Source organism: Gordonia sp. B8661-1, from assembly GCF_059427765.1.
In genome coordinates this window covers 228,335-285,313 of sequence record NZ_JCAHRL010000002.1, presented here as the reverse complement: position 1 = coordinate 285,313, position 56,979 = coordinate 228,335, and the positions used below count along the sequence as shown (strand labels likewise).

General features: G+C 67.2%; 53 protein-coding genes, 1 tRNA gene and 1 other RNA gene (1 of these 55 running past the window's edge). 19 read left to right on the top strand and 36 right to left on the bottom strand.

What is annotated here, in order from left to right; translation table 11 throughout:
* Positions 1–123 precede the first annotated feature (123 nt).
* The 10 genes from ssrA to AC4JJG_RS05215 form a co-directional block, all read right to left on the bottom strand.
* Positions 124–495: a transfer-messenger RNA gene (gene ssrA / locus AC4JJG_RS05260) on the bottom strand.
* Positions 496–610: 115 nt separating this feature from the next.
* The gene (locus AC4JJG_RS05255) at positions 611–1,816 is read right to left on the bottom strand and encodes a glycoside hydrolase family 27 protein (protein ID WP_495400485.1); all 1,206 of its coding nucleotides are present in this window, start codon (positions 1,814–1,816) and stop codon (positions 611–613) included.
* A 52-nt stretch (positions 1,817–1,868) separates the two neighbouring features.
* Positions 1,869–2,342 carry an SsrA-binding protein SmpB gene (gene smpB, locus AC4JJG_RS05250; RefSeq protein WP_495399882.1) on the bottom strand — a complete coding sequence of 158 codons (474 nt, stop codon included), beginning with the start codon at positions 2,340–2,342 and terminating at the stop codon, positions 1,869–1,871.
* Between the two features lie 90 nt (positions 2,343–2,432).
* Positions 2,433–3,341, bottom strand: coding sequence for a permease-like cell division protein FtsX (gene ftsX, locus AC4JJG_RS05245; RefSeq protein ID WP_495399881.1), 909 nt, complete (start codon positions 3,339–3,341; stop codon positions 2,433–2,435).
* Positions 3,342–3,399: 58 nt separating this feature from the next.
* A complete protein-coding gene (gene ftsE, locus AC4JJG_RS05240) occupies positions 3,400–4,086 on the bottom strand; it encodes a cell division ATP-binding protein FtsE (protein ID WP_495399880.1) in 687 nt (228 codons plus the stop codon).
* A 55-nt stretch (positions 4,087–4,141) separates the two neighbouring features.
* Complete coding sequence (locus AC4JJG_RS05235; RefSeq protein WP_495399879.1) at positions 4,142–4,837, bottom strand: Rv3103c transmembrane domain-containing protein; 696 nt, start codon at positions 4,835–4,837, stop codon at positions 4,142–4,144.
* Positions 4,830–5,807 carry a mechanosensitive ion channel family protein gene (locus tag AC4JJG_RS05230; protein ID WP_495399878.1) on the bottom strand — a complete coding sequence of 326 codons (978 nt, stop codon included), beginning with the start codon at positions 5,805–5,807 and terminating at the stop codon, positions 4,830–4,832. Before AC4JJG_RS05230 ends, AC4JJG_RS05235 begins: the two co-directional genes overlap by 8 nt.
* Positions 5,800–6,915, bottom strand: a complete 1,116-nt coding sequence (gene prfB, locus AC4JJG_RS05225) for a peptide chain release factor 2 (RefSeq protein ID WP_495399877.1) — start codon at positions 6,913–6,915, stop codon at positions 5,800–5,802. The genes AC4JJG_RS05230 and prfB overlap by 8 nt, the downstream gene beginning before the upstream one ends.
* Before the next feature lie 11 nt (positions 6,916–6,926).
* Positions 6,927–7,289, bottom strand: coding sequence for a hypothetical protein (locus AC4JJG_RS05220; RefSeq protein ID WP_495399876.1), 363 nt, complete (start codon positions 7,287–7,289; stop codon positions 6,927–6,929).
* A gap of 61 nt (positions 7,290–7,350) precedes the next feature.
* On the bottom strand, positions 7,351–7,644 hold the full coding sequence (locus AC4JJG_RS05215; protein ID WP_495399875.1) for a hypothetical protein: 294 nt from the start codon (positions 7,642–7,644) through the stop codon (positions 7,351–7,353).
* Between the two features lie 19 nt (positions 7,645–7,663).
* Between AC4JJG_RS05215 and hisN the strand changes: the two genes are divergently transcribed.
* The gene (gene hisN, locus AC4JJG_RS05210) at positions 7,664–8,461 is read left to right on the top strand and encodes a histidinol-phosphatase (RefSeq protein ID WP_495399874.1); all 798 of its coding nucleotides are present in this window, start codon (positions 7,664–7,666) and stop codon (positions 8,459–8,461) included.
* Positions 8,462–8,550: 89 nt separating this feature from the next.
* Here the strand turns inward: hisN and AC4JJG_RS05205 are convergent, their stop codons facing one another.
* Positions 8,551–9,210, bottom strand: coding sequence for an MBL fold metallo-hydrolase (locus tag AC4JJG_RS05205; protein WP_495399873.1), 660 nt, complete (start codon positions 9,208–9,210; stop codon positions 8,551–8,553).
* A gap of 31 nt (positions 9,211–9,241) precedes the next feature.
* Positions 9,242–9,706 (bottom strand): DUF2752 domain-containing protein, encoded by a 465-nt coding sequence (locus AC4JJG_RS05200; protein WP_495399872.1) that lies wholly within the window; start codon positions 9,704–9,706, stop codon positions 9,242–9,244.
* A gap of 101 nt (positions 9,707–9,807) precedes the next feature.
* Here AC4JJG_RS05200 and AC4JJG_RS05195 point away from each other — a divergent pair, with 101 nt between their 5' ends.
* The 3 genes from AC4JJG_RS05195 (at position 9,808) to AC4JJG_RS05185 (ending at position 13,417) form a co-directional block, all read left to right on the top strand.
* On the top strand, positions 9,808–11,181 hold the full coding sequence (locus tag AC4JJG_RS05195; protein WP_495399871.1) for an acyl-CoA dehydrogenase family protein: 1,374 nt from the start codon (positions 9,808–9,810) through the stop codon (positions 11,179–11,181).
* Between the two features lie 25 nt (positions 11,182–11,206).
* Positions 11,207–12,427, top strand: coding sequence for an acyl-CoA dehydrogenase family protein (locus AC4JJG_RS05190; RefSeq protein WP_495399870.1), 1,221 nt, complete (start codon positions 11,207–11,209; stop codon positions 12,425–12,427).
* Between the two features lie 276 nt (positions 12,428–12,703).
* Complete coding sequence (locus AC4JJG_RS05185) at positions 12,704–13,417, top strand: hypothetical protein (RefSeq protein WP_495399869.1); 714 nt, start codon at positions 12,704–12,706, stop codon at positions 13,415–13,417.
* Between the two features lie 47 nt (positions 13,418–13,464).
* On the opposite strand, the gene crcB is transcribed toward AC4JJG_RS05185, so the two are convergent.
* The 5 genes from crcB to AC4JJG_RS05160 all read right to left on the bottom strand — a co-directional run bounded on the left by crcB (position 13,465) and on the right by AC4JJG_RS05160 (position 17,140).
* Positions 13,465–13,830 (bottom strand): fluoride efflux transporter CrcB, encoded by a 366-nt coding sequence (crcB, locus tag AC4JJG_RS05180; RefSeq protein ID WP_495399868.1) that lies wholly within the window; start codon positions 13,828–13,830, stop codon positions 13,465–13,467.
* Positions 13,827–14,285, bottom strand: coding sequence for a fluoride efflux transporter FluC (locus tag AC4JJG_RS05175; protein WP_495399867.1), 459 nt, complete (start codon positions 14,283–14,285; stop codon positions 13,827–13,829). Before AC4JJG_RS05175 ends, crcB begins: the two co-directional genes overlap by 4 nt.
* Before the next feature lie 40 nt (positions 14,286–14,325).
* Positions 14,326–16,206: a propionyl-CoA synthetase gene (locus AC4JJG_RS05170; protein ID WP_495399866.1), complete on the bottom strand. Its 1,881-nt coding sequence runs from the start codon at positions 16,204–16,206 to the stop codon at positions 14,326–14,328.
* 157 nt (positions 16,207–16,363) lie between these two features.
* Complete coding sequence (locus tag AC4JJG_RS05165) at positions 16,364–16,612, bottom strand: DUF2630 family protein (protein WP_495399865.1); 249 nt, start codon at positions 16,610–16,612, stop codon at positions 16,364–16,366.
* Positions 16,613–16,651: 39 nt separating this feature from the next.
* Positions 16,652–17,140: a MarR family winged helix-turn-helix transcriptional regulator gene (locus AC4JJG_RS05160; RefSeq protein ID WP_495399864.1), complete on the bottom strand. Its 489-nt coding sequence runs from the start codon at positions 17,138–17,140 to the stop codon at positions 16,652–16,654.
* A 92-nt stretch (positions 17,141–17,232) separates the two neighbouring features.
* On the opposite strand from AC4JJG_RS05160, the gene AC4JJG_RS05155 reads away from it, so the two are divergent.
* The gene (locus AC4JJG_RS05155) at positions 17,233–18,075 is read left to right on the top strand and encodes an alpha/beta fold hydrolase (protein ID WP_495399863.1); all 843 of its coding nucleotides are present in this window, start codon (positions 17,233–17,235) and stop codon (positions 18,073–18,075) included.
* A 12-nt stretch (positions 18,076–18,087) separates the two neighbouring features.
* On the opposite strand, the gene AC4JJG_RS05150 is transcribed toward AC4JJG_RS05155, so the two are convergent.
* Positions 18,088–18,675: a TetR/AcrR family transcriptional regulator gene (locus AC4JJG_RS05150; protein WP_495400484.1), complete on the bottom strand. Its 588-nt coding sequence runs from the start codon at positions 18,673–18,675 to the stop codon at positions 18,088–18,090.
* Positions 18,676–18,934: 259 nt separating this feature from the next.
* On the opposite strand from AC4JJG_RS05150, the gene AC4JJG_RS05145 reads away from it, so the two are divergent.
* Genes AC4JJG_RS05145 through AC4JJG_RS05130 form a run of 4 tightly spaced genes read left to right on the top strand, consistent with a single transcriptional unit; the run spans position 18,935 to position 23,193 of the window.
* Entirely contained in the window at positions 18,935–19,780 is an 846-nt protein-coding gene (locus tag AC4JJG_RS05145; protein ID WP_495399862.1) for an SDR family NAD(P)-dependent oxidoreductase, read from the top strand.
* Positions 19,777–21,174, top strand: coding sequence for a flavin-containing monooxygenase (locus AC4JJG_RS05140; RefSeq protein WP_495399861.1), 1,398 nt, complete (start codon positions 19,777–19,779; stop codon positions 21,172–21,174). Before AC4JJG_RS05145 ends, AC4JJG_RS05140 begins: the two co-directional genes overlap by 4 nt.
* A gap of 25 nt (positions 21,175–21,199) precedes the next feature.
* Positions 21,200–22,264: an alpha/beta hydrolase gene (locus AC4JJG_RS05135; RefSeq protein WP_495399860.1), complete on the top strand. Its 1,065-nt coding sequence runs from the start codon at positions 21,200–21,202 to the stop codon at positions 22,262–22,264.
* A 23-nt stretch (positions 22,265–22,287) separates the two neighbouring features.
* The gene (locus tag AC4JJG_RS05130) at positions 22,288–23,193 is read left to right on the top strand and encodes an SGNH/GDSL hydrolase family protein (RefSeq protein WP_495405744.1); all 906 of its coding nucleotides are present in this window, start codon (positions 22,288–22,290) and stop codon (positions 23,191–23,193) included.
* A 46-nt stretch (positions 23,194–23,239) separates the two neighbouring features.
* Here AC4JJG_RS05130 and AC4JJG_RS05125 read toward each other — a convergent pair whose 3' ends face one another.
* On the bottom strand, positions 23,240–25,117 hold the full coding sequence (locus tag AC4JJG_RS05125; RefSeq protein ID WP_495399858.1) for an alkyl/aryl-sulfatase: 1,878 nt from the start codon (positions 25,115–25,117) through the stop codon (positions 23,240–23,242).
* 97 nt (positions 25,118–25,214) lie between these two features.
* Here AC4JJG_RS05125 and AC4JJG_RS05120 point away from each other — a divergent pair, with 97 nt between their 5' ends.
* Complete coding sequence (locus AC4JJG_RS05120; RefSeq protein WP_495399857.1) at positions 25,215–26,210, top strand: esterase/lipase family protein; 996 nt, start codon at positions 25,215–25,217, stop codon at positions 26,208–26,210.
* A 60-nt stretch (positions 26,211–26,270) separates the two neighbouring features.
* On the opposite strand, the gene AC4JJG_RS05115 is transcribed toward AC4JJG_RS05120, so the two are convergent.
* Together AC4JJG_RS05115 and AC4JJG_RS05110 are read right to left on the bottom strand one after the other, a co-directional pair.
* Positions 26,271–26,344, bottom strand: a tRNA-Met gene (locus AC4JJG_RS05115).
* Positions 26,345–26,455: 111 nt separating this feature from the next.
* Positions 26,456–27,682 (bottom strand): MCE family protein, encoded by a 1,227-nt coding sequence (locus AC4JJG_RS05110; protein ID WP_495399856.1) that lies wholly within the window; start codon positions 27,680–27,682, stop codon positions 26,456–26,458.
* Positions 27,683–27,976: 294 nt separating this feature from the next.
* On the opposite strand from AC4JJG_RS05110, the gene AC4JJG_RS05105 reads away from it, so the two are divergent.
* Both AC4JJG_RS05105 and AC4JJG_RS05100 read left to right on the top strand, forming a co-directional pair.
* Positions 27,977–28,261 carry a hypothetical protein gene (locus AC4JJG_RS05105; protein ID WP_495399855.1) on the top strand — a complete coding sequence of 95 codons (285 nt, stop codon included), beginning with the start codon at positions 27,977–27,979 and terminating at the stop codon, positions 28,259–28,261.
* A gap of 120 nt (positions 28,262–28,381) precedes the next feature.
* Entirely contained in the window at positions 28,382–28,678 is a 297-nt protein-coding gene (locus AC4JJG_RS05100; RefSeq protein ID WP_495399854.1) for a hypothetical protein, read from the top strand.
* Positions 28,679–28,966: 288 nt separating this feature from the next.
* Here AC4JJG_RS05100 and AC4JJG_RS05095 read toward each other — a convergent pair whose 3' ends face one another.
* A complete protein-coding gene (locus tag AC4JJG_RS05095; RefSeq protein WP_495399853.1) occupies positions 28,967–31,939 on the bottom strand; it encodes a UPF0182 family protein in 2,973 nt (990 codons plus the stop codon).
* Between the two features lie 119 nt (positions 31,940–32,058).
* On the opposite strand from AC4JJG_RS05095, the gene AC4JJG_RS05090 reads away from it, so the two are divergent.
* The gene (locus AC4JJG_RS05090) at positions 32,059–32,586 is read left to right on the top strand and encodes a PPA1309 family protein (RefSeq protein WP_495399852.1); all 528 of its coding nucleotides are present in this window, start codon (positions 32,059–32,061) and stop codon (positions 32,584–32,586) included.
* A 4-nt stretch (positions 32,587–32,590) separates the two neighbouring features.
* On the opposite strand, the gene AC4JJG_RS05085 is transcribed toward AC4JJG_RS05090, so the two are convergent.
* A complete protein-coding gene (locus tag AC4JJG_RS05085) occupies positions 32,591–33,655 on the bottom strand; it encodes a YlbL family protein (RefSeq protein WP_495399851.1) in 1,065 nt (354 codons plus the stop codon).
* Positions 33,656–33,781: 126 nt separating this feature from the next.
* Between AC4JJG_RS05085 and AC4JJG_RS05080 the strand changes: the two genes are divergently transcribed.
* From AC4JJG_RS05080 to AC4JJG_RS05070, 3 genes are all read left to right on the top strand, one after another.
* Positions 33,782–35,308: a zinc-dependent metalloprotease gene (locus AC4JJG_RS05080; RefSeq protein ID WP_495399850.1), complete on the top strand. Its 1,527-nt coding sequence runs from the start codon at positions 33,782–33,784 to the stop codon at positions 35,306–35,308.
* Positions 35,309–35,427: 119 nt separating this feature from the next.
* Entirely contained in the window at positions 35,428–36,402 is a 975-nt protein-coding gene (locus AC4JJG_RS05075; RefSeq protein ID WP_495399849.1) for a hypothetical protein, read from the top strand.
* A gap of 19 nt (positions 36,403–36,421) precedes the next feature.
* Positions 36,422–37,732 carry an ABC1 kinase family protein gene (locus AC4JJG_RS05070; RefSeq protein WP_495399848.1) on the top strand — a complete coding sequence of 437 codons (1,311 nt, stop codon included), beginning with the start codon at positions 36,422–36,424 and terminating at the stop codon, positions 37,730–37,732.
* A gap of 172 nt (positions 37,733–37,904) precedes the next feature.
* Here AC4JJG_RS05070 and AC4JJG_RS05065 read toward each other — a convergent pair whose 3' ends face one another.
* The 8 genes from AC4JJG_RS05065 to AC4JJG_RS05030 all read right to left on the bottom strand — a co-directional run bounded on the left by AC4JJG_RS05065 (position 37,905) and on the right by AC4JJG_RS05030 (position 50,739).
* Entirely contained in the window at positions 37,905–38,195 is a 291-nt protein-coding gene (locus tag AC4JJG_RS05065) for a WhiB family transcriptional regulator (protein WP_495399847.1), read from the bottom strand.
* 468 nt (positions 38,196–38,663) lie between these two features.
* Positions 38,664–40,733 carry an ATP-dependent DNA helicase UvrD2 gene (locus AC4JJG_RS05060; protein ID WP_495399846.1) on the bottom strand — a complete coding sequence of 690 codons (2,070 nt, stop codon included), beginning with the start codon at positions 40,731–40,733 and terminating at the stop codon, positions 38,664–38,666.
* Positions 40,734–40,794: 61 nt separating this feature from the next.
* A complete protein-coding gene (locus AC4JJG_RS05055) occupies positions 40,795–41,079 on the bottom strand; it encodes a mycoredoxin (protein ID WP_495399845.1) in 285 nt (94 codons plus the stop codon).
* Between the two features lie 285 nt (positions 41,080–41,364).
* The gene (locus tag AC4JJG_RS05050; protein WP_495399844.1) at positions 41,365–41,769 is read right to left on the bottom strand and encodes an SRPBCC family protein; all 405 of its coding nucleotides are present in this window, start codon (positions 41,767–41,769) and stop codon (positions 41,365–41,367) included.
* Positions 41,770–41,802: 33 nt separating this feature from the next.
* On the bottom strand, positions 41,803–42,729 hold the full coding sequence (nudC, locus tag AC4JJG_RS05045; RefSeq protein ID WP_495399843.1) for an NAD(+) diphosphatase: 927 nt from the start codon (positions 42,727–42,729) through the stop codon (positions 41,803–41,805).
* On the bottom strand, positions 42,726–43,793 hold the full coding sequence (locus AC4JJG_RS05040; RefSeq protein WP_495399842.1) for a potassium channel family protein: 1,068 nt from the start codon (positions 43,791–43,793) through the stop codon (positions 42,726–42,728). The genes nudC and AC4JJG_RS05040 overlap by 4 nt, the downstream gene beginning before the upstream one ends.
* A 51-nt stretch (positions 43,794–43,844) precedes the next feature.
* On the bottom strand, positions 43,845–47,213 hold the full coding sequence (locus AC4JJG_RS05035; RefSeq protein ID WP_495399841.1) for an ATP-dependent helicase: 3,369 nt from the start codon (positions 47,211–47,213) through the stop codon (positions 43,845–43,847).
* The gene (locus AC4JJG_RS05030; protein ID WP_495399840.1) at positions 47,206–50,739 is read right to left on the bottom strand and encodes an ATP-dependent helicase; all 3,534 of its coding nucleotides are present in this window, start codon (positions 50,737–50,739) and stop codon (positions 47,206–47,208) included. Before AC4JJG_RS05030 ends, AC4JJG_RS05035 begins: the two co-directional genes overlap by 8 nt.
* A gap of 49 nt (positions 50,740–50,788) precedes the next feature.
* Here AC4JJG_RS05030 and AC4JJG_RS05025 point away from each other — a divergent pair, with 49 nt between their 5' ends.
* Both AC4JJG_RS05025 and AC4JJG_RS05020 read left to right on the top strand, forming a co-directional pair.
* On the top strand, positions 50,789–51,586 hold the full coding sequence (locus AC4JJG_RS05025) for an alpha/beta fold hydrolase (RefSeq protein WP_495399839.1): 798 nt from the start codon (positions 50,789–50,791) through the stop codon (positions 51,584–51,586).
* Positions 51,586–51,909 carry an MGMT family protein gene (locus AC4JJG_RS05020; RefSeq protein WP_495399838.1) on the top strand — a complete coding sequence of 108 codons (324 nt, stop codon included), beginning with the start codon at positions 51,586–51,588 and terminating at the stop codon, positions 51,907–51,909. The genes AC4JJG_RS05025 and AC4JJG_RS05020 overlap by 1 nt, the downstream gene beginning before the upstream one ends.
* On the opposite strand, the gene AC4JJG_RS05015 is transcribed toward AC4JJG_RS05020, so the two are convergent.
* The 3 genes from AC4JJG_RS05015 to AC4JJG_RS05005 form a co-directional block, all read right to left on the bottom strand.
* A complete protein-coding gene (locus AC4JJG_RS05015) occupies positions 51,906–52,760 on the bottom strand; it encodes a TIGR02569 family protein (RefSeq protein WP_495399837.1) in 855 nt (284 codons plus the stop codon). The two genes, AC4JJG_RS05020 and AC4JJG_RS05015, sit on opposite strands and share 4 nt — an antisense overlap.
* Positions 52,761–52,835: 75 nt before the next feature.
* Positions 52,836–54,011, bottom strand: coding sequence for an adenylyltransferase/sulfurtransferase MoeZ (gene moeZ / locus AC4JJG_RS05010; protein ID WP_495399836.1), 1,176 nt, complete (start codon positions 54,009–54,011; stop codon positions 52,836–52,838).
* A gap of 102 nt (positions 54,012–54,113) precedes the next feature.
* Entirely contained in the window at positions 54,114–55,148 is a 1,035-nt protein-coding gene (locus AC4JJG_RS05005) for a DUF3152 domain-containing protein (protein WP_495400483.1), read from the bottom strand.
* 227 nt (positions 55,149–55,375) lie between these two features.
* On the opposite strand from AC4JJG_RS05005, the gene fasR reads away from it, so the two are divergent.
* Positions 55,376–56,050, top strand: a complete 675-nt coding sequence (gene fasR / locus AC4JJG_RS05000) for an HTH-type transcriptional activator FasR (RefSeq protein ID WP_495399835.1) — start codon at positions 55,376–55,378, stop codon at positions 56,048–56,050.
* A 36-nt stretch (positions 56,051–56,086) separates the two neighbouring features.
* On the opposite strand, the gene AC4JJG_RS04995 is transcribed toward fasR, so the two are convergent.
* Complete coding sequence (locus tag AC4JJG_RS04995; protein ID WP_495399834.1) at positions 56,087–56,320, bottom strand: DUF3107 domain-containing protein; 234 nt, start codon at positions 56,318–56,320, stop codon at positions 56,087–56,089.
* A 134-nt stretch (positions 56,321–56,454) separates the two neighbouring features.
* A protein-coding gene (locus tag AC4JJG_RS04990; protein WP_495399832.1) for a ferritin-like fold-containing protein crosses the window boundary here: on the bottom strand, positions 56,455–56,979 show its 3' portion. Its footprint extends 195 nt past the window's final position; the window shows 525 of its 720 coding nt (coding positions 196–720); the start codon falls outside the window, past its right edge; the stop codon is at positions 56,455–56,457.

Sequence of the window (56,979 nt, the reverse complement as noted above, 5' to 3'; positions counted from 1 at the left end):
GGATTCAGATTCGGTTTTTTCGGATCGGTCGTTCGAACGGATGACAGGGCTCACCCCCTGACCTGCGAAGATACGGATTCCTCGGCACAGAAGAGACCCCCGACCGGATCGGTCGGGGGTCTCTGGTGGAGCTGCCGGGAATTGAACCCGGGTCCTCCGTCGTGTCAGTAGGGCTTCTCCGTGTGCAGTTCGCTCTGTCTCTACTCGGATCTCCCGGTCACGCGAACGAGCCGAGATGACGATCCCAGTCGCTGTTGGTTGTCCCGTCCTCCCCCGCGACCGGCGAGGACGGTGAGCTCTCTGAGATGATGCCGGGGACCGGACTGAGAGCGGGTCCGGGCCGACAGACTAGCCTGGCTGCTTAGGCAGCGAGGGCGTAGTCGCGCTGATTCTTATCGGCGCTTAATTGGTTGCTGCGACGCTTAACGGTGGTCTCTAGCCTGCACCGACACGCTTCCCCTACCTCGACGCACGTAGTCGAATCCGATCAGCCCCGAGATAGACCCACCGGCTTTCGATGGGCACGTGAAGTTTAACAACAGTCGAACGCGGAATCATCCCGATAACGGCCGATCACCCCTGAGCAGGGACAATCCTCTGGGGTGCGGACTCAGACGATCTGCAGGAGCACCGTGTCGTTGGTGGCGACATCGACGGTGATGGCGCCCTTCTCCGGGGTGTAGCGTTTGCCCGTCCACGCGTCGACGGCGGCCACGGTCTGATCGCCGACCAGTCCCAGGCTGCCCAGTTCCACCGAGAGGGCGCGCGGATGATCACCGCGATTGGTGAGGGACACGACCAGCCCCTTCTCCCCGATCGCACGGGCCCAGATCTCCGGGTCGTCGTCGACGGGGGCACCCGCACTGACCCGCCGATCCTGATCGATGGCGATCATCGACGGGTTCGTCACCCGGTTGCGTGTTCCGGCGCTCATCGTCGTGAGGTCGTTGCTCAGCATCAGCGGCGCCGCGATCATCGCCCACAGGGACAGCTGGGTCCGCTGCTGGGCGGGGGTCAGATTGTCGCCGAGACCCACCACCAGGAGATCCGGATCGTTGAAGGAGCCCGGACGAACCCGCGCCGCGACCGGAGCGGCCGCATCCGCGATGGACAGAATCCCCTGTCGCTCATCCGGTCCGCCGCCGACCTTCCAGCCGGTCGCGATGTCATTGCTGATCCGCGTCATCGTCGCGACGCCGCCCCAATCGGATTCCCCGCCCGGCACCGAGCCGGCGACCCCGCTGTTCGGATTGATGCTGTACACGATGGGACGGCCGGTGTCGCGCAACGCATCCCGCATCGTCGTGAAGGCGGCGACCTGACGATCGTGGTCGGCGTCGCCCGCACACCAGTCGTACTTCAGGTAATCGACCTGCCACGCGGCGAAGGTCTGCGCATCCTGCTTCTCGTGCCCACGGCTGCCCGTGGCGCCGGGCTGCTCCCCGGACCGCTGGGCACAGGTGCGGTCTCCCGCAGCCGAATAGATCCCGAACCGCAGGCCACGCTGATGCAGATAGCGCCCCAGGTCGGCCATCCCCGCCGGGAAACGCGCGGGATCGGACTGCAGCGAACCGTCCGGCCCGCGCTCCGCCGACGACCAGCAGTCGTCGACGACCACATACCGGTAACCGGCATCGCGCAAGCCGCTCGAGACCAATGCGTCCGCCTGCTGCCGAACCCCGGATTCGGTGACGTCACAGCCGTACACATGCCAGCTGTTCCAACCCATCGGCGGAGTCGGCGGCAGCCCGTCGATCGCCGGTCGGTCACCGCCCATCGGCCCGGGACGATCCGGCGCACACCCCACCGAGATCATCAGCGCCACAACGCCGATCACCGCCGCTGCCAGAGTGCTCCGCCGCACCCGATCACATCCCTTTGACGCGCCGGCCGACTTCCCGCTCGACCTCACGCTGCGCGGTGCGCCGGGCGAGATCCTGACGCTTGTCATGTGCCTGCTTGCCGCGCGCCAGCGCCAGCTCCACCTTCACACGACCGTCGTTGAAATACATCGAGAGCGGCACCAGCGTCAGATTGCCGTCCCGGATCTTCCCGATCAGGTTGTCGATCTCCCGGCGATGCATCAGCAGCTTCCGGTTGCGGCGCGGCGTGTGATTGGTCCACGAGCCGCTCCCATATTCCGGGATGTGCAAGGCGCGCAACCAGATCTCACCGTCGTCGACCGTCGCGAACGCGTCCACCAGCGATGCCTTGCCCTCACGCAAACTCTTGACCTCGGTGCCCAGCAACGCGATTCCGGCCTCATAGGTGTCGAGAATGGTGTAGTTGTGCCGCGCCTTACGGTTGGTCGCGATCACGGTACGACCCTTTTCCTTCGCCATCTCTCACCTCTTTCTGCCGCTCGGCCAACACTCGCTCCGAGCCTCCTCGCTACGCTCGTCGATTCTCACTCGGTTACCGAGCGGCGAGCGCTACTCCCGCACGTACCACCGAAGCGTCACATACCCGGTGATCCCAGACAACAGAATTCCCCCGAGGATGAGCCACGGCGATACGAACAGAACGTCGGAAATCCCTATTCGCGCAAGAATGTTCACACCGTACAGATCTCGCAGCGCGTTGTCGAAGAACACCACCTTGGCCACCAGCAGACCGCCGATGGCGAGGAAGGCGCCGATGAGCGCGGCGATCACCGCCTCCAACAGGAACGGTAACTGGGTGTACCAGCGGGTGGCGCCGACGAGCCGCATGATCGACACCTCGGTCCGTCTGGTGAACGCGGCGACCTGAACGGTGTTCACGATCAACAGGATCGCCGCGAGCGCCAGGACCAATGCCACCGCGAAAGCCGCGTTGCGCACGCCGTCGAGCACGCTGAAGATCCGTTTGACGAGTTCACGCTGATCCATCGCCCCGTCCACGCCGAGGTCCTTGCGGTCCTTGAACTCGTCGAGCACCGCACCGAACTGATCCGGATCCGACATCCGCACGCGCAGCGATGCGGGCACCGTGTCCTTGGTGATGTTGTCGGCGATGTCGGGGTTGTCCTTGAACGTCTCCTTCGCCTGCTCGTAGGCCTTGTTGACGTCGATGAACGTCACCGATCCGACGCCGGGGGCCTTCTCGAGTTCGGTCCGCAGCACCGAGCAGGGAGCCTGCTGACAGTTCGGATCCGCCTTGGACACCGCCTCGTTGATGAAGAACTGCATCTCCACCCGGTCGAGGAAGATCTTCTGACTCTTGTCGGCCATCTGGATGATCAACAGACCACCGCCGAACATGCCGAGAGTGATCGCCGTGGTGAGGATCATGGCGATGGTCATGGTCACGTTCCGGCGGAAACCGTTGAGCACCTCGCCGATGATGAAGTTCGCTCGCATGGAAGTTGCTCTGTCCTAACGGATGTGCGGATGCGGTCGGGTTCGGTCGCGGATGGGGCTAACCGATGCCGTAGACGCCCTGGGTGTCGTTGCGGACCAGGTGCCCGTTGTCGAATTCGAGGACACGGCGGCGCATCGAGTCGACGATGTTCCGATCGTGGGTGGCCATCACGACGGTCGTGCCCCGCCGATTCACACGGTCGAGCACGTCGACGATCTCCTCGCTGGTCTCCGGGTCGAGGTTTCCGGTCGGCTCGTCGGCCAGCAGGAGCAGCGGCCGGTTCACGATGGCCCGGGCGATCGCGACACGCTGCATCTCGCCGCCGGACAATTCGTTGGGCATGCGGTCGGCCTTGCCGGACAGTCCCACGTAGTCCAGCACCTCGGGAACGATCTTGCGGGTCGTCGACGGCGGCTTGCCGATGACCTCGAGGGCGAAGGCGACGTTCTCGGCCACCGACTTCTGTTGCAGCAGCCGGAAGTCCTGGAACACGCAGCCGATGGACTGCCGCAGCTTCGGCACCATCCGCGCCTTCAGGGTGTTCACGTGATAGTCGCCGACGTAGACCTGACCCGATGTCGGCTTGTCCTCCTTCAGCAACAAGCGGAAGAAGGTGGACTTGCCCGAGCCGGACGGACCGATCAGGAACGCGAACTCACCCTTGTCGAGTTCGAGACTCAGATCGGTGAGCGCGGGCCTGCTCGACGCCTTGTACTTCATCGTGACGTTCTCCAGCTTGATCACGAGAAGCCAGTCTAGCGACGGGTCCTGAGAGGACCCTGCACCCGACACGCGTCGATCAGCGTTCCGGCACCTCGGACGTCTGACCAGGTAGACCGAAGTTCGGCACGGTGACACCGGGCAGACCCGGCACCGAACGCCCGGTCGTCGGCGGTGTGGACCGCGATCCGGTCTCCTCACCGCCGGTGTTCGGTCCGTCCGTGCCCTCGGCCGGGGTGGTCTCCGTGGTATCCGACGGGTTCAGGGACTCGTCCGGGCTCGTCGGCGACACACTGGTCTCCGAGGTCGTCGGCGACTCCTCCACCGGCGGTGGAACGTACGGCGTGGTGGTGGCCGGCGGCCGGGGTGCGGGTGCAGGCTCGACGATGCCGTAGCGCTCGGAGGTGTAGCCGTACAGCATCAGCAGCCCCACGAACACACCCACCAGCAACGCGGTGCTCGTCCGGATACGCGTATGGGGGATGTATCCCCAGTCCTCCCACGGGAAATGAATCCGTCCGGGCTTACGCGCGGAGTCCTTCCCGGATGCGTCGTCGCCGGAATTCGCGTTCTCCAGATCGGGATCCGCGGTGTCGAGCGGTGGTGTCTGACCGGCGTCCGGCACGTCGCCGGGCGCCGTCAGGTCGGGAAGAGTCTCGTCGGGTTCCGGCGGCAGCGGCATCCGCTCGGTGGCCCGCCGCACGTTGTGGGACGGCGGATCCTTACGCTGCGACGGGTCGTTCGGGGACGAGGGGTCCTTCGCATCGTCAGTCATGTGAGGCCTTCTCCTCTCCCGCTCGTCGGGTCGCGCGATCCTTGCCGCCGTCCTCCAGTGACGTCGGTGGCGCCGACGCGTACCGCACGTCGTGCCCGGGGGCGATGGTGATGCCCGCGCGGGCCAGACTCCGGATGATGCGCACGCGCAGGGCGCGACTCAGGTCGAACTGCATGCCGGGCAGGGTGCGGGCCACCATCCGGATGGTGATCGAGTCGAGTTCCATGTCGATGACGCCGAGCGGCGCGGGAGCGTCGAGCAGACGATCGTGGAAGCGCGGGTCGGCGTAGAACTCCTTGCCGACCGCCTCGAGGATCTCGTTCACCTTGCTCACGTCGACCTCGGCCGGGATCGGGATGTCGACGACGGCCCGTGCCCAGTCCTTGGACAGGTTGGTCGCCTTGATGATCTGGCCGTTCGGCACCGTATCCAGCTCGCCGTCGGTCGTCCGGAGTTTGGTCACACGCAGGGTGACGTCCTCGACGGTGCCCTCGGAGATCACGTTGCTCGTGAGCGACAGCCGCACCACGTCGCCATAGCCGTACTGCTTCTCGGTGACGATGAAGAATCCGGCCAGCAGATCCTGGACCACTCGCTGCGCACCGAAACCCAGTGCGGCACCGAGGATTGCGCCGGGACCGACGAGGCCACTGATCGGCACACCGAAGACCCCGAGGATCTGGAGGCCGCAGAGGAAGACGACGAGCGAGATGAGTGTCCACCGCACCACGTCCACGACGGCGCGCTGATGTTTGGCGCGCTCGGTCCGCACCAGCATCTCGCTGCCCTCGAACTGGCTCTCGATGCTGTGCGCGTATTTGGTGCCGGCCCACCCGATGAAGCGGATGAGAATGGCGGCGCCCAGGATCCAGAGAACGATCTCCAGACCGCTGGTCGCGACCCAGCGGAACAGCCGGTCCGCGCCGAATGACCCGACTTCCGCCACGTGGAAGCTGTACGGATCAACCATCGGCGCCCGCCATCCGCCAGCGGATGCCGGCCTCGATGAACTCGTCGATGTCTCCGTCGAGGATCGCGGTCGGGTTGTTGCTCTCCACGTTGGTGCGCAGATCCTTCACCATCTGATACGGGTGCAGCACATACGAGCGCATCTGATTGCCCCAGCTGGACCCGCCGTCGCCCTTGAGGGCGTCGAGCTCGGCGCGCTCCTCCTGACGTTTGCGTTCGAGCAGCTTCGCCTGCAGCACCCGCATCGCGGACGCCTTGTTCTGCAGCTGGCTCTTCTCGTTCTGACAGGTCACGACGATGCCGGTCGGCGTATGGGTGAGACGGACCGCGGAGTCGGTGGTGTTCACCGACTGTCCTCCCGGACCCGACGAGCGGTACACATCCACCTTCACGTCGTTCTCGTCGATGTCGATGTGGTCGGTGGTTTCCACCACCGGCAGCACCTCGACCTCGGCGAAGGACGTCTGACGACGGCCCTGGTTGTCGAACGGGCTGATGCGCACCAGCCGGTGGGTGCCCTGTTCGATCGACAGCGTGCCGTACATATAGGGCGCCTTGACCGCGAAGGTCGCCGACTTCAGCCCGGCCTCCTCGGCGTAGGAGGTGTCGTAGACCTCGACGCCGTAGCCGTGCTGCTCGGCCCAGCGGACATACATCCGCATCAGCATCTGCGCCCAGTCGGCGGCGTCCACGCCACCCGCACCGGAGCGGATGTTGACGAGGGCGTCGCGCTGGTCGTATTCGCCCGCCAGCATCGTCTTGACCTCCATGGCCTCGACGTCGGCGCGGAGGGTGGTCCGTTCCTCGTCGGCGTCCGCCAGAGCCGCCGTCTGATCGTCGCCCTCCTCGGCCTCGGCGAGCTCGTACAGCACCGGCAGGTCGTCGAGGCGCTGGCGCAGCTCGGTCACCTTGCGGAACTCGGACTGCGCATGGGACAGCTCGCTGGTCACCCGCTGAGCGTGTTCCTGGTCGTTCCAGAGATCAGGATCGGAGGCCTGCATCTCCAGCTCGTCGATGCGCCGGCGCAGTTCGTCGAGGTCGAGCACCTTCTCGACCGTGGTCAAGGTGGTGCCGATGGATTCGAGATCTGCGGTTACGTCGGGATGCACGATCATCTAGCTTACTGGCTCGGCAGCCGGCCGAACCGCCACGTGGTCATCGCCTTGCCCGGCTTGTACATCACCGGCAGGTCGGCCCCCACCTGCGGCCAGGGCTCGGACTCGCCCAGCACCAGCGTTCCGTACACCTCGGTGGGTGCGGTCTCGGGACCGACGATCGTCCCGGACAGCGTGCAGAACCGTTCGCCCTTCGCATCGCCCTGATCCGGACGGTCGCTGACCCCGGTCACGGTCAGATTGCCCTCGACGAACTGCGACGCGCGTTTCGCGTCGAGCGGGCGCGGGTTCTGACTGCGCTGCCGCTGATACAGGATCGCCACGAGCAGAGCCGCCAACATCAGACTGAATGCCACCGCAAGCCACATGCGTCCAGCCTACCGACCGGAATGCCGGATATCGGGCGTCCGCAATCAGTGGTGCCCGACCTCAGCCCTGCCGTCGGCGCTTTCGGCGGATCCTGATGACCGGATCGTCGTCGTAGAGGTGATCGTCGTCCGGGAAGTCGTCGCCGACGATCAGTGAGTTGCCCTCGTCGACGCCGACACCTCGTTCGTCGGCACCCGCCGGAAACGAATTCCAGCGCCCCAGTCCGGGGTCGTAGTCCACGAAGCCTCCCGGCCGCCGCTGTTTGCGTCGCGCGTAGACCAGGAGAACGGCGGGGGTGATCGTCACACCGATCATCCCCAGGATGATCAAGGTGTTCGCCACCGCGTCGCTCATGGCCCGATAACCTACCCGCATGCCCCGCGAATCATTGGTCGACGACCTGGAATTGGCCCTGTCGATCGCCGACTCGGCCGACGCGCTGACCATGGAACGGTTCGGCGCGGTCGACCTGCGCGTCGATGCCAAACCGGATCTCACCCCGGTGTCCGATGCCGACCTGGATTGCGAAAAGATGGTGCGGCAACGACTTTCGGCCCGACGGCCCGGCGACGCGGTCCTCGGGGAGGAATTCGGCGGCGACGCGATCCTCGAGGGCAGACAGTGGGTGGTCGATCCGATCGACGGAACGAAGAACTTCGTGCGCGGGGTGCCCGTCTGGGCCACCCTGATCGCCCTGCTCATCGACGGTGTCCCGCGGGTCGGCGTGGTGTCGGCCCCGGCGTTGCGCCGGCGCTGGTGGGCCGCAGAAGGACTCGGGGCCTTCGGTTCCTTCGACGACCAGGAGATGCCCCGCAGGCTGTCGGTGTCAGGTGTGCGTGAACTCGGCTCGTCGAGCCTCGCGTTCTCCAGCCTGTCGGGCTGGGCCGAGCGGGGCATCCGCGACGACTTCATCGCGCTCACCGACGACGTCTGGCGGGTCCGGGGCTACGGGGACTTCTACAACTACTGTCTCGTCGCCGAGGGGGCCGTGGACATCGCCGCCGAACCCGAGGTGTCCCTCTGGGACCTCGCCGCACTGGACATCCTGGTACGGGAGGCTGGGGGACGCTTCACCGCTCTCGACGGCACCGAAGGCCCTGCGGGCGGCAGCGCCGTCGCCACCAACTCGCTGCTGCACGACGACGTCCTGAATCGCCTCCGATCTGCCTGACGCTCACCGGGTTCGCTCCTGCTCCCCTGATCAGGTGAGCAGGAGCGAAACGCGTGCGCTAGAACGTGCCGTGGTCACACGTGACGCGTTCAGAAGTCGCGTGCCGACTCCGGATCCAGCGCCACGAATTCGGTTCTGTCGTCCTTCATTTCGGTGAGGCGCCCGTAATGGATGCCCGTTCCGGCGTCGGACAGGATCGCCTGGTGGATGGGTACGGCCACGCGCGGGGCCATCGCCCGCAGATAGTCGACCGATTCACTGAGCTTCATCCAGGGCGCGGCCGACGGCAACGCGAGGATGTCGACGGCCTCGAACGGGATGTAGAACGAGTCGCCCGGATGCATGAAGGCCCCGCGCCGATCGTCGGTGTCGAGCACGTAGGCCACGTTGTCGACGACGGGAAGCTCCGGGTGGATCACCGCGTGGCGTCCGCCGGTGGCGCGCGCCGTCACGTCGCCGACGGTGATCTCGGTGCCCACGTGCGCCGCTCCCCACGCACCGGCGACGTCATCGCCGTTCAGCTGCGCCGCCGTCTGCGGATCGGCGAAGAGCGCCGCTTCCGGATTGCCCGCGACCAGATCCGGCAGCCTGGCCACGTCGCAGTGGTCCGGGTGTTGGTGCGTGATGAGGATCGCGTCGAGCCCGGTGAGCCCCTCGTATCCGTTGGAGAGTGTGCCCGGGTCGAACAGGATGCGGGCGTCGTCGGTTTCCACCAGCAGACAGGAGTGGCCGAAGTGTGTGATCTGCATGGCTCCACTCTTCCACCGCGCGGGCCGATCGTCAGCCGGTGATGTCCGGGAAAATCCCCCATCCGGCCGCGGCGTCGGCGATGCGCACCAGACCGTAGCCGAACCACACGGCGACGATCCCGAACGCGATCGGATGCGTGAGCATTCGCGACAGTCCGGCCATCACGGTCCCGCCGCGGACGAGCGCCCATGCCGCGGCGAGTGTCGCCAGCACCGTCACCGCGAGAAAGACGGGACCGAAGAGATTGAAGGAGAAGGCCGAGATCACGTCACCGTGCGCCAGGGCGACCCAGCTGCGCGTCAGTCCGCAGGCGGGACACGGTAGGCCGGTCATCCGCCGGAACGGACACAGATCCGGCCCCGATGCGACGGCGGCGGGCGTCAGCAGCGCGGCCACCGCGACGGCGGTCACGCCAACACCGGTGACCACTGCGGCGGAGAGCCGTCCGGGCTGCGCACCGGCGGGCCGCGCGGCCGGTCCTTCGGTGAAGATCACCGTTCCAGGGTAGACGTTCGCGACAGGGGCGTGACAAGCTTCTTACTCAGTAGTAAGGTCGTTCCTTACTAGTCAGTAAGTTCAACGAACAGCTGGGGATCATGACAACGCATACCGAACCGCGCGACACCTCTGCCGTCGGCAAGAATCCGCATCGCCGCAATGTGATCGGCACTGCCATGCGCGTGCTCAGCACCGTCGCAGGCTCCGAGTTCGCCGAGAAGTACAACCTCCGCGAACCGCTCAACCGGGTCGCCTACCAGGGCACCAAGACCTGCTTCCAGACACTCGGCGCGGCCAACCGTGCGTTCAAGGCCGCCCAGGGCGGCTCGAAGGGCGACGCCAAGCGCCTGGCCGCCACCCCCAAGGACTACTTCAACCTGACGCCGGACGACGAGCAGCAGATGATCGCCGAGACGGTGAAGGACTTCGCCGTCGAGATCCTGCGCCCGGCTGCCGCCGACGCCGACACCAAGGCCGAGACCCCGGAGGAGATCCGGAAGCGCTCGGCGGAACTCGGCATCACGATGATCAACGTGCCCGAGGATTTCGAGGGCGCCGCCACCGAACGTGGCGTGGTCACCAACGCGCTCGTCGCCGAGGCCATGGCGTACGGCGACATGGGTCTGGCCCTCCCGCTGCTCGCGCCGAGCGGTGTCGCGACGACCCTCACCAACTTCGGCAGCGACGCCCAGCAGCGCACCTACCTCCCGGACTTCGCCGGCGAGAACGTGCCGCAGTCGGCCGTGGTGATCGCCGAGCCGAAGCCGCTCTTCGACGCCTTCAATCTCGACACCAAGGCCACCCGGGTACCCAGCGGCTACCGCCTCAACGGCGTGAAATCCTTTGTGCCGGCAGCTGGTTCGTCCGAGCTGTTCATCGTCGGCGCCCAGCTCGACGGACGGCCCGCGCTGTTCGTCGTCGAGTCCGACACCAAGGGCCTGATCGTCGAGGCCGATCCGGGCATGGGCGTCCGTGCCGCAGGTATGGGCCGTCTGCTCCTGCAGGATGTAGCCGTGCCTGCGTCGGCTCTGCTCGGCGAGGCCGAGGGCGACGCGGCCTTCGCCGCCTACCGCGATGTCGTCCGCCTCTCGCGCCTGGGCTGGTCGGCGTTGGCGGCCGGTACCGCGCGTGCCGTCCTCGACTACGTGGTGCCCTACGTCAACGAGCGTGAGGCCTTCGGCGAGCCGATCTCGAACCGTCAGGCGGTGGCCTTCATGGTCGCCACCATCGCGACCGAGGCCGACTCCATCCGGCTGGTCACCCTGCGTGGCGCGGCACGTGCCGAGCAGGGACTGTCCTTCGCCCGCGAGGCGGCGCTGGCCCGCAAGCTGACCATCGACAAGGGCCTGCAGATCGGCCTCGACGGCGTGCAGCTGCTCGGTGGCCACGGCTTCACCAAGGAACATCCGGTCGAGCGCTGGTACCGCGACCTTCGGGGCGCGGGCATCGGCGAGGGCATCGTCGTCCTCTGACGGCTGCGATCCGAGGGATACACACATGAGCATCAATCTGGAACTGCCGAAGAAGCTCGGCGTCACCATCGACCAGGCGCATCAGGCGGCGGCCGAGATCTTCCGGCCCATCTCGCGCAAATACGATCTGCGCGAACATGATTACCCGGTGGAGCTGGACACGCTCGCCAGCCTGTACGACGGTCTCGCCGAAGCCGGACAGGCCGGCGCGGGTGCCGACGGCGGTCGCAGCCAGCAGCCGAGCAAGCCGCGCGCCGAGGGTGCCGTGGTCAACGGTGGCAACATGCAGTCGGTCATCAACACGATGGAGACGTCGTGGGGCGACGTCGGCCTCATGCTGACCATCCCCTACCAGGGGCTCGGCAACGCGGCCATCGCCGCCGTCGCCACCGACGAGCAACTCGCACGCTTCGGCAAGGTGTGGGCCGCGATGGCCATCACGGAGCCGAGCTTCGGCTCGGACTCGGCCGCCGTCTCCACCACGGCCACTCTCGACGGCGACGAGTATGTCATCAACGGCGAGAAGATCTTCGTGACCGCCGGTTCGCGGGCCACCCACATCGTGGTGTGGGCGACCGTCGACAAGAGCCTGGGCCGTGCGGCCATCAAGAGCTTCGTGGTGCCGCGTGAGCACCCGGGCGTCGAGGTGGCGCGTCTCGAGCACAAGCTCGGCATCCGTGTGTCCGACACCGCCGTCATCCGTTTCGACAACTGCCGCATTCCGAAGGACAACCTGCTCGGTTCACCGGAAGTGGACGTGCAGAAGGGTTTTGCCGGGGTCATGCAGACCTTCGACAACACCCGTCCGATGGTCGCCGGCATGGCCGTGGGTGTCGCTCGCGCGGCACTCGAGGAGTTGCGGCGCATCCTGGAGGACGCGGGCATCGAGATCGACTACGACCGGCCCGCCGCCGATCAGACCGCCGCCGCCGCCGAGTTCATCCGGATGGAGTCCGACTTCGAGGCCGCCTACCTGCACACCATGCGGGCCGCCTGGATGGCCGACAACAAGCAGCCGAACTCCCTCGAGGCCTCGATGTCGAAGGCCAAGGCCGGCCGCACCGGCACCGACATCACCAACAAGGTGGTCGAGCTGACCGGCACCCTCGGATACTCCGAACGGCTCCTGGTGGAGAAGTGGGCCCGCGACTCGAAGATCCTGGACATCTTCGAGGGCACGCAGCAGATCCAGCAGCTCATCATCGCCCGCCGGGTGCTGAACAAGAGCAGCGCCGAACTGAAGTAAACGGCCTCACAACATTCAGTCGACCGACTTAGTCGGTCGACTGAATGATTTTTGGGGTCACTCCCTGGTAGGTTCGCTCCGACCCGGACGGCAACGGGCCGTCGGGGCATCCAAGTCGGGGAGACTTCTACAGTGATTCGTCACCACACGAATTTCAGAACACTTTCGATACGCGCGATCGCGGCTGCGATCACGGTCACGGCCGCCGTGCAGTTCGGTGGGACCGCTCAACAGGCACGGGCCGCGGCGCCCACTCCGGCCGTCCACAGTGTGGCCGTGCCGGCGATACCCGTCGCGGCCGCCTCGATCATCACGCCCTACGCCAGCTCGATCATCACGCCCTACTGGGCACCGGCCGCCAAGCAACGTCATGGGAAACCGCAGGCCAACCGGGGGGCGTTCACGCGCGCCGAACAGACCCGGATCGCCATCGCCGCATTCGGCGGCTTTGCCGCCGGCACCGCCATCGGAGTCGGGTTGACCCTGCTCATCGCGCTGCCCGTCGGTGTGGCGGCGGCTCTCGTCGGCGGCGGCATCGGAGCAGCAATCGGATTCGGCGTGGGCGGTCCGGTATCCGCGTTCGGAGGCGGGATCATCGGAGCCTCGATCGGCGGACTTCTGGGAACCGTGGTGACCGCCGTGCCGCTCGCCTGGGGAATCCCCATCGCCGGCGCGGTAATCGCAGGCGACCGTGCCATCAAGGACATCCAGCGAGAGAAGGCCCGTAAAGGCAAGCGCGGCAAGCCCTCTCCGCGTATGCGCGCCGAGCAGGACATCCCGCATCTGCCGACCGCGGATGAGGCACTGACAACGGTCCACCGGATCGGCACGTCGGTCCGGCAGGCCGTCGACGCAGGCAAGGCACAGGACACCGCAGAGGTGAAGCGGCAGGTCGATACAGCGATCGACTCGGTGCAGAAGCAGATCCCGGGACCGGCGGCCAAGCCTTTGCAGGATCTGCGCACCCTCATCGGGAGCCTCCCCTCCTGAGGCACCTCTGCACCGTTCGCGAACGCTGCAACGTTCAGCGGACGGTGTCAGATCCACCACGCTATGAGAAGGCCTGACAGACAGCCGGTTACGCTCCCGGCGACAGTGCTCATCACATAGCCGAGGGCGGCGGTCCGCCTGGATTGTTGGACCAGGCGGACCGTCTCCAGGCTTGCCGTGCTGAAGGTGGTGAATCCACCACAGAAGCCGGTGCCGACGACCGCTTTCAGGTCGTCGGGCACCGCGTGGAACAGCACGGCACCGGCGACGATCCCGATCACGAGTGATCCGGTCAGGTTGATGAGCAGAGTGGCCCACGGCCAGCGTCGCCACCGTTGGCGCAGGGCTCCGTCCACGACGAAGCGAGCCACCGCGCCCAGCGCACCGGCCACCATCACCGCGACGGCGATCACGCCCGACTCCGGGACAATCGTTCCGCGACAACGATTCCCGCCCACGCGAGCACCACACCGGCGGCGATGCTCACCACCGCGTAGGTGATCGCGAGCCCGTAGGCGTGATCACGTCCGAGCAGGGATATCTCCAGCGCGAAGGTGCTGTAGGTGGTGAAGGCGCCGCACAGGCCGGTACCTCCGAACAAACGCGCGCGCAACCGCCACCCGTCGTCGGCACCACGACGCGCGAGCGACTCCAACAGCACTCCGAGGACGAAGGCGCCGCACAGGTTGATCATGAAGGTCGCCCATGGCCAGGACGCTGCCGGCGTGGGCCACAGTTCCTCGAGCCCATAGCGCAGCCCGGTGCCGATCGCTCCGCCCGCGAAGACCCATGCGAGCGCGGACGGGCGCACGTGCAGCGGCGGTGTGTCCGGATCGAGTGGCAGTTCGGGGTGGGAGTCGGCGGTCATATGGTCCGAACGCTATACCGCCGACCCACCTTTCGCGCCGTCAGCCCCGAAGTTGTCTGGCGAGCGCGTCGAGGACGTCCGGATCCTCGATCGTCGAGGGCACCGTGTACTCCTCGTCGTCGGCAATCTGCCGCATCGTCTTGCGCAGGATCTTGCCGGAACGGGTTTTCGGCAGTGCCGGCACCACGGTGACGTCACGGAAGGTCGCGACGGCGCCGATCTCGTCGCGCACCTTGGCCACGAGTTCGTCGCGCAGCACGTCGGGTTCGATCTCCACGCCCGCCTTGAGGACGACGTAGCCGCTGGGCCGCTGGCCCTTCAGGTCGTCGTGGATGCCGACGACCGCGCATTCGGCGACCGCCGGATGCGCGGCGACCACGGCTTCGATGCTGCCCGTCGAAAGGCGGTGTCCGGCAACGTTGATCACGTCGTCCGAGCGTCCGAGCACGAAGACGTATCCGTCGGCGTCCAGATATCCGGAGTCGCCGGTGAGGTAGTAGCCCTCGAAGGCCGACAGGTAGGACTTGTGGTAGCGCTCCTCGTCGCGCCACAGCCCGGCGAGGGTCCCCGGCGGGAGGGGCAGTGCGATCACGATGTTGCCCTCCTCGTCCGCGCCGAGCGGGTTCCCTTCCGCGTCCACGACGCCGACGCGATACCCGGGCACCGGCACCGTGGGTGAGCCCGCCTTGAGCGGCATCGGTTCCAGGCCACGGAGATTCGCGGCGATCGCCCAGCCGGTCTCGGTCTGCCACCAGTGATCGACCACCGGAACGCCGAGGACCGACGACGCCCATGCAAAGGTGTCCGGATCGAGCCGCTCCCCCGCCGCGAACAGCGTACGCAGCGAGGAGATGTCGTAGTTGGCGAGTTCGGCGGCATCGGGATCGGCCTTGCGGATGGCACGGATCGCGGTGGGCGCGGTGAAGAGTGCGTTGACCCCATGGTCGGCGACGACCCGCCAGAACGCGCCGGCGTCGGGGGTTCCGACCGGCTTGCCCTCGTACATGACCGTCGTGGCTCCCACCAGCAGCGGACCGTAGACGATGTAGGAGTGGCCGACGACCCAGCCCACGTCGGAGGCGGTCCACCAGATATCACCGGGCTCGATGCCGTAGATGTTGCCCATCGACCAGGTGAGCGCGACGGCGTGGCCGCCGTTGTCGCGCACCACTCCCTTGGGCTTTCCGGTGGTTCCCGACGTGTACAGGATGTACAGCGGATCGGTCGCGGCCACCGTCACCGGATCGGCGGGCCGGGCCGCCGCGATCTGTTCGTCCCAGTCCAGCCATCCGTCATGATCGGCTGCGCTGCCGGGGATCTCGGCACGGTTCTTGACGATGATGGTCTCCGGCGGCGACGCGGACAGCTCCAGCGCCTTGGCGACCATCGGCAGATATTCGACGGTGCGCCCGGGCTCGAGACCGCCCGATGCGGTGACGATGGCGACGGGTTCCGCATCGTCGATGCGGGTGGCGAGTTCGGGAGCCGCGAAGCCGCCGAACACCACCGAGTGCACCGCACCGATCCGCGCGCATGCCAGCATCGCGATCGCGGCCTCGGGGATCATCGGCATGTAGATGATGACGCGGTCCCCCGCGGTGACACCGGCCGCTGCCAGCACGCCGGCGAAGCGCGACACCTCGTCGAGCAGCTGCGCGTAGGTGTAGGTGCGCTGCTCGCCGACCATCGCGGAGTCCCAGATGAGCGCGGGCCGATCGCCGTGTCCGGCCGCGACGTGCCGGTCGAGTGCGTTGTACGAGGTGTTCAGCGTTGCGTCGGGGAACCAGCGGTAGCTCGGTGCCGACGAATCGTCGAGGGCACGCGTCGGTGGCGAGATCCAGTCGACGCCCTCCGCGGCCGACAGCCAGAAGCCCTCGGGATCGTCCGCCGCCTGCGTGAACGCGTCGCTGTACCTACCCATCGCCAACCCTCTCATCGAGACATCTCGCATGCCGACGGATGTTGACCCGCCGCGCATCGAGGGTAGCGGTGTGATCGTTGCCACGCCGTTGGAACGACGCTCGTGCGGCGGACGGCGGGTAGGCGTCGGCAAACGGTCGTCGCCGACGCCGCGGAGCTCAGTCCAGGTAGTTCTCGACGACGTTGCGTGGGCGCACGGTGGCGTCGTTCGGGTTCTCGCCCGCATCCCGCCTGCCCTGACGCTGACGCAGAAGATCCCAGCACTGGTCGAGCGCGGCCTCCACATCACGCAGCCGCGCGTTCTCCTCCTGGCGTGAGATCTCGCCCTGGCCGAGTGCGCTGCGCAGCTCGTGTTCCTCGTTGATCAGTTCGTTGATGTGTTCGTGGATCGACTTGTCGGTGGCCATGGGTCCACGGTAGCGCCGAGGCGTCCGCTCGGCCGGTGCTCAGAGCGATCGGACGTCGTCGACCGTGTCGGTCATCCGGTCAAGGAACCGGCGCACCACGGCGATCTCCGATTCGGTGAATTCCTCGATCACGCCGACGGCCCGATCGATCAGCGGGCCGAAGAAGCTGTCCCCCATCCGGACCGCGCGGTCGGTGACGGTGAGGTGGACGCGGCGACGATCGGCCGGATCACGCTCCCGAGCAACGAGACCCGCGTTCTCCATACGATCGAGCAGGGCTGTCACCGCCGCCGAACCGAGCGCCAGCCGTTCGGCGAGTAGCCCCGGATTCGCCGACTCCCCGGCACGTTCGCAATCCAGCAGCACGATGAGTGCCCGGATATCGGTCTGGTGCAGACGGTGCCGGGCGGCGAACTCGGCGCCGAACATCTGCAGCCCGACGGTCAGGGCCCGCACACGGTGGATCACATCGTGTTCGACTCTCAGTTCCGGTCGACTCCCGGCTCCCGACGACCGCGCGGTGCTCATTCGCACAATCTATCCCGCGCGTCGCCGTCGGGACTCGGGTACTGTCTCGATCATCGAATAATTCGATGATCGAGATATCAGGAGGGGTGCACGTGAGCGACCGATTCTCCGCCGCGTATCAGCGATTGCTGGATCGATGGCCGACCGGCACCACCGAGCGGATGATCGCGGGGAGTTTCAGCGACACCCACGTCACCGAGGCCGGGCCCGACGGCGACGGGCCTCCCGCCCTGCTGATCTCCGGTGGCGGTGCGACCGGAATGGCGTGGACCACCCTGTCGGCATGCCTTGCCGACCGTCGGCGGATCATCGCCCCCGACCTTCCGGGCGATCCGGGTCGCAGCATCACGCGCGAACGGCTGCGCACCGTCGACGACCTGAACCGGTGGATCGACGAAATCCTCGACGACTGCGGCACAACAGAAGTCGACATCGTCGGACAGTCCTACGGTTCGATGATCGCCCTGGCCTACGCCCTCGCCCGGCCTGCACGCGTGAGCCACCTCGTGCTCCTCGAACCGAACTCCTGCTTTGCCGGCATGCGGCCGAACTACCTCCTGCACGCCATACCGATTCTCGTGCGCCCCAACGAACGACGTATGCGACGTTTCCTCGCCTGGGAGACCGGCAACGCGGATCTCGATCCCGACTGGGTCGATGTCATCGCATTCGGCGCCGAGGATTTCCCGAACGCGCGGCCCGTGGTGCCGAAACGACCGGGACGTGACCGGCTCGCCACTCTCGCCGACACCCCGGTGTCCGTGGTCTTGGCACCGAACAGCAAGGTACACAACGTCGTTCACGTCGCGGAGCGTGTGCGAACACTGCTCCCCTCCGCAACTGTGACGACCTTGCCGACCGGTACGCACCACGCGCTGCCGATGGCACCGCACGACGATCTCGTGCGCGTGATCACCGACGGACTGGCTCGCTGACCGGACCGTTGGTCAGCGCGTGGCGAAACCCACGATCGCGGAGGACAGGACGTCGAGCGATCGGCGGGCCGTATCCACATCACGATCGCCCAGCCACGCCAATGTCGTTCCGGACATGGTGATGGCCACCATGCGGGCCAGCGCAGGCACCGGAACATCCCAGCTGATTCCGAAGCGATCGGCGGTCTGAGTCAGCAAACGTTCCGCGATCTCCCCGTACTGCTGGAACTGCCATCGATTCAGCGCACCCGGATCATCGCCCGCACCGAGGTCGAGCACCATGAGATCGGTCAGCACCATCTGACGGTCGGCATTCTCGATCGCCACATCGAAGATCCGGTTCAGGATCAACTCCACGGTCTCCTCGAGACTCTCCGGCACGTCTTCGAGGTTGAGCAGATGCCCCGTCTGTTCGGCGAGAACCGTCCGGCTCAACTCCCTGAGCAATTCGTCCTTCGAGCGGAACGCATAGTGGAACGCGCCCTGCGGCATCTCCGCCTGCGCACACACCGCGCGCGTACTGGCGCCCGACACTCCGTCGCGGGCGATCACCTCGAACGCCGCGGCAACCAGACGCTGCCGACGCTCCTCGACCTTCATCACTGACCGACGCCTCCATCCACCCACGATTGCGCGGGCACCTGTCCCCTTGTGCCCTCGATCCTCGAACAGTCTACGAACCACACCCAATCACGTGGCTCCGGCAAATCTTTAACACACCGGAAACCGGAAATACCTTCCACTAACAACTGGTCTTCGCTATCGTTCACACTTAGGTCAGTTGACCAAGGCAGTCGACAGACTTATGTTTCGGCGGTGTGCCCCGCCGATCAGCTCACCGAACGACAAAGGAGGCGCGATGTCCCCTCAACGACTCATCCTGATCACCGGAGCAGCCGGTGCGATAGGCCAGGAGGTCGCACAGCGCCACGCGGCACGCGGGTTCCGGATCCTGGCGGCCGAGCGCAGCACACGCCTGGCTCAGGAAGCGGTCGACGGCATCGGGCCCGCCGCGACGCCGGTCGTCTGCGACCTGACCGATCCGGCCGACGTGGACCGGCTGTCCCGCCAGATCATCGACGAATGGGCACACGACCTCGACGTGTGTTTCCTGAACGCGGGCATCATCGTGCCGGGCGACGTGGTCGACATCGCTCCCGAAACCATCGACCTGCACCTCGACGTGATGCTGCGATCGACCGCGAAGCTCGCCCGCGCGGCCGCGATCGCCATGATCGGGCGGGGGTCGGGGCACATCGTGGCCACCGTGTCCCAGGGCGCCGTGCTCAGCCTCCCCGGTTCCGCCGCCTACTCCGCGGCAAAGGCGGGATTGCGTGCGTACCTGGGTGCCCTGCACCTGGAACTGGCGCCGCAGGGCGTGACGGTGAGCGGCATCTATCCCAGCGCGGTCGACACCCCGATGCTCTATCACGAGGCGACCCACGGCGGCAGTCTGCTGAACTTCGTCGGCTCGATCTCGACCGTCGAAGACGTCGCCGACGCGGTGGATGCGGCGATCGGCCGCGGGCGTGCCGAACTGTTCGTGCCCCGAGGAGACGGTTACACAACCCGTCTGCTGCAATGCTTTCCGCGCCTGACGAAACTCATACTGCCGACGGTGAACCGCATCGGCGAACGCGGGCGCGTCCGGTACCTCGCCACCACCAGCACCCGTCCCGTCGCCTCCGAGGAGGCAGGACGATGAGCGAGCAGACCAGCGACCGTCCGCCGCTCGGCGAGGACATCACCGATCGATCGGACGCCGTCGCCATCATCGGCGCGGGACCGGCCGGACTGAGCGCGGCCCGCCTCTTCCGCAAATACGGCATCGACTACGACCACTTCGAGCGGCACAGCGCCGTCGGCGGACTCTGGGACATCGACAATCCCGGCAGCCCGATGTACGAGAGCGCACATTTCATCTCGTCACGCGACGTATCCGGGTTCTACGACTTCCCGATGCCCACCTACTTCGGGGACTACCCGACGCGACAGCAGATACTCTCCTACACAGTTGATTTCGCGCGGACCTTCGGCTTGGAGAAGGTCATCGAGTTCAGTACCCCGGTCACCTCCGTGACACCCGACCCGGATCGGGCCGGCCTATGGCTCGTCCGACCCGGGAGTGGGCCGCCGCGACGGTACCGGGCGGTGGTCTGCGCCACCGGCACCAACTGGCACCCCCGCACGCCCGTGCATCCCGGGACCTTCGACGGCGAGATCCGGCACGCCATCACCCACCGGAGTGCCGGCGACTTCGCCGGTAAACGTGTTCTGGTGATCGGACTGGGCAACTCCGGAGCCGACATCGGGTGCGATGCCGCGCAGGCGGCCGACGCCGCGTTCGTCAGTGTGCGCCGTGGATATCACATTGTGCCCAAACACATCTTCGGCATACCGGCCGATGCGTTCGACAAATCAGGTGCCGCGTTGCCGCGCTGGATCGAACGCCCCCTCGTCACCGGACTGCTGCGGTTGATCGTCGGCGACATCACGAGATGGGGACTGCCGAAGCCCGACCACAAATTGTTCGAATCCCATCCACTGCTGAACAGCCAACTGCTGCACCATCTTCAACACGGTGACATCACAGTGAAGGGCGACGTCGAACGGTTCGACGGGCCGGATGTGGTGTTCACGGACGGGAGCCGCGAGCAGATCGACCTGGTCCTCTATGCGACCGGTTACGAGATGCGCATCCCGTACGTCGAGCCACAGTTGTTCGAATGGACGGGAGACCGTCCCGCGCAGTACCTCACCGCCTTCAATCGGCGGCATCACAACCTCTTCACACTCGGCTTCGTCGAGGTGAACTCGAGCGCGTTCACGCTGTTCGACAACATCTCCAACCTGATCGCACAGTATCTGCGGGATCAGACGTCACGTCCCCAGCACGCTCATGCCTTCGATCAATTGATCCGCACCGACCATCCCGACCTGTCCGGCGGGCTGCGTCTCGTGCAATCCGCTCGGCACGCCGGTTACGTCGACGCGAAGGCGTACGACAAGACCATCCGGCGGGTACGCGAAACCGTCGGCTGGTCGGCCTTGGAGCCGCGCTTCGCCGATCACCTTCGCGTGCAGCCGTCCACTCTCTGATCCCGATATCTCAAGGAGCACAACCATGCCCACCACCGAAGAACTCACCCTGCCACCGATCGGCCGCGCGATGCGGGCGGTGTTGAAGTCCGTCCCCGTCGGCGTCTGGAACTGGCTCGGACGCAAGGCGCCCACCAATTCCCTCGGCCATCGACTGGCCCCCGAACTGGCCGGTGCCGTGGCGGTTCTCAACCGCATACCAGGAAACGACTTCTCCACGAAACCGATCCCCGAAGCACGCGCGCAACTCCGGGAAGAAGGCCTCCTCTTCGCGGACACGTTCCCGCCCTTCGCGATCGTCGACGACGAGATCCGTATCCCCGGTCCCGGTGGCGACATCCCGGCCACCCGCTACCGAGCCCACCACGGAGCGCCGCGCGGACTCATCGTCTACTTCCACGGCGGCGGTTGGGTTCTCGGCGACCGGGTGAGCACCGACTCCGCGGTTCGCTTCCTGGCCTCCTTCACCGGCGCCGACGTTCTGTCGGTCGACTATCGGCTGGCCCCGGAGCATCCGTTCCCCGCGGCCATCGAGGATGCGCTGGCCGCATACGAGTACGCCGTCGACAAGTGCCGCGACTGGGGCATCGCGCCGGATCGTCTGGTCGTCGCGGGCGACAGCGCGGGCGCGAACATCTCCGCGGTCCTCGGCATCGAACTGCGCGACCATCCGTTCCGTCCCTGCCTGCAGGTGCTGTTCAGCCCGTCGGTCGATCTCGCACATGAATCGGCCAGCTACGAGGAACTCGCGGACGGATTCTTCCTGACGCGCGATCAGATCCGTTGGTACAAGGAGCGATACCTCTCCGACCCGGCGCACGCCCTCGACCCGAGGGTCTCCCCCGCGCTGGCCGAGGACCACACGAATCTGCCGCCGGCCTATGTGGGGGTCGCCGGCTTCGACCCGCTCCGTGATGAGGGCATCGCCTACGCGAAAACCCTCACCGATGCGGGTAATCAGGTCACGCTGCACGTGGCGGGCTCGGTCATCCACCCCTACATCAACGTCACGGGATTCAGCAGTGCGGCGCGCGAGGCCGCCGAACATGCCGCCACGGCGATCGTCGCTGCCCTGGACGCGGTCGCATGACGACGTCGAGGCGCCGCCGGGCGGTGCGAGACACCCTGTCGGCGGTGATCGCCTCGGCGACGCTGGCCGCCACCGCGCTCGCCGGGGCGGTGGCCACGGCCGATACCCCGAAGTACACAGAGTATGTCGCCCTTGGTGATTCGTGGACCACGGACGTGCTCACAGCGTTCCCGGTCGTCGAACGCCGCACGCCGCTCGACTGCACCCAGTCGCCCACCGGCTACCCACGGCAGGTCGCACGCCAGTTGAAGGTCAGGACCTTCCGCGACGCGTCCTGCAGCGGCGCGGTCTCCCAGGACTTCTTCACCGCCCAGCGCGCAGAACTGGGCGGAGTCAATCCACCACAGGCCGATCGTCTCACCCCGACGACCGACCTGGTCACACTCGCCTTCGGCGGTAACGACACCGATTGGGCCATGACGCTTCAGACATGTCTCAGTCCGGTGGCGGTGAACCCGCCGGGCGGCGGCTGCCGGTCCCGCCACATCGTCGGGGGGCGGGACCGGTTGGCCGATTCTGTCGGAGCTGCCCAGGTGTCGATCACCCGGGTGGTCAAGGAGATTCAGCGTCGCTCACCGCGGGCGCGGATCGTGATCGTCAACTATCTGTCGGCCCTGCCGACGTCCCACCCGGAGCGATGCTGGCCCAGTCTGCCCATCGCGACGTCCGATGTGGTGTGGCTGAGTGACAAACTCCGGCAGATCAACACCATGCTGGGCGCGGTGGCCGCGAAGACGGGAGTCGAGGTGGCCGACACCTATGCGGCATCGGTCGGGCATGACATGTGCCGACCTGCCGGGGTGCGCTACCTGGAAGGGTTGTCGGTGACGTCAGCGGTCAACACCACGCCGCTGGCCTATCCATTCCATCCGAATCAGCTCGGCGCGGACGCTCAGGCCCGCACCGTGCTCCGGAAATTGGCGAAGTGATCGAGACCGGGCGGGCCGAACCACTCGGCCCGCCCGGCTCTTTCGATCAGGGCAGCACGATCTCGAACGCCGGGTCCGGGTCGTCGAGGACACCGACGAGGGTGCGCAGCACCGCATCGTCGCCACGAATCTCGAGCCCCGGACTGCTCAGGTCCCCCACGGCCAGCCCGAGCAGTCGCTGGGCGCGGGCGACGATCAGTTCGGTCGACGCCGGCTCGGCGCGGTCGTCGACGCGCCGGTGCACGAGGACACCATTGCGGAGCGAAAGCCGGTAGCGGACAGAGGGTTCCTCGATTACCACGTCGAACTCGATGTCGAGATCCCACGCTCGTGGCCCGTTCACGCGGATGGCCACCGAATCGAAGATCTGGTCCGGAGTCAGTTGGGCGAGCACGGTGGGCGATGTCGTGCTGACCGTCGTACCGTGATTGCCGTTCCGCAGTTCGGAGGCACCGACCAGGAAAAAGTTTCGCCACGTGGCGGTCTCGGCACCGTACCCGAGTTGCTCGAGGGTGTCGGCGTAGAGCGTGCGCGCACCGGAGTGCTGCGGGTCGGTGAAGACCGCATGATCCAGAAGGGTTGCGGCCCAGCGATAGTCACCGTCGTCGAAGGCCTGCTGCGCGATCTCGACGACTCGCTCGATACCACCCATCGCCGCGACGTACCGCGGCGCGAGCGCCTCCGGCGGGTGCGGCCACAGACGGGCGGGGTTGCCATCGAACCAGCCCATGTAGCGCTGGTAGATGGCCTTGATGTTGTGGCTCACCGAACCGTAGTAGCCACGGGCATGCCACGCGTTGGACAGCGCGGGTGGCAGCTCGAGGTCCTCGGCGATCTCGATGCCGGTGCGCCCCTGGTTCATCAGCCGCAACGTCTGATCGTGCAGGTACGAGTAGAGATCCCGCTGCAGCCCGAGATAGTCGACGACCTGGCCGCGGCCCCAGGTGGGCCAGTGGTGCGACGCATAGATGACGTCCATCCGATCACCGAACAGGTCGATGGCCTCGGTGAGATAGCCTGCCCACGACCGCGAATCACGAACCAGGGCACCTCGCAGGGTCACGAGGTTATGCAGATTGTGGCAGGCGTTCTCGGCGATGCAGAGGGCCTTGAACTTGTCGATGTAGAAATGCATCTCCGCGGGCGCCTCACTGTCCGGCGCCATCTGGAACTCGAGCCGCAGACCGTCGACGTCGAGGGTCTGCCCGGTGTGGGTGATGTCGACGGTCGGCGCCACGAAGGCGACCTCGCCGGTCGAGATGTTCTGTCCGAGACCGCATCCCACGTGACCGCGCGGATCGATGTCGATGCCCTTGCCGTACATGTAAGTCGCACGCCGGTTCATCGCCGTACCCGCGTAGACGTTTTCGGATACGGCGTGCTCGGCGAAACCCTCGGGCGCGATGACGATGACGCGCCCGGCGTCCACGTCCTCCTGAGTCGTCACCCCGAGTACGCCACCGAAATGGTCGACGTGGCTATGGGTATACAGCACGGCGACCACCCGGCGGTCGCCGCGGTGCTGCCGGTACAGCGCGAGTGCCGCCGCTGCCGTCTCCGTGGAGATCAGCGGATCGATGACGATGATCCCCTCATCCCCCTCGATGAAGGTGATGTTCGAGACGTCGAGACCACGCACCTGATAGATGCCCTCGACGACCTCGTACAGACCCTGCTTCCGGCAGAGTTGCCCCTGCCGCCACAGACTGGGGTGCACCGACTGCGGTGCGTCGGCATCGAGGAAACCGTAGGCATCGTTGTCCCACACCACACGTCCGTCGGCGGCGGCGACGACACCGGGCTGCAGAGCGGCGATGAAGCCCCGGTCGGCGTTCTCGAAGTCGACCGTGTCGTCGAAGGGCAGGGTGGCCAGATGATCGGCGTGCGCGGCGGCGGTCATCGGCGTCGGCGGATGTGCGTGCATTCGCACATTCTTCCATGCGGTCGATAATTCCAAACCGATTCCCGCCCGCCCGAGCGCTTGTTAGGTTGACGCCACATCGACGCGAGGGGGAGTTCAGATGATTTACCAGGGGAAACGCTCAGATCGTGACAGCGAAGGGAGTCGGGGCCGTCAAGGCAGGCGCAGTTTCGTCGGGCTGGCCGCGGTGATCGGCGCGGCGTGCCTGGCTTTCGGCCTCATGGCACCGGCCTCCGCGGCACCGCGCCCCAAGCTCCCGGAAACCTTCAACTTCCTGTCCGGAATCCCCGCCGAACTCACCAATCACGGCGGATCGCTGCCCGGGTCGAATGACTTCGGCTGCAAGCCATCCCGTGAGCATCCACGCCCGGTGGTCCTCGTCCACGGCACCGGCGGTGCACAGCAGACCAACTGGGGCGCCTATGTCGCGACGCTCGCCAATCGCGGCTACTGCGTCTTCGCGCCGACCTACGGGACGATCCCCGGCGTGCCCTGGCCGGGCACGGCGATCGGCGGCATGATGCCGATCGAGTACAGCGCCGCACAATTGAAGCGATACGTCGACCGCGTGCTGGCGGCCACCGGTGCCCGCACGGTCGATCTCGTCGGCCACTCGCAGGGCACCTTCATGCCCGGTTATTACCTGAAATACCTTGGCGGGTCCGACAAAGTCTCCAAGTACGTGTCCCTCGCGCCGCTCTGGCACGGCACTGCGCGCAGCCCCGTCACACCGGTCTTCGCCAAGGCCCTCGGCGCCAACCTGCCGATCTGCAATGCCTGCGGACAGATGATGGACGGCTCGGACATGGTCAGGAAGATCTGGAAGGGCGGCAGCCCGTACGTGAAGGGCGTCGACTACACGAACATCTCGACCCGTTACGACGAGCTCGTGCTCCCCTACACCAGCGGGCAGGTGCCGGGTCGTCGCGGAGAGTCGGTGCGCAACATCGTCGTTCAGGATTCCTGCGCCCGGGACTACAGCGAGCACGCCGGCCTCGCCGGCTCCCGCCGCACCGCGATGATGGTCCTCAACGCCCTCGACCCGGAGCATCCGGTTCGCGTGCCCTGCGAGTTCGTACCGCCGATCACCGGTTGATCGCCGGAGACGTAAAAGATTCAGGCCCGACCGGCTGTGCCGGTCGGGCCTGAATCGTAGTAGCGGGGACAGGATTTGAACCTGCGACCTCTGGGTTATGAGCCCAGCGAGCTACCGAGCTGCTCCACCCCGCGTTGGGTGAACACCACGTTACAGGTGGCCGGATCGCGGGTGCAAATCGGTTCCGGACAAAGCCCTGATCAGCGGCAACAGTGTGATGCACGACACCATGAGCAGCGCTCTGATCAGCGCGGATGCACGCCCATCATCGCCGCAAGCTGCGATGCCAGCGGGTTCAGATTGAGTTTGTCGGGGTCCTTCTTGGGATTGTTGTCCCACGGCTGCGCAACGTCCGGGTTCGCGAGTTCGGCGCGGGCCCCGGACCGCACACCGGTCGGATTGCCCACCGGCACCGTGCACTGCGCGTCGGTGTTGAACGGGAAGTCGTCGTACCGGATGTCGAAGGTCGGGTCCTTGTCCTTCATCCGGCGGATCATCTCCGCGGTTCCCTCATAGCCACGCGTGCAGGCCGGCGGATTATTCGTCTCCAGGACCACACCGAAGTGGATCTGACCGTCGCCCGGTGCGGGCGAGTGCGCCCCGGCCGACAACAGACTCAGCATGCTGAACGCCGGCTGGATCGCGAAGGACGTCGGCGCGACCTCGCGGGTGGTCGAGGCGAGGTCCTTGACGACCTTGGTGATGTCGCCACCATGCTCACGCAACAACTTCGAGATCTGCACCGCCGACAACGTCCCCGTCGACAACAACCGCCGCACATCCGGATCCGCCGACACCAACGTCTGCGCCACCAGATCCAGCCCCCGCGCCCACGAACGAATCTCATCCGACTGCGCCGCCTGCGTCCCCAACACCACATTCGAGTTCGCAATCAACGACACCGTCTGCGACAAATTGTCCACACCCGCCGCCGACAACTTCGACAACGCATCCACCAACCGGGTCACATTCTCACCCTGACCGTTGAACGCCTTACCCAACTCCGAGACCACCGTCTGCACATCATCCACCGGAATCGACCCCGTGAAATCAATCGCCGAGGACACCACATCCTCCAACTTCGGCGGCACCGACGACTTCACAATCCGCGACCCATCCCGCAAATACGGACCATCATTCGACGACGGCTGCAAATCCACGAACTGCTCACCGATCGCCGACCGATTCGCCACCACCGCAACCGCCGAATCCGGAATCTTCGGACCACCCGAATCCAGATCCAACGTCACATCCACACCCTTATCGGTGAGCTTCAGCGGGCCGACCCGACCCACCGGCACACCCTGATAGGTGACCTCCGCATTCTCGAAAATGCCGCCGGAATCCGGCATCGACGCGGTGACGGTGTACTTGCCGATACCGACGGCCTTGTCGAGGCGCGCGTAACGAACGCCCGCAAACGCAGTGGCGAGTACACCGACGATCACCACGATCACCAGTTGGATTCGCACCAGTCGTGACAGTGGTGGCACTCCCCGACCCGCCCTTCACGAGGTCTGCGACGCGGCTGCGCCGTCATTACCCTACTGATCGGTAACCTACTCCCACAACGACCGGAAGAACACACTTCGTCCCAGTTATGTCTGTCGTCACGGACCGTTCGCACGCTGGGATTAGTCGCGACCGACGACCCCATGCCGCCGGGTCGTTGGTCCCTGTCGAGCCGCGCCCGACGAGCGGAGGCTGTAAGCGGTAGCCGGTCCGGTTCCGGATCGACACCGCAGCCCGAGCAAGGAGACTTCGTCATGGCCACCCACAGCCCCGCTCCGCGGTCCGACGTCAGCGACCACCCGATGGGCCTGGTCGCCTTCATCTTCGTCCTCTTCGTCATCCCGACCTTGGGTTTCATGGTCACGGGGTTCGCCGAGGGCAATGTCGGGGTCGGCGTTCTGGGGGCGATCGGACTCGTCGCATCGCTCGTCGGCGCGGGCTGGATCTACACGTCGATGGCCCGCACCCTGAAGCACAGCCCACTGCTGCCCGACCTGACGCGCGATGAAGAAGATCGCTATCTCCAGAAATATCGGTGACAATCCGGGGAGCTTCTATACCTCAGGCGGCCGCCCGGCCGCCTGAGATTGACATTTTTGTGACGAAAATCTAATTTGGCGTATCCTGAAGGTACCCACTCATCAAGAGAGGAGGAACCGATGGCATCGCATGTCTCACATGAGAGTCACGGTAACCACCCGATGAGCTTCATCGGGTACCTGTCCCTACTGGCCGGTTTCGCATTCGCAGGACTATGGCTGGTGGCCATGGCCCACGGCGACGCGGGGCCGGCTGTCCTGTTCGGCCTGCTGATGGTCGGGGCGTTCACCACGACCGGCACCATCTTTGTGTCGCTGTCGAACCGCAACCATCACAGCCCGATCCTGCCGGACAACACCACCAGCGAAAAGCGCCGTTACCTGCGCCGCTACCGTCGCACGCCCGTCCGGCGCTGATACAAACCCCGCCGCTGCTGACCGTGTAGCGGCGCCCGAGCGCAGCGAGGCCACCGCGTATCGAGATCCTGCGTGCTGCAGGTGATCTCGATACGCGACCTCGCCTAGCGGCTCGCCCGCTACTCGATCAACGGCAGGGCAGCCCGGCCGCTACTCGATCAACGGCAGGGCAGCCCGGCCGCTACTCGATCAATGGCCGGGCATCTCGCCCGCCATCCGATCAACGGCCGGGCGGCTCGCCAGCCCAAGAACATACGGGTTATGACCCGTTGTTCTTGCGGGGCCGAATCAGTTTCCGCCGGACGCCGATTCGAACTGCTGCGCAGCCTTGTTCAGTCGATCCAGCGCCTCGCCATAGGCCTTGAAGTCACCGCTCGACTGAGCCGTACGCAGCGCGTCGATCGCATCGCTGATCGCCTTCGCGGCGGCCTGCTGTGCCGGCGATGTCGGGGCCTGCGGGTTCGGCGCGGGCTGCGTCGTTCCCTGCTGGCCCGGCTGGGGCTTGGGCTCCTCGCCCGGCTGCTGCGGCACCTCGGCAGCGCGTCCCGGATCGATACCGACCTGGGACAGTGCCTGTGCGGTGGTCGGTGCGTAGCCGATGCGGTTGTTGTAGCGGGTGATCACCCGGAACAACCGCGGGAACGTGGCCTCGCGACCCTGCGCCTGGGCGTACATCGGGACCACGTACAGAATTCCGTTGTCGCCCACCGGAAGTGTCAGGAGATTGCCGAATGTGACGTCGGCGGTGTTCTCGAGACTCTTGCGGCTGTCGGCCACCCGGCTGTCGGTCTGCATCGGGTTGAAGGCCTGCTTGGGGCCATCACGCTGGACGTTCGGTGGGAGTTCTCGAATGGTGATCTTGCCGTAATTGGCGGGATCGTTCGCGACCGTCATGTACGCGGCCAGGATCGGGCGGTTCAGACGCGTCATCACCGACGTGAGCTGGAACGAGGGCTTGCCGTCGATCGGGCTCTTCGCCACGAAGTAGTACGGCGGCTGATCCAGGCCACGTGCCTCCGCGTCGCGCGTCGTCGGGTCCGACGGCACCGACCAGAAGTCATTGGCCTGGAAGAACGTCTGCGGCGACGACACGTGGTACCGCGTCAGCAGGCTGCGCTGGATCTTGAACAAATCCTCCGGGTAGCGGACGTGGTCGAGCAGATCCTGCTTCTTGTCGAGCTCCGACCGCGGCTGCACCGTGCCGGGGAAGACCTTCATCCAGGTCTTCAGCACCGGATCCTGCGCGTCGAACTGATAGAGGCTCACCTTGCCGGTGTAGGCGTCGACAGTCGCCTTCACCGAGTTCCGGACGTAGGAGACCTGCCGGTTGACCTGCGTGCGGCCGGTCTGCCCCTGGTTGAGTTCCTGGGCGTCCTCGGTGGCGTCCTGCAGCGAGGTCCGCTGCGCGTATGGGTACATGTCGAGCGTCGTGTAGCCGTCGACGATCCACTTGATCGACCCGTCGGCCATCACCGCCGGGTAGGTCTTGGAGTCGACGGTCAGCCACGGGGCGGCCTGCTTCACACGGTCCCGCGGGTCGCGGTTGTACAGGATCTTCGAGTTCTTGTTGATCTCACCGGACAGCAGGAAGTTCCGCTCGGAGTACTTCACCGAGTAGAGCAGCCGGTTGAACCAATTACCCACGGACACACCGGATTCGCCACTATAGGTGGACTTCGTCTCCGCGGTGTCGTACTCACGCGGCTGTCCGTTGTCGGAACCGACGATGGCGTAGTCCGGGTCGACCTTGGCGATCAGCTCGCCGAAGTACACGCGCGGCTGCGTCACCTTGATCGGGGCGTTCGCCTTGTACTCCGGGTTCTGGTAGTTGCTGAGGTCGCTCACCAGGAAGTCCGGTTCACCGCCGCCGTCGACACTGTTGTTGTCGTCGGAGACCGCCTCGTTCACCCGATTCGCCGGTGCGGCGACGAACCCGTTGCCGTGGGTGTAGACGAGATGCTTGTTGAGCCAGTTCTGCTGCTGCTCGGAGTAGCGGCTCGGATCGAGTTCACGCAGAGCGACCACGAAGTCGCGGAGCTGGCCGTCGATGCGGTAGCGGTCGAGCGCCAGTTGCGCCGGGAAGCCGTAGAAGTTCTGGCGCTGCTGCACCTGGGTGAAGGCCGGCGAGACGATGTTCGGGTCGAGGATGCGCACGTTGGAGAGCGTGGCCTCGTCGCCGTCGACGGACGCCTGCGTCGGCTCCTTCGCCGTCCAGTCCCGCTGCTTCGTCACCTTGTCGGCGCCGATGCCGTAGGCCTGTTCGGTGGCCTTGATGTTGCGCGAGATGTATTCGGCTTCCTTCTGCGCGGCGTTCGGCTTGACCGAGAACTGCTCCATCACCATCGGCCAGCCGACACCGATCACCAGTGCCGAGAGCACCATCAGCGCGGTGGCCAAGGCCGGAATGCGCAGATCCCGCAACACGATTCCGGCGAAGAACGCGGCCGCACAGATGATCGCGATGGACATCAGGATCAGCTTGGACGGCAGCACCGCGTTGATGTCGGTGTAGCTCGCGCCGGTGAAGATGTCCTGTTTGCGTTCACTGGCCAGCAACGAATACCGGTCGAGCCAGTACGCGACGGCCTTGAGTAGCAGGAAGGTACCGGCCAGCGCAGCCAGCTGCACACGCGCGGCGGTGGTCACCGACGCGCCATTGCCGTTGCCGCCCAGGCGGATTCCACCGAAGATGTAATGCGTCACCAGGTTCGCGACGAAGGCCACGACGACGATGACGAAGAGCACGTTGACGATCAGCCGCCAGAACGGCAGGTCGAAGGCATAGAAGCCGACGTCGAGACCGAACTGCGGATCGGTGATGCCGAACGACTCACCGTGCAGGAAGGTCTGCACGGTCGACCAGGACCCCTGCGCGAACAGTCCGGCGAGCAATCCCACGAGCAGCGCAGGGATCACGGCGAACCACCGCGGACGGCTCATCACCGTGGTGCGATAGCGGGCCAACGGGTCGTTGGGCCCGGCCGGGACGAACACCGGGCGCGACCGATAGGCCATGGCGATCGCACCGAAGACCAGGAGCCCGACCACCAGCGCGGTGACGACGAACAGCCCGATCCGCGTCCACATGATGGTGGAGAACACGCGCGTGTAGCCGAGGTCGGCGAACCACAGCCAATCGGTGATGATCGAGACCAGTCGTGGACCGATCAGGAGAAGCACGAGGATGACGACGCCGATCCCGATGGCGATCTTGCTCCTGCGTGACAGTGTCGGCATTCCGGCCGGCCCGCGTACGCCCACCTATCCACTCCCAAAAGTTCTCAATTCGGACACAGGCCCCCGGGAATCGTCGTGCTGGTCGGGTCTCTGCGATTCGTGTCACCACTGTACTGGTCGCACCACACGGGCAAGATGGGACCGTGACCGAACCCCAGATCCCCCAGGCCGTCGACCTCTCCCCCGATGCCCTGGGCAGCGCGCTCGCGGATATCGCGGCATTCCTGGCATCGACCGGCTGGGATCTGCCCCCGCAGTTGTTCGCGCTGGTCCCGACCGCGGTGCTGGCGCGTGATCAACCGGACATCGTCGATCCCGGGGACACCTCCGAACTCAGTCCGATTGCCCAGGAACCGCTCGCGGGCACGGCGTCGATCGAGTCGACGCTGGCCACGACGAGTTGGCCGCCGATGGTCGTGGGCGCGGCACTGGCCCAGGAGATCGTCGTACTCCCGCCGGGGGCCGTCGACGAACCCGCCGAGGTGTCCGCGGACCATCCGGAGGGCAGGCCCGCACGTCTGATAGCGGGAGCCCTCCGCGACGGCCGTACCCTCGCGCTTCTGCAATTGAGGCCGGAGGCAGGCGACGAAGCGGGTGACCTACGGACGCATGCCGATCTGGCGTCGGATCTGCGTGCGGCCCTGGCGCACACCCTCGATCAGGACGACTGATCGGTCAGCAGCGCGGCACGTCCCGTCCCGCGCCGACGTCGCCGAGCGCGTTGACCGCCGACTGCAGGTTGTCCACCTTCACCAGGGTCAGGCCGTCGGGCGCGTCCGAACGCGCCTCGGCACAGTTGGCCTTCGGCACCAGGAAGACCGACGCCCCGGCATCGCGTGCGGCGCGGGTCTTGTGCGTGATGCCACCGATCGGCCCCACGGTCCCGGAGTCGTCGATGGTGCCGGTTCCCGCGATGAACTTCCCGTGGGTCAGTTCGCCCGGACTGAGCCGGTCGATCACCGCGAGCGTCAGCATCATGCCCGCCGACGGCCCGCCGATGTCCCCGACGTTGTACGAGATCTTCAGTGCCGGATCGGCATTCACGACCGCCGGGGTGACCCCGAGGTAGCCGAGCTTCGGGTCGTCGGGGCGCTTGGCGAGCGTCACCGACACGGTCATCCGCTGTCCGCCCCGCTGGATCTCGATCGGCAGCACGGTGCCCGGGGCCGCGCCACGGACGGTCGACTGGATCTCTTCGGTGGTGGTGACCGGCTTGCCGCCGACCGCGATCAACTGATCGTCGGGGCGGAGTTCTTTGGCGGCCGGCCCCGACGACGCGACCGTCGCCACAACGACCTTCGTGGGGCGCTTCAGGAATCGCAGCGCGGCGGCCGTCGCGCTGGCCTCGGATCCGGTCATGTCCGCGGCGTTCTGCTTCTGGACCTCCTGCGGCGTCTGATCCGGCGGGAACACCCGATCGCGCGGTTCCAGCGAATAGGTGCCGGACAGCCACATGCCCAATGCCTGGAACAGCGACATCCCGTCGGTCACCGACACCGTCGTGAGGTTGAGGTGCCCGGTGGTCGGATCGGTCGGCACACCGGTGATGTCGACGACCGACTTGTTCGCGACCTTGTCGCCGTTGCGGATGTCGACGGAACCCAGGGTGTTGACCGTGGGACCCGGGCCGAGCGCGACGAAGGGCACCTGCACGGTGGTACCGACGACCAGCAACGCCAGGAAGACCAGAGCGGTCACCGCGACGGTGACGATCCGCCGGAGGTTGGGTTGCAGTCTCATGGGGGCCAACAGTAATGGACCCCGCTCCTCCCGATGGGTCCGCGCCCGCCCGGGGGGCCGCGGGACTACGCCGACGGCGAACGGACGAGCCCCCATCCGGAGGACACCGGACGGTACCGTGGAGACATGACTGATCTGCCCTTCGGGTTCTCCCCCTCCGGTGACGGCGACGACGACCGCCGCGATGACGAGGCAGGCCGGGGCAAGCAGGACAAGGGTTCCGGCGACCAGACATCCGGCAACACGGGATCGGGCAACCAGAATCCGGGTGGGGCACAGAATCCCTTCGGTTTCGCGTTCGACCCGTCCGCGCTCGGTGCCGCCGGCATCGACCCGTCGAATCTCGACCCGAACATGTTGGGCCAGATGTTCTCCCAGCTCGGGAGCATGTTCAGCGGCATGAGCGCAGGCATGGCCTCCGGCGGCGGCGGACCGGTGAACTATCAGGTCGCCACGAATCTGGCGCGCCAGCAGATCGGCGACTTCACCCCGGTGCTCGACCGCGAGAACCAGGCCGTCGCCGATGCCGTCCGTCTCGCCGAGGTCTGGCTCGACGAACAGACCACCTTCCCCAGCGGCGTGCGCCAGTCCGTCGCCTGGACGCCGGTGCAGTGGCTGGAGGAATCGCTGCCCACCTGGAAGCGCCTGTGTGATCCGGTGGCACAGCAATTGGCCGGCGCCTGGGAGCAGAACCTGCCGCCCGAGGCCGCACAGTTCGCGGGCCCCATGATGGGCATGCTCACGCAGATGAGCGGGATGGCCTTCGGCACGCAACTCGGCCAGGGACTCGGCCAGCTCGCCAAAGAGGTGCTGACGTCCACCGACATCGGCCTGCCGCTCGCGGCCGAGGGCACCGCCGTGCTGCTGCCCGAGGCGATCGCGACCTTCGCCGACGGACTCGAGCAGCCCGCCCAGGAGATCATCGTGTTCCTCGCGGCCCGTGAGGCCGCCCATGTCCGGCTCTTCACCCACGTCGGATGGCTGCGTCAGCGCTTGCTCTCGACCATCGAGGACTACGCCCGCGGCATCACCATCGACTTCAGCGGTATCGCCGATATGGGCAGCGAGATCGATCCGCAGGAGTTGCTCTCCGATCCGTCGAAGCTCGAGGAGCTGATGGGTTCGGCGGCCTCCTTCGAACCCACCACCACACCCGAGCAGAAGGCCGCACTCGCACGCCTGGAAACGCTGCTCGCCCTGATCGAGGGCTGGGTCGAACAGGTCGTCACCCGTGCTCTGGGTGATCGTCTCCCGAGTGCTGCCGCGCTCACCGAGACGATCCGCCGCCGCCGTGCGTCGGGCGGACCGGCCGAACAGACCTTCGCCACCCTCGTGGGTCTGGAACTCCGGCCCCGAAAGGTCCGTGAGGCATCCGCGCTGTGGCAGCAACTCCTGGAGGCCGGTGACCTGTCGACCCGGGACGGGGTGTGGGCGCACCCGGACCTGATGCCGGACGCCGACGATCTCGACAATCCCGCCGCGTTCATCGACCGGACCATCGGCGGCGGCGCGAGCAGCTTCGACGATCCGATCCGCCAGCTCGAGGAGACCCTCGCGCAGGAACGTGCGGCCAGGGACGACGAGGACACCAAGGACGACGACAAGAAGGACGAGCACAAGAAGGACGAGGGCGGCAGCGAGTCGTCTCGCTGACAACCGGTTGTCGTCGACCTCTGATTGTCGGCATCGCCGCAGTTCACTGCGGTCCAGGCCTGTGGACAACCCGCCCGTGGCAGCCTTCGACGGTTGTCGGGCGCGCCTAGGGTGACCCCATGTCTCCCTCGGTCGGGCTCCCTCTCCTGCGTCCCGGAACTCCGGTTCTCGTCCGGCCCGACAACCGAGTGCACATCGGTGCCGACCCGCATCGCAGCCTGATCATCGACATCCCGGAACCGATTCGTGCGGGCGACGTCGCCGATCTCCTGCTGACCCTGACCGAACCGCGGCGCCGGACGGACCTGCATCGGCGCGCCACCCGTATCGGTCTGTCCCCCGACGATCTGGCCGCCATCATGGAACGGCTGACCCTCGCGGGAAAGACCGTGCCGCGCACCACCGACGGCGACGACCCCCTTCGGATCCGGGTCCACGGGCGCGGCCCACTGGCCGATCTGCTGGCCGTGTCGCTCCCTGATGCCCGGGCCACCGTGCGACGGTCCTCGGTGCGCCCGACCGGCCCGCTCGGCGTGCGGCAGTGGAACGCCAACCTCGTGGTGCTCACCGATTTCCTCGTCCACGACCCCGCCGTCATCACCGCGCTCACCGAGTCGCGGATCGCGCATCTGCCGGTGATGGTCCGGGACGGCGTCGGCTCCATCGGCCCGCTGGTTCTTCCCGGCCTGACCAGCTGTCTCCGATGCGCCGATCTCCATCGGACGCAGCTCGACCCGGACTGGCCGCTGCTGGCCGCCCAACTGGTGCGGCGTCCGGGCTGCGGGAGCAGCGGCGTCGTACGCAGTACCGCCGCGCTGGCGCATGCCCAGATCGAGCAATTGGCGACCACGCTCTCCTCGGAATCGGCGGGCCACCCGCCGGGACTCTCACCCAGCCCCCAGTTGCTCGACCATGCTCTGGAAGTCCACGCGGCCCCCGCGCGGCTGTCGGTCGCCGAACGCCCGCCCCATCCGCTCTGTCGTTGCCGCAGGCCGACCACGCCGATCACGGGCCGACACGACGCTCTGGCCACCGGCGATGTCATGCATTCGACCGGGTCACAGCCGGACTTGAACACCCGTCCTATATCCTGAGGCCCGGGGAAAGGACGCCATGGCTGACATCACTCGGGGGCAAGGCCGCCGTAACGCAAAACTCGCATCTCTTCCCATCGGAATGGCCGGACGGGCCGCCGCCGGTCTGGGCAAGCGCATGGTCGGCAAGGACAAGGACGAGGTCCAGCAGGAGATGCTGGAGAAGGCCGCCGAACAACTGTTCTCCGTTCTCGGGGAACTCAAGGGCGGGGCCATGAAGGTCGGACAGGCCATGTCCATCATGGAGGCGGCCATCCCCGACGAGTTCGGCGAACCGTTCCGTGAGGCGCTCACCAAACTGCAGGCCGAGGCACCCCCGCTGCCGGCCGACAAGGTTCACAAGGTCCTCGATCAGCAACTCGGCACCAAATGGCGCGAGCGCTTCGCCGAGTTCTCCGACGAGCCGGCCGCCTCGGCCAGTATCGGGCAGGTCCACAAGGGGGTGTGGTCCGACGGCCGGGTCGTTGCCGTGAAGGTCCAGTACCCGGGCGCCGATCACGCACTCAAGGCCGACCTGAAGACCCTGTCCCGGATGTCCGGCCTGCTGCAGAAGCTGTCCCCGGGCACCGACGTCAAGGCCATGATGGACGAGCTCATCGACCGCACCGAGGCCGAACTCGACTATCTCGGCGAGGCGGACAATCAGCGTGCCTTCGCGAAGGCCTTCGACGGTGATCCGGATTTCGTCGTGCCGAAGGTCGTCGCCAGCGCACCGAAGGTCGTGGTGTCGGAGTGGCTCGACGGCACCCGCCTGTCCCGAATCATCAACGCCGATCAGAAGACTCGCGACGATGCCGCAGCCCGGATGGCGACCTTCGAGGTCAGCTCGCCGTTCCGGGTAGGTCTGCTGCACGGCGACCCGCATCCGGGCAACTTCTTCATCACCGACGACGGCCGCTTCGGCGTCCTCGACTTCGGGGCCGTGGGCCATTACCCGAACGGACTGCCGCCGGAGACCGGCCCGATTCTCCGCCTGGCCCGCGACAAGAAATACGCCGAACTCAAAGAACTGATGGTGGAGACGGACTTCATCCGCCGGTCGCACGCGGACAAGGTGAATGCCGAGGACATCGAGGCGTACCTGAAGCCGTACGTCGATCCGCTCTACAGCGAGTCCTTCCACTTCACGCGCAAGTGGTTGCAGCGCGCGGCAGGCAAGGCGACCGACGTGCGCGGCGACGTCTACAAGACCTCGCGAAACCTCAACGTGCCCAAGAACTATGTGATGGTCTTCCGGGTCCTCGCGGGCTGCGTCGGCATCGCCTCCCAGTTGGAGGCCAATGCCCCCTACCGCGCAATCATGGAGGAGTGGGTACCGGGCCTCGCCTGAGGTTCCGACACGCTCGCGAGCGGATCTCGATACGGCTGCCTCGCTGCGCTCGGAAGCCTACTCGATCAGCGGGCGGGGCGGGTTTGACCCGTCTACGGGCCGTATCGAGACCGACCACATCGCAAAGAACACGCCGCGAGCTGCTGTTGCTCGCGGCGTGTTCTTGTGCCGGTCATGCGACGGACTTACGTGGCCGGCCACGCGGACGCTTCCGCGCGATCACGGTCCCCCGATCGAAGATCTCGCCACCCCAGACACCCCAGGGCTCGGCTCGATCGATCGCGGCCTGCAGGCAGGCCGTCCGCAGTGGACAGTCGGCGCACAAAGCCTTGGCGCGCTCCAGGTCTCGGGGATCCTCGGCGAACCACAGGTCAGCGTCAGTCACCTGACAGGGCAGGTCCAGTCGGCCGGCGGACGCGAGGTCCGCCTCGAGACAGGACTCGAGGACGCATTCGACGGTCATGCTGTTCTCCACATCTGCTCATTGGTTGGTGTTTCCACCCGAAACCTCGATGTGGTTGAGCCCGAACACCTTTCGTGAACAGCGATGCTGCTGACGGGAGGCGGTCCAGGGATCTCACAACAAAGGCCACGGGTTCGCTTCTGCGATTCGCCCGTGGCCCGAAGAACGGAGTCTGATTACTCCGAAGAACTTCGTCTCTGCACGGGGAACCGCTGCGGCGCTCGTGCCGCCGCTACGCGGTAAGCCATCGGATGGGCACCGGGCTTGGGAGCGCAGGAGCGGAGGCGACCCAGGGTCACGTCACTGGCGATAGCCGCTGGGATGTTGAAGATGCCGTTCATTGATCCGCTCCTTTCCGGTGTCGATGGCTTCCACATGGTGAGGCGTTCCGTCACGGACAAACGGATACCACCCCGTGCTGACGGAATCCAGGGTAAACGCCCGCACGAAGATTGCACAACCTATTTTCTACCTGCGGTTTTGCGACCGGCCGCCGACGACGAGCGCGACGAGTTCGTCGCCGTAGTCATGGAGCTTGGTGGCGCCGATTCCCGGAATGGCGCCGAGCGCCGACAGATCCGCCGGCCGCCGTTCGGCGATCGCGTCCAGCATCGCGTCGGTGAGCACAGCATGTTCGGCGACGTCCCGGCGCTGTGCCCGCTCACGGCGCCACCGGCGCAGATCGTCGACGAGCCCTTCGTCGCGATCTTCGATCCGGCAGCTCGAACAGCGTCTGCGAATACGAGACTCGGGGCTCGTCAGCGTCGTCCCGCACACCACGCAGCGGCCGACGCGTCGCGGGTCGAGGTCGATGCCGTCGAGGAATCGGGTTCGTCGACGTGTGGCCCGTGACGATCCGGAGCGCGACCGGGCCCACGACAGATACAGGTGGACACGCGCCCGGGTGATGCCCACGTAGAAAAGCCTGCGCTCCTCCTCGATCGCGGCCTCCCCGCGTTCGACGGCCTGCGTGATCGGGACCGATCCCTCGGTCAGACCTACCAGGAACACCGCGTCCCATTCCAGACCCTTGGCGGCGTGCAACGAGGCGAGCGTCACCCCTTCCGTGGCGGGGTTCCGGCGCTCGTCGGCTCGCGCGGACAATTCGGAGACCAGACCGGCGAACGTCATCTCCGGGTTCTCGTCGACGACCTGCTCGATCAGTGACATCAACGCGCGCAACGATTCCCACCGGGTCCGCGCCTGCGTTCCGGTGGGCTCCTCGTAGGTGAGTCCCAGCGGCACGAGAACAGCGCGGGCTATGACGGTCGGGCTCGCGCCGGCGGGCAGGTCGTCGCGGGCCGCGGCCGTGTGCAGGTTGCGCAGGGCCTGCTGGATCTCGGTGCGGGTGAAGAATCCGGCGGCCCCGCGCACCTGATACGGGAGTCCCGCCTCGGTCAGCGCCTCCTCGAAGCGCACCGACTGTGCGTTGACCCGGTACAGAATGGCGATCTCGCCGGGTTCCACCCCGGCCACGACGAGATGCTTGATCTGCGCGACCACGCCGGCCGCCTCACGCTGGTCGTCGGCGAACTCGGCCGGACGCGGTGCGGGACCGGATGGACGCTGTCCGACGAGTTCGAGCCGGGTGCCCGGGGCGCGGTCGGTGGCGTGTCCGATGACCTGGTTCGCGAGTGCCACCACCTCCGGGGTGGAGCGATAGTCACGTTCCAGCCGGACCAGTGTCGTCTCCGGATGACGGCGGGTGAAGTCGAGCAGGAACCGCGCCGTGGCACCGGTGAACGAGTAGATGGTCTGATTGGCATCGCCGACGACGGTGAGATTGTCCCGCTCGCCGAGCCACAGGTCGAGCAGACGATGCTGGAGCGGGGTGATGTCCTGATACTCGTCGACCACGAAAAACCGGTACGCCGAACGGAATTCGTCGGCCACGGCGGGATTGTCGGCCAGGATGTCGGCGGTCACCTTGAGGAGATCGTCGAAATCGAGAAGCCGGTCGCCGTCCGGCGAGATCTTCGCGACCTCGTACCAGCTGTACACCTCGGCCACCACGTCCGGAGGCTGCGGCGTCTCCCGTCGTTGCGCGGCGACCTGGGCCGAGTACTGCTCGGGCGTGATCAACGAGGCCTTCGCCCACTCGATTTCGGAGGCGAGGTCACGCACGGTTTCCACGGAATCGTCCAGGCGGGCCCGTCGCGACGCGCGGGCCACCAGCGGCAATTTGTTGTCGAGCAGTTCCCAACTCGCCCCCTGCGGCGCGCGCTGCCAGAAGTAGCGCAGCTGCCGCATGGCCGCGGCGTGAAAGGTCTGCGCAGCGACCGACGGTCCCGTCCCCTCGATGCCGAGAGTTCGCAGGCGCGAACGCATCTCACCGGCCGCGCGTGCGGTGAAGGTGACCGCGAGCACCTGCGGCGGACTCACCTGTCCGCGTTCGACGAGGTGCGCGATGCGGCGGGTGATGGTGCGTGTCTTGCCCGTACCTGCGCCCGCGAGTACGCAAACAGGCCCGATCGGCGCGGTCACCGCCAGCAGTTGCTCGGGATCGAGTCCTTCGAGGGAGGGATGGGGATCGGACACCGGTTCACTATGCCACCGGTCCCCGACAGAATCAGACACCGACAGAGTGCGGGTGGACGGGCTAGAGCCCGAGCTTCTTCTTCACGTCCGTGATCGACGGATTGGTCGCGGTCGTGCCGTCGGCGTAGAGCACGGTCGGTACGACATGATTGCCGCCGTTGACGCTCCCCACGAACTCGGCGGCATCCGGGTTGAGCTCGATGTCGACCTCCTGCCAGGTCAGCCCAAGGCTCTTGAGCCCGGTCTTCAGGCGCGCGCAGTAGCCGCACCAGCTGGTGGTGTACATGGTCAGCTCGCCGGAGTCCGAAACGCGGGCCGAGGCGTCGTCGTCGATCACATTGCTCATGTCACCCATAACAGCATGCGGTGGCGTGGTGTTCCATTCGGCGGTGGGCATGCGATCCCGTGGGCTTGAAGCGCACCACCGATGGCCGAGTCCATCCGGCCGCCGGCATGCGACTCCGTCGGCCTGAAACGCACCACCGCTGGTCGAGTAGGCCGCGAGCGCAGCGAGCCGCCGTATCGAGACCGCCGACCTCATCGAGGGTGATCTCGATACGGCTGCCTCGCTGCGCTCGGGAGCCTACTCGATCAACGGAAAGGCGACTTGTCCGTCGGGACGGATGCTCGATCAGCGGGAGGGTGATTCGGCCTCGACGAGGTCACGCAGCATGGCCAGATCGCGGGCCACGGCGGCCGTGTCGCGGGCGAATTCGTCGTCGGAGAGATCACGTTGCCGGATGGTGAAGACGACCTCCGCACCGTCGGGATGGGCGATGACGCGCACCGGATTGGCGACGGTCTCACCGTTGGGCAGACGCACGTCGTGATCGATGATCCCGAACCGGTTCCTGGGCACGAAGGTCACGGTGACCTGTCCCATCGGCGAATCGATGATCAGACTGTCGCCGTCCCGGGTCACCTCGCTACGGGCAAGTCCGGCAGCCCATTTCGGGAGGTTGTCGGGGTCGGCGGCGAACTCGTACACCGTCTCCGGTGCCGCACGCACCACCTGGCTGACGTGATTGCTGACCATGAACGGGCCTTCTCGTCGGGGAGTCGATCCCCGTCAAGCGTACGCCCAGGCCGAGATGATGGCCCGGGCGATCGAGATCGAACCGGGCAGTCGCAGACGCCTGCCGTCGGCCGCGGTCCCGACCGCGCCGTCGCCACGGATCCACTCGCCGCCTTCTTCGAGGGCGTCTATGACCTCCGCACGTTCGAACCAGATGGCATCCCCGATCTCGCCGTCCAGGAACCGCAGCGGTTCCGACGGGTCGCCGAGTGCCGCGAAGCCGAGCATCAGTGAGCGCGGGAACGGCCAGGGCTGGCTGCCGAGATAGCGCGGCTCGGTGACGGTGATGCCGACTTCCTCGTGTACCTCACGAATCACGCACTGTTCCAACGACTCCCCGGGCTCCACGAAGCCCGCGAGGGTCGAATACCAGCCATCGGGCCACACCGACTGCCGACCGAGCAGAATACGGTCGGCACCATCGTGCACGACAGTGATGATCGCGGGATCCGTGCGCGGGAATTCGTCGGAGCCGCCATCCGGATTCCGGCGCACCCAGCCGCCCCGCGCCGGCACCGTCGGAGATCCGTCGACGGGCGAGAAACGAGCCGCCGCATGCCAATTGAGGATGCCGAGCGATGTGGCGAGCAGACCGGCGGAGTCCTCGTCGAGGCCATGGCCACCGCGTCGCGGATCGTCGGTGGGACCGTCGAGATGGTCGACCCGCTGCGTCCACCGGTCGACGCCCTCGTACACGCCGAGGAAGACCGCGTCGGCCGGCGGTTCGGCCGCCACGTCGACGGCGGCCTGCCAGTGCAACCCACCCCCATCGGCGACGGGGTACCGCCCGTTTCCGTCGATGAGCAGCACACGCGCGGACGCCCAGCCCGCGGCGGCCCGCGACGGGTCGTCGCGGACCTCGTCGGCCCGGTCGAACGTCGCTCGGGACAGCAGGGGCGGGCTACTCAGTTCGAAGGTCATTCCGACTGCCCCTTGCGGACGTACAGAAGACGGTCGCCGACCTCGATCTGCTCGACCTCGACGTCGTCGACACGGTGCAGGACGCCGTCACGCACCACGCCGAGCACGATGTCGCGGGTGTGTGCGGGCGAACCCCCGGTCTCGGTCGGGTCCACCTCACGCTCGGCGATGGCGTACCCGGCGTCCGGCGTCAGCAGATCCTCGATGACCTCCACCACCGACGGCGTGATGGTCGCGATACCGAGCAACCGGCCCGCGGTCTCGGAGGAGACGACCACCGAGTTCGCGCCGGATTGCCGCATCAGATGGGTGTTCTCTGCTTCCCGGATGGACGCGACGATCTTCGCGCGCGGGTTGATCTCGCGGGCGGTGAGGGTGGCCAGCACCGCGGTGTCGTCACGGTTGGCGGCGACGATGATGCTGTTGGCGTGCGCGACACCGGCCAGACGCAGCACATCGGATTTGGTGGCGTCGCCGCGCACGGTCACGAGACCGTCGGCGGCCGCGGCCTCCAGGACGGCGGGGTCGGCGTCGACGATCACGATCTCGCTCGGCTTGGCGCCGTCGCCGATCATCGCGTCGACCGCGGTGCGGCCCTTGGTGCCATAGCCGATGACGACGGTGTGGTTACGCACGCTGTTCCTCCAACGCTGAATCTTGAGCGCCTGACGAGACCGTTCGGTCAGTACCTCCAGTGTCGTACCGATCAGGACGATCAGGAACAACACGCGCAGCGGGGTGATGATGAGCACGTTCATCAGACGTGCTCCCGGGGTGATGGGGGTGATGTCGCCGTATCCGGTGGTCGACAGCGTGACCGCCGAGTAGTACAGGGAATCCAGGAACGACAGCGGATTCTCCTGCGCGTCGCGGTATCCGCCACGGTCCGCGTAGACGATGAGGGCCGTCGAGAACAACGCGATGATCGCGAAGACCACTCGTTTGCCGATGGCGCGGCCGGGGCTCGCCTGCAGTTCGGGGATGCGGACGACGCCCACGAGCGCATGGTCGGGGCGTTCCGACAGCGCTTCGGACCGGAGTCTCCGGGTGAGACGGGACTTCACAAGTCTTTGACACTAACCCATCGGGCCGTGTTACCGGCGGTGGCGCGAAGGTCAGGTGGCCAGGAGTGCGGCGAGCGCCTCGGCATCGGGCAGGTCGTCGGGTTCCAGCGTGTAGTCGGAACGGACGTAATGGAATGCCGCGCGAACATGATCGAGCGGCACACCCGCGAGTTGCGCCCACGCGATCCGGTAGGCGGCCAGCTGGACGAACAGCGATTCGCGGCGGTCCGCGTCCGGCACCGAGCCGGTCTTCCAGTCGACGACCAACCAGCGGTCTCCCGGTTCGGCGAACACCGCGTCGATCCGGCCGCGGATGACGGTCGGTCCGATCACCGTCTCGAAGGGGACCTCCACCTCGGTGGGACTTCGCTGCGCCCACCGGGACCCCAGGAACGCCTCGCGGAGGCGCTCGAGATCGGTGTCCGGCGCGGCGGATGCGTCGGCGGCGCCGGGCAATTCGTCGACGTCGAGCAGCCGTGTGGCCCCGAACCATCGCTCCACCCACGCATGGAAGGCCGTCCCGCGCCGGGCCGTCGGATTCGGCTGATACGGCACCGGTCGCCGGAGCCTGCGCGCGAACGCCATCTCGTCGGCATCGAGTTCGACGAGCTGGCTGACCGACAGGTGCGCGGGCAGTTCGACGTCGACGAGCACCTGATTGCTCCGGTGGTGTTCGTCGAGCAGTGCGGCCACCTCCGACCGCCAGGCGACGATCTCCGGGTCGTCGCCGGCTCCGTCGTCGCCGGCATCGTCGGTGCCGAGGTCGTCGAACAGGGCGGGCGCATCCCGGCCTGCGATGGCGTCGCGGACCATGTCCGCGGCCCGTTCCACCGCGGGACGCCGGGCGCCGAGCAGATCCCGGGGCCACGGTTCGCTGATGATGTGTTCGGCCAACGGGTTCGGCGCGCCGTCCTCGGGCTCGGGTGCGTCCACGTCGATGGTCATGCCGTCCGAGTCGATCTCGGGGTCGGCGATGTCGGCGGCGACCAGCGCATGCAACTCGTCGAAGAACTCCGAACCGCCGCGCGGCTTCTCTCCGGTCTCCGACCAGTGATGGGCGGAGATCAGCAGCGACTTCTTGGCGCGGGTGAGGGCCACGTACAGCAACCGGCGATCTTCCTCGAGCCTGCGGGCGGCGATGGCCTCTTTGTGTTCGGTGAGAGCGGTTTCGAGTTCCTTCCGGTCGGCCACCGCGTGCAGATCGAGCGCCGGAAACCCCTCGGTGTCACCGGGTTCGCCGGTGACCAGGTCACCACGTAGCGCCGCGGGCAATTCCTTGGCACTGCCCAGCCAGGTGGAGTCGGCACGGCCGCCGGGGAAGATCCGTGTGCACAGGTGCGGCAGGACCACGACGTCCCATTCGAGTCCCTTGGCCGCATGCACCGTGAGGATCTGCACACGCTGCTCCGCGACCTCGATACGGCCCGGTTCAAGTCCCTTCTCGATGGTTTCCGCGGTGTCCAGAAAGGCCAGCAGCCCAGGCAGATTCGCGCCCGGACGATCGGCGTACGCCGTCACGTACTCCGCGAAGGCGTCCAGGTGTTCACGCCCGGTGATCGCCCCGCGCATCCGGTGCGCCCGGATCTGCGCCTCCACCGCGACGCCGATGGTGTGTTCGACGTCGGCGACGAGTTCGGGCAGCGGTTGCCCGATGCGCCGCCGTAGGGACTCGAGCTGCCCGCCGAAGGCGCGGATACGCGCGAATCCGGTGTCGCTGTAGTTCTGCGGGTCACCCGGATCGACGAGCGCGTCGGCGATACCGGCACGGTCGACCACCTCGGTCGGCAGGACCGCGTCGAGCGCGGCGTCGAGTTCTTCGCGGGATGCCACCACACCGGCCGCCGCCCGGTACTGCTCGGCCGCGAGTTCGGTGGCACGGCGCCAGAGCGCCGCGAGGTCTCCCGCACCCAATTGCCATCGCGCGCCGGTCAGCAGGCGCATCGCGGCCGTGCCCGCCATCGGGTCGGCGATCAGGCGGAGCATCGCCACGATGTCCTCGATCTCCGGCACATGCAACAACCCGCCGATGCCGACGACCTCGGCCGGAATGCCGCGGCGCTCGAGTTCGGCGGCGAGCGGCGCCGAATCCTCGTTGCGGCGCACCAGGATCGCGGTGGTCGGCGGAGCGACCCCGGCGGCCTCCGCGTCGCGGTAATGCCGTTCGACGTGATCGGCGATCCAGGACCGCTCGTCGACCACGGTCTCGGTAAGTGCGAGATCGACTGTGCCACTAGGCGCATCGGGTCGCGGACGCAGCACGCTCACCGGGATGCCCCGCCGTCGGAGTTCCTCCGATCCCGCATTGGCGAGCCGTAGTGCGGACACCGAGTTCCGCCAACTGGTCAGCAATTCCAGACGCGCGGCGGGACTGCCGTCGGAGCGTCGGAAATCTCCCGCGAACCGCGGCAGGTTGGCCGCCGATGCACCGCGCCAGCCGTAGATCGACTGGATCGGGTCGCCGACCGCGGTCACCGCCACGGCCGGTGTCCGCCTGCCACCGAACAGCGCGGCCAGCAGGATGCGTTGCGAATGCCCGGTGTCCTGATATTCGTCGAGCAACACCGCCTTGAACGCGGATCGTTCGGCGGCAACGACTTCCGGGTTCCGGGTCACGAGCCGTGCCGCCAGGGACATCTGACTGCCGAAATCGAGGGCGGTGGCCGCACGCATCGTCTCGGCCAGCGCCTCCACGATGGGGATGAGTTCTCGCCGCTCATCGATGACGGCCTGCACCTTCAGCAGTTCCTGCGTGGGGGTGTCACGTTGCCGTGGCCCCTTCGGCAGGGTGTCGACGAGCGAGTACAGGTCATCGCCGGCGCGACGGAGATCGTCGGTGTCGACGAGGTGCTCGGCCATCTCCCCGTACAGCTTCAGGACGGCCTCGGTGACGCTCGCGGGCACCTTCGTGGTGGTCAGTTCACCGGTCCAGTTCGCGACGACCGAGAAAGCCATCTGCCACAGCTCGGTTTCGGACAGCAGCGTCGAACTCGGTTCCACCGGGAGCAGCAGCCCGTAGTCGGCGATCAACCGGCCCGCGTAGGCGTGATAGGTGCTCACTTCGGGATCGCCGCCGTTGAGTCGAGCGGCGACACTGCCGTCGACGTCCCAGTTCCGCAGTGTCGGTGAACCGGCCAGCATCGACAGGCGCCGCCGGATGCGTGCCCCCAACTCGCTGGCGGCCTTGCGGGTGAAGGTCAGGCCCAGGATCTCGTCGGGGGTGACGTAGCCGTTGGCGACGAGCCACACCACCCGTGACGCCATCGTCTCGGTCTTCCCCGCGCCCGCGCCCGCGACGACCAGCATCGGTTCCATCGGCGCCTCGATGACCGCCACCTGCTCCGGGGTGGGCGGCGGAAGCCCGAGGGCGGCGGCCAGCGACAGCGCGGATACCGTCGGTCTGCCGGTCGCGAGGTCAGTCATCGATCACCGACTTTCCCCGTAGCTGTGCCGGACAACTCGTGGCGAGTGTGCAGTGCCCGCACCCGGGGTTACGTGTGGCCGTGTAGACCGGACCGATGCTTGCTCGAGCGGCATTGCGCACCACGGCAATCCACTCATCCACGGTCTCCGGGGTCAGCGCGTCCTGGACACGTTCGGCGGCCCCGGTGGTGCGATTCGCCGAGGACACGTACACCAGCCGTCCGCCACCCGGTTCCGCCGCCCCGAGGTCGGGAACGCCGCCCAGCGCGAGGGCCAGCTGATAGGTGGCCAGCTGGGCGTGTTCCTGCGCATCGGCCTTGGTGATGGCGCTCTTCGCCGTCTTCACATCGACCACCACCGGCCTGCCCTGCGCATCCTGCTCCAGCCGGTCGATCCGGCCCCGCAGACGCACGGCGACGTCGTCGGCGGCGTCGGCGGGAACCGTGGCGTCGATGTCGGCTTCGACCCCGTACTCGGTCAGCTCGTCGCGTGACATGCGCAGCCAGTCGCGGAAATTCGTCAGCATCCCCTCGGCGCGTTCGAGTTCACGCACCGAATACCAGCCCGCGCCCGTGTCCACACGGTCCCAGATCCCCCGCAGTGCCGCGGTCACCTCGGCCGGATCGATCTGTCCGGCCACCGCCTGCACGAGTGTGTGCACGAGGGAACCGGTCAGTGCCGGGGTGCCGTCGCCGTCACGGCCACCATGACGTTCCAGCACCCACCGCAGTGAACAACGGCTCAGCGCTTCGACATTCGACGGCGACAGGCTGACCGGTCCGCGATCCGGCGTCCACAGCGGATCGTCGACGCTGGCGCCGCCGAGGCCGAACCAGTCCTTCGGCGCCGCGCCGGGGATATCCGAATCAGCCAGCTGCGCAAGCAGTTCGGCCGCCGCCCTGGTCCGTGCCACGGTGCGCTCGTCGGCGTCGTCGCCGGCCGCCGCGCCGGCGACCACCGCGGATCTCAGGGTGGCGATCAGCGACGGCAGCGACAGCACCCGATCGACGCCCGGATCGATGGGCAGGTCGGGCAATGATTCGCCCTGCTCGTCGACGACCTCGTCGACATGGCCGCGGGAGGCGGCCAGCGCGTCGGCGATCTCCCCGACAAATCTCGATGGCGACGCATCACCGCTGCCGTCCTCGACCGCAGTGATGAGCAGTCTGCGCCGCGCGCGCGTGCACGCGACGAGCAGCAACCGCCGTTCGTCGGCGAGCGCAGCCGACGTCCTGGCCACGGTGTCGAGCGCCTCCGGATCCATGCCGTCGAGCAGGTCGACCAACTGTCCGGTCGCCAGCACACTGCCCCGGCTGCGCAGCGATGGCCACAGACCGTCGAGCACCCCGGCGACCGCCACCACATCCCATTCGCGGCCCGCCGCCGCATGGGCGGACAGGACCGTCACCGCTTCGGCGGCCGCACCGGGTACCCGGCTGTCGCGCGGGATCTGCAGGGCCGACAGGTGCCGGATGAAACCCGCGGGTCCGGCGGCGGGCAGGGTGTCGGCGAAGTTCCCGGCCGCCTCGAACATCGCGATCACCGCGTCGAGGTCACGGTCACACTGTTCACCGGCCGGTCCACCGCGCAACGCCGTCGACGCCCAGCGCCGTTCCAGGCCGCTGGCCTGCCACGCCGCCCACAGCGTTTCCTCGACGCCGCGCTGCTGCTCGTCGGCGCGGGCCGCCGCCCCCACCACGTCGAGAACCCGCGCCAGCGGGCGCGCCTCGGCGTCGGTGAGCGCCTTCAGATAGCGTTGCGCCACAAGCGGATCGAGGATGGCCCGCCGGAGCGCGAGCAGGGAGTCGGTGGCCTCTCCCCCGGTGCCGCTGCGCTCATCGAGCCGTCGCACACCTCGTCGCAGTCGCCGCATCGCACCGGGATCGGCGCCACCGATCGGTCCGGACAGCAGCGTGACGGCGTCCTCGACCGTGAAGTACTCACCCGACGGGTCCGGGTCGCCGGACTCCCCGTCGGTGGTCAGTCCCCGGGCCACCACCACCCGCAGCACCAGCAGGAGTGCGACCACCGCCCGCTGGCGGTGCAGCGGCAGATCCGAGGTGGGTGTGGTCACCGGCACGCCCGCGGAACGGAACGCCCGGCGCAGAGCCGGCAGCGCGAGAGACACCGAGCGGACGATGACCGCCATCCGCGACCACGGCACCCCCGAGAACAGATGCGCGCGCCGCAGCAGGTCGGCCACGGCGGTGGCCTCCTTGGCCGAGGATGTGAACACCCGCACCTCGGCGCCGTCGAGCGGATCGTCGGTGGAGGTGTCCGGGTCGTCGACGGGTGCCGGGTACCGGTGTGGACGGGCGCCCGGCAGGCGCGCGGCGATCGACGCGCCGACGGTGACGATCTCCGGATGATTCCGCAATGCGGTGTCCAGCACCACATCCCGGTCGTCGCCGGGCTCGGCGAGATCGTCGGCGAACCGGGGACTCGCGCCGCGGAAGGAGAAGATCGACTGATCGGTGTCGGCGGCGATGATGGTCGAATCGGTGCCGGTACCGATCAGCTCGACGAGTTTCGCCGCCTGGGGATCGAGATGCTGCGCGTCGTCGACGAGGACGTGTCTGATCCTCTTCCGTTGTGCGGCAAGGAGTTCCCGATCGGTGGCGAAGGCCGACAGCGCCGAACCGACGAGTTCGGCCGCGTCGACCGCCGGCGCGGAGGCGCCCGGCGAATCCGCGCCCACCGATCCGCGGAGCAGCATGTTCTGCTCGTACTGCGCGTAGGCGCGGCCGGCGGCGACCCACTCGGGACGATCGTGCCGCGCACCGAGTTCGGCGAGTTCCTCCGGTCCTGCGCCACGCTCGGCAGCACGCATCATGAGGTCGCGCAGGGCCTGGGCGAACCCGTCGGTCCCCAGCGCGGGACGCAGGCGCGCGGGCCAGTAGTCGGCGCCGTCCTCGATGTCGCCGGCCAGGAGTTCCCGCAGGACCACATCCTGCTCGGACCCGGTGATCAGCCGCGGCGGCGGATTGCCGTGTGCCGATGCCTGCAACCGGAGCACCGCGAACGCATAGGAGTGCACGGTGCGGACCAACGGTTCCCGCAACGCGCGTCCACCCCCGTCACCGTCGGACGCGGACAGCACCCGCCGGGTGATCTCCTCCCGCAGGGCGGCGGCCGCGCGCCGGGACGCCGCGAGCACGAGCACCGACTCCGGATCGACATCGGTGCGCGTGAGCCGGGCGACGGCGGCATCGACGATCAGTGACGTCTTGCCGGTGCCGGGACCGCCATGAACACGTACCGGAGCCCAGGGGCGCATCGGGTCGCCCGCACCGACCGTCCCGTCGATCACGGCCTGCGCGTGCGACGGCCATACACGCGACTCGTCGCCCGCCGACCGCGCCGCGATCAACTGGGTCCGCAGTGCGGTCTCGCCCCGCGGCTGATAGTCGATCAGCCGCCCCTTCCTGCCCGCGGATTTCTTGGCGGCGGCCTTGGTGCCCGTGGCCTTCCTGCCTGCGCCCCCGGTGCCTTTCCCCGTTGTGCGGGGGTCGGTTCCGGACGTCATGTGTCCATGGAAGCACGTCACACAGACAACCATGCGGCAGGATGGATTCATGACGACCTTGCACACCACCGTGTACGGCCCGGACGCCGACGCCGCCCCCACTGTTCTCGCACTCCATGGCCTCACCGGGCACGGCAGCCGCTGGGCGGCGCTCGCCGAGGAACAGTTGCCCGACGTCCGGATCGTCGCGCCGGACCTGCTGGGCCACGGTCGGTCGCCGTGGACACCCCCGTGGTCGTACGAGGCGAACCTGGACGCCCTGGAGCAGGTTGTCGACGACTACATCCCCGAGGCCGCCCGGCCCTTCGTCATCGTCGGCCATTCCTTCGGCGGCGGCCTGGCGGTCCGGCTCGCACAGCGGCTCGGGTCGTCGGTGGCCGGGCTGCTGCTGCTCGACCCGGGTCAGGGCGTGAACCCGGAGATGGCGCTGCAGGTCGTCACCGCGGGTCTCGAGCACTGGGGATATCCCGATGCCGGCGCGGCACGCGAGGGCAAGCGGGCCGAAGGGTGGAGTGAGGTGCCGGATCGGTTGCTGGACAAGGAGATCGAGGAACATCTGGTCGATCTTCCGGACGGTCGCGTCGCATGGCGCGTCTGCGCACCGGCGGCCGCCACGGCCTGGAGCGAACTCGCGCGGCCCTTCGAGGTGCCACCCGCCGGACTGCCCACCACGGTCATCGTCGCCGCACGTGTCCAACCACCCCTCGTCGGCGCCGATTTCCGCGCCGCCTGCCCGGACTCCGTCGAGTTCATCGAGGCCGACTGCGGGCATATGGTCCCGCTCCTCGAACCCGAGCTGTGCGCACGCTCGATCCGGTCGCTCATCGAGTCGTCGCGCGGGGCCTGATGGCGAAGGTGACCGAGGAGGACGTGGAGGCCGTTCGCGCCCTCATCGCCGCGATCCCCGTCGGTCGCGTCACCACCTACGGCGATCTGGCCGCCGCCGTCGGACTGTCCAGCCCACGGATCGTCGGCTGGATCCTGCGCACCGACTCCGCCGACCTGCCGTGGTACCGGGTCGTCCCGGCGTCGGGCCGTCCCGCCCGATCCGTCGCCGGGCGGCAACTCGAACATCTTCGCGCCGAGGGCATCCTCGCCGATGACGGCCGGATCCCGCTGCGGGAACGTCGCTGGACGCCGGTCGTCGACGGTCCGGATACGACGGACTAGACCATCAGGCGCACGAGTTCGACGACTCGCTCCAATCCGGGTAGCGCGCCCGCGGTGGCCCGCGGATGCAGCGCATGCACACCGAGCCGGAACATGGTGGCGCGCAACATCATCTGCGGCCACTCGGGCTGATCGGACCAGCGATGCACCAGGTCTTCGTCGGCGCCGCCCCAGGCGAGGGAGTCGACCACCACGACGGCGGATGCCCAGGACGCGGGGCGCCAGTACGGCACGATGTCGGTGATGCCGGGGGCCGCGGCACCCGCGAAGAGCACGGTGCCGAACAGGTCTCCGTGCACCACCTGCGACGGCAGGTTCACCGGTTTGCGTAGCGTCGCAAGAGTTTTCAGCATCGCCACACTGGCGACACCATCGGGTGAGGTCGGCTCGGACATTCCGGCGGCGCGCGCCGTACGCAGTGGCACGTCCTCCCACGCGGCGCGGTCGGCGGCGGTGAACACGTCGACATCGGTATGCGGCGGAGCAGGCGACTGCAACAGGAAGCGTGGGCGTTCCAGCCCGGCGATGGCGGCGTGCAGACGATCGGCGACGAGCACCACCTCGTCATGCCGGGGCTCCGGGGTACCCGCGATATAGGTGTCCGCCCGCCATCCGGAGACCACATAGCGTCCGTCGGTGGCCCGGAACGGCCGCGCCACCCGCAGCCCGTCGACGTACAGATTCTCACGCACCTGCGCCGACCAGGCGGCCCGCGCATGATCGGGCACCAGGGACAACACGACCTCGCCGACGCGCCAGCCACCGATCCAGGACTCCCCCATGGCGATCGGCGGGTGTGCGGTCAGCCCGAACGTGTTCAGCACATGTTCGGGTGGCTCGAGCGTGTTCACGTCTGCAGAGATTACCGATCGTCCCAGGCAAAACACGGGAGCGACGCGGTCCCCCGCCACTACGGTCTCGTGGCGTCAGTACACCGGAAGCGACGTGTCGACCTGGTTGGCCCAGGCCGTGACACCACCCTGGAGGTGGGTCGCGTCGGCGAATCCGGCGCGCTTGAGTGCGGCGAGCACCTCCGCGGAACGGATCCCGGTCTTGCAGTACAGCACCGACGGCCTGTCCTGCGGCACCTTCGCAAGGCCGGCACCGGACAGGATCTCGTCCTTGGGGATCAGCGTCGCACCGTCGATGTGGACGATGTCCCACTCGACCGGCTCGCGGACGTCGATCAGCGCGATGTCGGCGCCACCGTCGATCTTGTCCTTCAACTCCTGCGCGGTCAGGGTCGAGTCGGCAGCCGCATCGGCCGCCTCGGCGGACACCACGCCGCAGAACTCCTCGTAGTCGATGAGTTCGGTGATCTTCGCGCCGTCGGGGTCCTTGCGGATCTTGATGGTGCGATAGGTCATGTCCAGGGCGTCGTAGACCATCAGCCGACCGAGCAGCGGCTCGCCGATGCCGCAGATCAGCTTGATGGCCTCGGTGCCCATGATCGACCCGATCGAGGCGCACAGGATGCCGAGCACACCGCCCTCCGCGCAGGACGGCACCATACCGGGTGGCGGCGCCTGCGGGTAGAGGTCGCGATAGTTGATGCCGCGACCGTCGGGGGCGTCTTCCCAGAACACCGACGCCTGACCCTCGAAGCGATAGATCGATCCCCACACGTACGGCTTGTGGGCGAGGACCGCCGCGTCGTTGACCAGGTAGCGCGTGGCGAAGTTGTCCGTGCCGTCGAGAATCAGGTCGTACTGCGAGAAGAGTTCGACGGCACCCTCGGGCTCCAGCCGCTGCTCGTGCAGATTCACCGTGACGTCCGGGTTGATCTCATGGATCGAATCGCGGGCGCTCTCCCCCTTCGGCCGTCCGACATCGGAGACGCCGTGGATGACCTGGCGTTGCAGATTTGATTCGTCGACGACGTCGAATTCGACGATCCCGATCGTCCCGACACCCGCCGCCGCGAGATACAGAAGCGTGGGCGATCCGAGTCCACCGGCACCGATGACCAGGACCTTCGCATTTTTCAGGCGTTTCTGCCCGTCCATCCCGACGTCCGGGATGATCAGATGGCGGCTGTAGCGGGCCACCTCTTCGTTGGACAGTTCGGCAGCGGGTTCGACGAGCGGTGGCAGCGACGACACGAAAAGCCTCCAGAGACGTGCGGGGCGTCCCGGGCGGAAGTGTCCGGGACGGACCTTTCCCTCAACGACGCCGTGCGCGCGAGCATTCCACCGTCGGATCGGTCAGGCGGGGCCGCCGGTGTCCTTCGTGGGGAACGGCCACGGATTGGGCTTGCACACGAGATTGCGGTTCGCCTTCATCTGCGGGTCGAGTGCCATGATCTCCCGGTTGGCGACACCGAAGGACTGCTGCATCATGACCGGCGCCAGAGCACCGTTCTCCTTGCAGGGTTCGTGGGCCTCGTAGCCGATGCCGTGCCCGGTTTCGTGGTTGATGAGGTACTGGCGGTAGAGCAGGTCGTCGCCCTGATAGGAGATGGCGCCGCGGACCCAGCGGGCCTCGTTCAGCGACACCCGCTTCTCCGGCGGGTAGAAGCACGACGTCTCGAGCTGGATCTGATAGCCGCAGAGTTCACGGGTCGTGGCGGGCGAGGCGAGGGTGATCCGCAGATCCGGGTCGCCCGACGCGACGCGGCGGAAGGACACCCGACCGTCGCCGATCCAGCTGCGATGGTTGGACAGGGTCGAGTCGACCATCTTCGCGAATGTCCGGTCGCCGCCGTAGTCCTGCGGGTTGATCCCGTTCTCCACCTCGACGGTGTACGTGTAGACCTGCGAGCCGGTACCGACCTGCTTTCCCGCTCCGGGAACCACGCGATAGGTCTTCTTGGCCTTCATGGTGAACGGCCCACCGGCAGGCAACGTACCGGCGGGCAGTGCGGCGGCCTGAATGGCGCCCGAGGGTGCGCCGATCGGCCGGGTTTCCTTGTTGACGTCCGTATTACGGGACGCCACATCGGGATTCGCATCGCTGTCGGGGGCGGACGTGGAATCCGAACCGCCACGTACCGTCATCACGATCAGGACGATGGTGAGAATCGCGAGCACCGGAATCGCATAGGCGCGCCAGCCGTAGGTGGTGACGAACCGGCCGAGGGCACTCTGTTTCCTGCGTTCGGGCTGCGCGTCGCGGTCGACACGCGCACGCCCGTTGTCGTGGGTCGGATCCCATCGGGCACGCAGTGGCTGGTCGGGACGCGGGCGAGGCCGCGGCGTGTCGGCTCGAGCGGACTGGCTCTTCGACGTGCTCGCCCGCACCGACTCCGAGCGCGCCTCATCGTGCGGGCGACCACCGGAACCGAGGTCTCCCCGGGGCTGTCGCGGACGAGCATCCTTGGCTCGTACACGCGCGCGCGAGTTCGGCGCGTCTCCTGGGTGACTCACAGTTCAACTTTCTCACAGGTCGGCGCGAATCCTGGGAACCGAGGCCGCGCAACGCGCTGTGCGGATACGGAACGGAGGCGCCCCGCGAGTACGCTCAACGCATGTCGACCGCCACCAACTCCGCGCACACCACGGCACGTACGGGTACCCGACTGCCGCGTAGCGCCCGCCGCATGCAGCTGCTCGACGCGGCCAGTGAGATCTTCGTGGAGCGTGGCTACCACTCGGCGGGTATGGACGAGATCGCCGTGCATGCCGGGGTCAGCAAGCCGGTCCTGTATCAGCACTTTCCGTCCAAGCTCGACCTGTACCTCGCGGTGGTCGACTCGCACGCGGAGAAGCTGGTCAGCGATGTGAACACGGCTCTGCTCACCACCACCGACAACCGGCAGCGGGTGCGGGCCGCGGTACAGGCCTTCTTCGATTTCATCGACCAGGACAACTCGGGTTACCGGCTGATCTTCTCGTCGGATGTCATGGATCCGACGGTCATCCGCCGTGTCGAAGGGGCGACCGAAGCGTGCGTCGACGCCGTCTACGGGCTCGTCATGCACGATTCGGGTCTCGATCCGTACCGTTCGCGGATGCTCGCAGCGGGGATGGTCGGGGCCAGTCAGGTCAATGCGCGGTACTGGCTCGAGGCCAAGCGCCCCGTCGACAAGCAGACGGCCGTCGACACCACGGTTGCCCTCCTGTGGGGCGGACTGTCGCATGTGCCGCTGCATGGGATCGACGCGTACCGGCAGGACGCCGCACCGGCCGACACCGAGGCCTGAGCCCGGGTCGCCGACGCGGCGCCGGTTGCCGTTTCTCTACGCGGCGCCGAAACCGACGCGGCGGTTCTCGGAGCTGCCCACCTCGACGTAGGCGATCTTGGTGACCGGCACCAGGAATCGTGCTCCCTTGTCGTCGGTGAGCGCGAGGAACTGATCCTGGCCGGACAGCGCCGACTCGACTGCCTTGTAGGCGTCGTCGCCGCTCAGTGCGGTCTGGATCGACAGCTCCCGCGGGCTGTCGTTGATGCCGATCTTGACTTCCACGGCCATGACTTCTCCGATCGTCGACGGTGCGCACACATGCGGCGGCGTGCCGCATCAGGCTAGTTCAGTGGTCAGGTTATCGCCGACGCGGGCGCGCCGTCATCGAGCTCCGCCCGGCACGGCCCGCCCCGGGCGCGGCGTCATCCGAGGCCGAGATCATTCATGCGCTTGGTGTGTTCGGCCGCGATGGCGTCGAAGAACGACGCGACCCCGTGCAGCGAGCCCGCGCCGGCGAACAACAGGTCCGTGACCTCCTCCTCGGCCGCGAGCACCCATTGCGCGTGTGTGATCGCCTCACCGAGAAGCCTGCGGCCCCACAGGGTCAGCGGCGCCTTGAGTCGCGGATCGGCGGCGACCGCGGCGGCCACCTGCTCACGCGCGAAGCGTGAGCTCGCGGTCTCCGACATCACCTCACGGACCACCGACTGCGCGTGGGCGGGCAGGACGTCGGACATCTCGCGATAGAAGTCGGCGGCCAATCCGTCACCGACGTAGGCCTTGACCAGGGCCTCGTACCAGGACTTCGGCGTGGTGACCTGGTGATACTTGTCGAACACCGACCGGTAGCGGTCCACCGATTCGGCCGGGTCGAGGCCACGTTCGGCGATCTGCGCGGCCAGGACGTCGAAGTGATTCATCTCCGACGCGGCCATCCGGGCGATCGC

Excerpts from the sequence above, each read along its gene's own strand:
- AC4JJG_RS05145 (WP_495399862.1), top strand. The coding sequence starts at position 18,935 with ATGTCCCCTCAACGACTCATCCTGATCACCGGAGCAGCCGGTGCGATA.
- fasR (WP_495399835.1), top strand. The coding sequence starts at position 55,376 with ATGTCGACCGCCACCAACTCCGCGCACACCACGGCACGTACGGGTACC.
- AC4JJG_RS05230 (WP_495399878.1), bottom strand. The coding sequence starts at position 5,807 with ATGGTTGATCCGTACAGCTTCCACGTGGCGGAAGTCGGGTCATTCGGC.
- AC4JJG_RS05085 (WP_495399851.1), bottom strand. The coding sequence starts at position 33,655 with ATGAGACTGCAACCCAACCTCCGGCGGATCGTCACCGTCGCGGTGACC.
- AC4JJG_RS05170 (WP_495399866.1), bottom strand. The coding sequence starts at position 16,206 with ATGGGTAGGTACAGCGACGCGTTCACGCAGGCGGCGGACGATCCCGAG.
- hisN (WP_495399874.1), top strand. The coding sequence starts at position 7,664 with ATGCCCCGCGAATCATTGGTCGACGACCTGGAATTGGCCCTGTCGATC.
- AC4JJG_RS05255 (WP_495400485.1), bottom strand. The coding sequence starts at position 1,816 with ATGATCTCGGTGGGGTGTGCGCCGGATCGTCCCGGGCCGATGGGCGGT.
- AC4JJG_RS05220 (WP_495399876.1), bottom strand. The coding sequence starts at position 7,289 with ATGTGGCTTGCGGTGGCATTCAGTCTGATGTTGGCGGCTCTGCTCGTG.
- AC4JJG_RS05125 (WP_495399858.1), bottom strand. The coding sequence starts at position 25,117 with ATGCACGCACATCCGCCGACGCCGATGACCGCCGCCGCGCACGCCGAT.
- AC4JJG_RS05065 (WP_495399847.1), bottom strand. The coding sequence starts at position 38,195 with ATGACCGTCGAATGCGTCCTCGAGTCCTGTCTCGAGGCGGACCTCGCG.
- AC4JJG_RS04995 (WP_495399834.1), bottom strand. The coding sequence starts at position 56,320 with ATGGCCGTGGAAGTCAAGATCGGCATCAACGACAGCCCGCGGGAGCTG.
- AC4JJG_RS05195 (WP_495399871.1), top strand. The coding sequence starts at position 9,808 with ATGACAACGCATACCGAACCGCGCGACACCTCTGCCGTCGGCAAGAAT.
- AC4JJG_RS05070 (WP_495399848.1), top strand. The coding sequence starts at position 36,422 with ATGGCTGACATCACTCGGGGGCAAGGCCGCCGTAACGCAAAACTCGCA.
- AC4JJG_RS05175 (WP_495399867.1), bottom strand. The coding sequence starts at position 14,285 with ATGACCGCCGACTCCCACCCCGAACTGCCACTCGATCCGGACACACCG.
- AC4JJG_RS05140 (WP_495399861.1), top strand. The coding sequence starts at position 19,777 with ATGAGCGAGCAGACCAGCGACCGTCCGCCGCTCGGCGAGGACATCACC.
- smpB (WP_495399882.1), bottom strand. The coding sequence starts at position 2,342 with ATGGCGAAGGAAAAGGGTCGTACCGTGATCGCGACCAACCGTAAGGCG.
- ftsX (WP_495399881.1), bottom strand. The coding sequence starts at position 3,341 with ATGCGAGCGAACTTCATCATCGGCGAGGTGCTCAACGGTTTCCGCCGG.
- AC4JJG_RS05075 (WP_495399849.1), top strand. The coding sequence starts at position 35,428 with ATGTCTCCCTCGGTCGGGCTCCCTCTCCTGCGTCCCGGAACTCCGGTT.
- AC4JJG_RS05100 (WP_495399854.1), top strand. The coding sequence starts at position 28,382 with ATGGCATCGCATGTCTCACATGAGAGTCACGGTAACCACCCGATGAGC.
- AC4JJG_RS05030 (WP_495399840.1), bottom strand. The coding sequence starts at position 50,739 with ATGACGTCCGGAACCGACCCCCGCACAACGGGGAAAGGCACCGGGGGC.
- AC4JJG_RS05165 (WP_495399865.1), bottom strand. The coding sequence starts at position 16,612 with ATGGCCACCGACAAGTCGATCCACGAACACATCAACGAACTGATCAAC.
- AC4JJG_RS05020 (WP_495399838.1), top strand. The coding sequence starts at position 51,586 with ATGGCGAAGGTGACCGAGGAGGACGTGGAGGCCGTTCGCGCCCTCATC.
- AC4JJG_RS05050 (WP_495399844.1), bottom strand. The coding sequence starts at position 41,769 with ATGGTCAGCAATCACGTCAGCCAGGTGGTGCGTGCGGCACCGGAGACG.
- AC4JJG_RS05025 (WP_495399839.1), top strand. The coding sequence starts at position 50,789 with ATGACGACCTTGCACACCACCGTGTACGGCCCGGACGCCGACGCCGCC.
- AC4JJG_RS05150 (WP_495400484.1), bottom strand. The coding sequence starts at position 18,675 with ATGAAGGTCGAGGAGCGTCGGCAGCGTCTGGTTGCCGCGGCGTTCGAG.
- AC4JJG_RS05215 (WP_495399875.1), bottom strand. The coding sequence starts at position 7,644 with ATGAGCGACGCGGTGGCGAACACCTTGATCATCCTGGGGATGATCGGT.
- AC4JJG_RS05135 (WP_495399860.1), top strand. The coding sequence starts at position 21,200 with ATGCCCACCACCGAAGAACTCACCCTGCCACCGATCGGCCGCGCGATG.
- AC4JJG_RS05080 (WP_495399850.1), top strand. The coding sequence starts at position 33,782 with ATGACTGATCTGCCCTTCGGGTTCTCCCCCTCCGGTGACGGCGACGAC.
- nudC (WP_495399843.1), bottom strand. The coding sequence starts at position 42,729 with ATGACCTTCGAACTGAGTAGCCCGCCCCTGCTGTCCCGAGCGACGTTC.
- AC4JJG_RS05235 (WP_495399879.1), bottom strand. The coding sequence starts at position 4,837 with ATGACTGACGATGCGAAGGACCCCTCGTCCCCGAACGACCCGTCGCAG.
- AC4JJG_RS05105 (WP_495399855.1), top strand. The coding sequence starts at position 27,977 with ATGGCCACCCACAGCCCCGCTCCGCGGTCCGACGTCAGCGACCACCCG.
- AC4JJG_RS05120 (WP_495399857.1), top strand. The coding sequence starts at position 25,215 with ATGATTTACCAGGGGAAACGCTCAGATCGTGACAGCGAAGGGAGTCGG.
- AC4JJG_RS05055 (WP_495399845.1), bottom strand. The coding sequence starts at position 41,079 with ATGAGCAATGTGATCGACGACGACGCCTCGGCCCGCGTTTCGGACTCC.
- AC4JJG_RS05160 (WP_495399864.1), bottom strand. The coding sequence starts at position 17,140 with ATGAGCACCGCGCGGTCGTCGGGAGCCGGGAGTCGACCGGAACTGAGA.
- AC4JJG_RS05190 (WP_495399870.1), top strand. The coding sequence starts at position 11,207 with ATGAGCATCAATCTGGAACTGCCGAAGAAGCTCGGCGTCACCATCGAC.
- AC4JJG_RS05205 (WP_495399873.1), bottom strand. The coding sequence starts at position 9,210 with ATGCAGATCACACACTTCGGCCACTCCTGTCTGCTGGTGGAAACCGAC.
- AC4JJG_RS05035 (WP_495399841.1), bottom strand. The coding sequence starts at position 47,213 with ATGACTGACCTCGCGACCGGCAGACCGACGGTATCCGCGCTGTCGCTG.